This is a genomic window from Candidatus Sulfotelmatobacter sp. (assembly GCA_035498555.1).
Classification (GTDB): Bacteria; Eisenbacteria; RBG-16-71-46; order RBG-16-71-46; family RBG-16-71-46; genus DATKAB01.
In genome coordinates, this window is the sequence record DATKAB010000173.1 from 1 (window position 1) to 57,671 (window position 57,671).

Below are 57,671 nucleotides of genomic sequence, written 5' to 3' on the forward strand. Positions count from 1 at the left end.
CCGAGATTCATGCCGAGCGGATCGTGGAGGATGCGGATCGCCTCCATCACCGGCGCGTAGTTGGCGAGCGGCTCGCCCATCCCCATGAAGACCAGGTTGAACCGGTCGTCCTCCCAGCCGTGGAAATCCCCCATCACCAGCACCTGGGCGACGATCTCCTCGGCCGCCAGATTGCGCCGGAGCCCCATCAGCCCGGTGGCGCAGAAGGAGCACTTGAGGGCGCAGCCCACCTGGCTCGAAAGACAGAGGGTGAGCCGGCGCGCGGTGCGCATCGAGACGCACTCCACGCGCTCTCCGTCCGCCAGCTCGAGCACGAACTTGTGGGTGGCGCGGTCGGGCGAAGCGTGCAGCTCGGCGGGTGCCGGCAGGTCGAGGCGGACGATCCGATCGAGATCCCGGCGCAGCCCGGCGGGAAGATCGGTCATCCGACCGGGGTTCAGTTCCCGGCGTTGATAGACCCAGCTGAAGAGCTGCTTCGAGCGATAGGCCTCGATCCCGGAGTCGGCGAGCAGACCGGCGAGCCGGTCCCGGCCGAGGCCGAAGAAGCTCGGCGGCAGGAGTGGGTCGGTTGAAATAGGAAGGGCCGGCACGAGCGCTCCGGATGGAATCAACGGCTTGCTCCGCGACGCTAACAGAGGAAAAGAGTTGCGGTCAACGACCGCTGATGTTATGCATGGCGATGCAATGTCGGTTTCGACCCCTCCCGCTCAGCGTTTTCTCGCTTGCCTGAGTGATCCCTCGAGATTTCGAATGGTGATGAGGCTCGCCCGCGGCGAGCGCTGCGTGACAGAGCTGGCCGCCGAGGTCGGGCTCTCGCAGTCCTGTACGACCCGGCACCTCCAGGCCCTCCAGAAGGAGGGAATCGTCCGTGGGGTGCGGAGCGGAAAGCGCGTGATGTTCGCGCTCAGCCCCTCTCACGGGGGTATTCACCCGGTCCTCCGCTGGGCGCTCTCGACCGAGAGCCGGACGACGGAACCGCTCGCCGATGCCGCGGAGACACCGACCGCATCCACGCCCGCCGAGCACGAGGCGGGATGGATCTCGGATCAACCTGCCGAGCCGCCCGCACGCGTCGGGCTCGAGGCCGAACCCACGTCCAACCGCGAGCTCGAGGATTTCCTGCTCTGACCCACGCACCGGCCTTGTGATGCGCGTCGCCGCGATCGACCTGGGCACGAATTCGATTCGACTGCTGGTCGCCGACGTCGAGGGCAACCCTGCGGAGCTGGCGACGCTCCATACCGTGGCGCGGGCGGGAGAACCTTGCCGGCTCGGGCGTGGGCTCGGCCAGAGCGGCCGGATTTCCGATGAGATGGCCGAGCGCGCCGCCCATCTGGCGCTCGAGTTCGCCCGCCGTGCGCGCGGGCTCGGCGCGCGGCACATCCTGCTCGGGGCCACCGCGGCGCTGAGGTCGGCCGAGAACGGGCCGGAGGTGGCGAAGCGGATCGAAGAGAAGAGCGGCCTCTCGCCGCGCATCCTCACGGGCGACCAGGAAGCGCGCCTCGTGTACCGCTCGGTGGTGCTCGGCCTCGGCGCTCGCGCGCAGCGTGCCGCATGCGTCGTGTTCGACCTCGGCGGCGGAAGCACCGAGGTCATCAGCGGGGTCGGCACAGAATCCGGGCGCTGGGCGAGCCTGCCGTTCGGCGCCGTCAACCTGACCGAGTCCTTCTTGCGCAACGACCCGCCTCAACCCGGCGAGATCGAATCCCTTCGCGGGCACGTCCGGGCGACCCTGGAATCCCGCTGCGCGAGCATGCCGCGATCGACCCCGCTACTGGCGGGGGTGGGGGGGACGGTGACGCTGATCGGGATGCTGGATCGGCGCCTCGAGGCCTACGATCCCGGTGCTCTCGAGGGATGGGTGGTCGAACGCAAGCGTCTGCATGAGATCGTGCTGCGCCTCTGCGGGATGTCGCACGCGCAGCGGATGGGCCTGCCCGCCATGGGAGAGGGACGTGCGGACATCGTCATCGCCGGGGCATTGGCCGTGGACGAGCTGGCGGACCGCTTCCCCAGCCCGGCGCTGGTCTGCTCGACCCAGGGTCTGCGCTATGGCCTCGCTCGGCTCGCTGCGGAAGAAGTTGCCGCCGATCCGAAGCGCTGAAGCACCTGGACCGAATCGCCGGAGCCGGGAGGCACGTCCAAAGGGGTGCTGTCGTTACAGGTTGGTGAAATCGTCATTGACGCCCGTCCAAGCGGGCGGGATACTCCTTGTGGCTCGAAGGTTTGGAAGGTCCCCGGTTTCCGAAGCGAAGGTTGTGATCGCTCTCCTCCAAGCGGGTCGCAGCCGTTTGTCCGTTTTATCAACGCCAGTGGGGGAGCAGGAAGAGTATGCAGAAATATCGCAGCAGGCTCCTGATCGCGCTGGCCTTACTCGGCGTTCTCGCGCTCGGGGTATCGGGTGCCCGCGCCAACCCCATCTCGCCGCAGCGGGCGAGTGAGGATGGACCGGGCCTCACCTGGTACTCGTCGAGTTCGGATCCAAGCAACGCCGGGGAACCGGATTCGCCTGGCAGTTCGCTCCCGCAGCACTCTGGATCGGCCGGCTCTTCTTCTTCGATGAGCGTGGCCAGCCGGGGCGCTGTTGGCTCGGGGCCGGCGGCGATGACGATTTCGCAAGTGATCCGGATGGCCCGTGTGTTCTTGATGGCGCGGTATCTGGGGATCGCCCCGTAGCACCTGTTGTCTGGGGTCAGGGCGGAACCAGAGTCTAACGCTAGCGGCTCTTCGGACCGAACCACCGAGGAGTCGGATCGATACTGCTTCACCTGAGGGTTCGAGAACGTGCAAAGAGCGATCCCCCCCGATCTGTCTCGTGCCAGTTCTTCCGCGCAAGACGCGGCGCGGCACCACGAGGCAATCGGCGACTTGCATCTGGCTGCGGACAATTTCTCGGGAGCCATCGAGGAGTTCACCGCGGCCCTCCGTGAAGTCGGTGTCGACTCTCCCGCAGAGCGCACTCGCCTGCTGCTCCGGCTTTCCGAAGCCCTCGCGCGACGGGGAGATCACGAGCCCTCGCTGAGACCGCTTCGCGAGGCCCGTGGCGTCTCCCGGGTTCTGAGCGATCCGCGCATCACCGCGCGCATCGCCGCCCGCATGTCGTTCGCGTTGAGCGAGCTCGGGCAGTACCGCCGCAGCTATCGCTACGCCTTGCATGCCTACTCGGTGCTCCGCGACACCGATGATCACCGCACGGTCGGCGCCGTGGGCGTCACGCTCGGTCTGTGCTGCGCGCGCCTGGGCCGCCCGATGGAGGCGATCGAGTGGCTGCAGAACGCCGCTGCCACCTTCCGGCGCATCGGCGACAACGACGGCCTGGTGAACGCGCTCAACAACCTCGGGCTCGTCTACAAGAACCTTCGCGAATGGCGGGAAGCCACCCGCTTCCTCGAGCAGGCCCTCGAGCTGGACAACCGCGCCGGGCTCTATTCGCGCATGCGGAGCCACAACCAGAACCTTGGCCTGATCCGCTACCGCCTCGGGCAGTGGGATCTCGCCGAAGAGAACTTCCGCCAGTCCCTCAAGATCTCGCTCGAGACCGGCCACGTGCAGGGAGAATCGATGGCGGTGCTGGCACTGGGCCTGCTCGCCCGGCGCCGCCGGCAGTTCGAGCGGGCCGAGGAGCAGTTCCGCCGCGGTCTCGAGCTGGCGCAGCAGGTCGGCGCGCAGCGCGAGCTGCTGCTGGCGCGCGAATTCCTCGGCGAGCTCCAGCTTGATCGCGGCAATCCCGCCCAGGCGCTGGCGCTGCTGGAGCCGGCGCTCGAAGAGGCGTTGCACATCGCTCCGCACGGCGATCTGTCGGCCGAGCTCGAGATCCGGGTGGGCATGGCGTTGCTCGACCTCGAGCGTCTCGACGAAGCCAAGACGCACCTGCTGCGCGGCGTGGCGCTGTCCGATTCGATCGGCGATCGGATCGAGCAGTCGATCGCCGAGCGCGCGCTCGGCCGCCTCGAGGCGGCGAGCGGAAACCTGGCCGGCATGGAAGTGCGGCTGAGCGCCGCCGCCCAGTGCTTCGAGGAGCTCGGCGAGGTGTTCGAGCTGGCACTCACGCTGCTGACGCGCGGCGACGCGCTGTTCCTGCTGCCTTCCAGCGTCCGGCTCCGCGCGCCGCTCGAGCCGGTGGCCGACGCGGCGCGGCGTGCCGCCGCCATGTTCCGCTCGCTGGGTGTGCTGCCGCTCGCCGCCGAAGCCATGCTGACGCTGGCCCGTCTCGAGGCCGAGCGCGAGCACTACGACCAGGCGCTTTCTCTGCTCGAGCAGGCCGAGCACTGGCTGGCCGAGTCGGGCGACGCCGCGGCCGGAGATCGTGCCGTCACGCTGCGGCGCGAGCTCGAGCGCCAGTACGTGGCCGTCTCGCTTTCGACCTGCAACGAATTCCGGGCGCTCGAGGAGGCCAATCGGCTGTTTCGCGAGACCTCGGACATGGACGGACTGCTCGCCCAGACCGTGAAGTTGGCGGTCGAGCACGCCGGTGGCGATCGTGGCTTCGTCGCGTTCAGCAACGGGGGCGGGCGGCTCGATGTGGTGGCTCAGCACGGGCTGGGCAGAGATCGCGCGCGCCGGATCCTGCGCGTCCTGGAAGACGTTTCGGGCGGCAGGCTGGGAGAGAGCGGCCCGCTGTTCTCGAGCCGGGTGGTGGCGGATCCGCGGTTCGCCGCCGCCATGACCGATTCGCTCGACGGCGTGGGTTCACTAGTGTGCGTACCGCTCAACTTCCCCTCGCAGTCGGTGGGCCTCGTCTATCTCGACCGCCTGAACGACAGCCTGCTCGGCGCCTTTCGCCAGCGCGAGCTGAATCTGCTCGCGGTGCTGGCCAACAGCGCGGCGGTGGCGATCGTCGAGGCGCAGCGCTCGCTGCTGCTCGCCGAGAATCGTCAGCTCCGCGATCGGCTGAAGCCCACGCCCGGGATGGAGCGCGTGGTCTCGCAGTCGGCCGAAATGGCGGGCATCCTCAACCTGCTCACCAAGGTGGGCGACAGCAACGCCACCATCCTGTTGATGGGCGAAACCGGCACCGGCAAGGGACTGCTCGCGCAGGTAGTGCACGAGATGTCGTCGCGGCGCGATCGTCCGTTCGTGCAGGTGAATTGCGCCGCCTTGCCCGAGCAGCTGCTCGAGAGCGAACTGTTCGGCTACGTGCAGGGTGCGTTCACCGGCGCGACGCGCGACAAGACCGGCCTGTTCGAAGAGGCCGAGGGCGGCACCATCTTCCTCGACGAGATCGAGAAGATTCCCGAGTCGGTGCAGGCGAAGTTGCTCCACGTGCTCGATCGCAGCGAGATCCGACCGGTCGGCGCCACGCGCAGCCGGAAGGTGGACGCTCGCGTGATCTGCGCCACCGGTTGCGACCTGCGCGAGCGCATCAAGGCCGGGCGCTTCCTCGAGGACCTCTACTACCGCCTCAACGACATCACCGTGCGCGTGCCGGCGCTGCGCGAGCGGCGCGAGGACATTCCGGTGCTCGTGCAGCACTTCCTCGCCCAGTTCGCGCGCCAGATGGAGAAGAAGGTGGCCGGGCTCGACCCCCGCGTCCTGCAGGTGTTCCTGGAGTACGGCTGGCGGGGAAACGTCCGCGAGCTGGAGAAGACCCTCAAGCGCATGATCGTGCTGGCCGAGGAGGGTGACACGCTGGGGCTCGACCTGCTGCCGCCCGAAATGCGCGAAGCTCCGGCCGGTGAGCCCGAAAAGGCGAACGGTCATTCGCTCCGAAGCAACATCTCGCTGCTCGAGCGCAAGATGATCGCCGAAGCCCTGGAACGCAATCGCTGGAACAAGGCGCGCGCCGCGCGTGACCTGGGGCTCAGCTATCCGACTCTGCTCACCAAGATCCGCTCGCTCCAGATCGAGAGGCGGCGCCGGATCTGAACATCGCTTGACAAGCGGGTATCAAAAGATTTCATAGCCGGGGCCCGTGAAAAACCGCGACTTAGCGCGGATTTCGCGGGCCTCGATTCTTTTTTTCGGATTCGGGAAACACCACCACGCTCGGGTGCCGCGACCGAGACAGGTGCCACATGCTCACAACCTCTTGTCCCGCAGGTCGATGACCGAAACTTTGCGAAGGCCTCACGCCGTGGCACAAGTGCTGCTCTAACGCGCTGGCGGAGGGGGGGGACCTCCAAAAAGCCCGGCAACGCATCGCCGGACGACGATCTGGGCTAGCCGGTGCGGTGGGGATCGGTCGAGGGTACGAGCCCCGTCACACGACAACGCACCGCCCTCACGGCCGGCTAGCTTGGAGAGTTCAAGAGCCAGAAATCAGAGCCTTACCTGGAGCTGGACTGGTTTGACGGCGTAGCGGCACGGAACGACGGCGTTGCCTCGGCAGTACCGCCACGCGAACGCGGCTCTGGGATATCGGGACACCGGTCAATACGCGAATTCGGCCAACATTGGGGGATGTCCTGGCTGAAGACGCCTGATGTTAGACCGGTGTCCTGATTTCTTTTGGCCGTGCGGCGAAGTTTGTTGATGGCTGCCCAATCGGCCCAATTGCCCTACCACGGCCACGGCATTTCAACGACCTGGGCGAGTGGGCCTGAGCTTCAACAGTCTTCGCCGCACAACCTCTTCCTTGACTGCGCGGGCCCGAGGGCGCCACCGCCACACCGGTGCGCACGCGCTACGCCCGCCGTACGGATACGTTCACTCGAGCGGGCGTCCAGACCCCGAAAACCATCGAATATCCCAACAATCTCCACGTTTCTCCCACGCTTCACGCTCATCCTATCCATGGCATGAGCGTTGCCCCTGATCGTTCTCAGCCGTGAGCCGTGCGAGTTCGATCGAGTGGAGGCGGGTATGAAACGTGTGACGATGATGATCGCGACCCTGCTGCTGATTGCGGGATGCAATGACGACGAAACCGTGGTCGCGCCGCCTCGCGACATGACGCCCCCGGCCGCGCCGCGGGGGCTCGCCAGCGTCACCGGTGACCAGGCCGCCTACCTGAGCTGGCTCGCCAATACCGAGCCCGACGTCGCCGGCTACCGGATCTACGAGAGCAGCTGTTCGAGCGGGCCGAGCTGTCCTTACGATCTGGTCGGCGTCACCGCCGGCACCAGTTTCGTGGTGGGCGGGCTCACTAACGGCGTCACGCGCTACTTCGCGATCCTGGCCTATGACCACGCCGGAAACGAGAGCCCGCTTTCGTACGAGGACGTCTACGACACGCCGCGGCCGGAAGGGTTCGGGCGAGGCCTCACCGACGACGTGGATGGCCCCGCGACCGCCGGCTACGACTTCTCCAGCTACTCGGTGCGGCCCTGGAACGACCTGCAGACCGACCTCTACTTCCACTCGGCGGGCGGCGTGCTCGAGATGGTCGCCCCGTTCGTCGACACCGATGTCCAGGACGCCGGCTACGCCGGCACGCTCGACGCCGTGGACTTCGCGCCCAGCGCCGGCTGGTCCGCTACCGGCATGGTCGAGCTGATCCCCGGCCACTGCTACGTGGTGCGGATCTCGAACGGCGGCAATTTCAACTACGCCAAGTTCCGAGTGACCTCGGTCAGCCCGGCGCTGGTGGTATTCGACTGGGCGTATCAGATCGACCCCAACAACCGCGAGCTGATGATGTCGCCGACGCGGGGCGAAGGAGGGCGCCAGCGCCGGGTCGCCAGCTAGGAGGGGGCGGGCGAATGCGCCACTCGCAAAATGCGGGACAAGTCGGGGTCAATCAGCTTTGCCGGGGCGGGAATTCGGAGCAGAATCATCTGGCTCTCCGAGTTTCGCCGGCCTCGACGCAGCGCGGTTCACGAGGCCAGGCCGCCCGTGCCGCGGGAAGGAGCGGGATCATGACATCGTTGCGTTGGTTGAGGACGCTGGTCCTTCTGGCGCTGGCGTGCGCACCCGGTGTGGCGTCGGCGAGCGGACTCGCCGTCGAGCTGTGGACCGATCGCGGCAACGACGGCGTGTATCAGCCCGGCGATGTCATCAGCATCAAGTCGCGTCTCTCGGAGGACGCGTTCCTCCTCGTTTACGAGATCGACTCCGAGGGCGGCGTCCACCTGCTGTTCCCGCCGCCGGGACGCGAGGGACCGGTGCAGGGCGGACGGACCATCGAGCTGCCCGACGATGACCGCAATCAGCTGGTGGTGGACGATCAGACCGGGCAGGGCTTCGTGGTGGCGATCGCCTCGCGCGCGCCCTTCGACAGCCTGCCGTGGTACCTGCGCCCGGAGAACCCGCAGGCCGAGGGGATCGGCTACGTCGGCCAGCCGGATCAGGAGGAAGGCGTCACCGCGGACGGCAAGATCGTGGGCGACCCGTTCGTCGCCATGGAGAGGATCCGCCGTCGCGTCGTGGCGAGCGCCGACGATCCCGAAAGCTTCGCGACCACCTACGTGAGCTACTACGTTCACGAGCAGGTCCGCTATCCGCGCTACCTCTGCTACGACTGCCACCGCCCCGGGCAGTACGCGTGGTGGGATGGATTCGATCCCTACTACACGACCTGCACCGCATTCGATTTCCACGTCAACTGGTCGTGGTACTGGGGACCGCGCTACTGGTTCGGATCGGTTCCTTACTTCGTGTACGTGTATCGAGACGGCTGCCCGCCCGCTTATCGCCGCCCGTATGGGCCGGGCGCCACCTGGTATTCGTCCTGGGACGGATGGCATCGCTGGCGTGATCTGTGGGGCGCTGATGGGCTGCAGCGGTACAAGTCGGCGCCGCCTCCGAACTACATCCCGCCGAGCGTCTATCGCGAGGCGAGCCGGAACGGGCAGCCGCTGCGCGATCTTCCGCCGGGCATGCTGGCCGGCGGGGTGACCAAGCCCGGCAGTCTGCGCGAATTCGTGCCGGTCGGACGCAGCGCGCGGGACGGCGGCGCGATTTCGCCGCGCGCCGGCGACGTCAGCCGGCAGCTGCGGGGCGCCCCATCCGTCTACGAGCGGCGCCAGTTCCGGCAGTGGGAGGGCGGCGGCCGGATGAACGGGACCGGAACGCCGCGCTACCTGCGCGGCGAAGGCGGATTCCAGCGGGTGCCGATCGGCTCGCCGCGCCTTGAGCGCGCGGGCGGCGGCTTCCCGCGCGGGCCGGGCACCTCCGCGCCGCGGGTCGAACGCGCCCCCAGCCAGAGTTCGGGCGGCGTTCGCCGCGAGGCGGCGCGCGAAGGCGGCGTGGCGCGGACCAGCGGGGAGGGTGGCGGAGGGGCACGGCAGCGCCGCTAGCGCTTGAGGTGCGAGAGGATTCCAGCCGATACTGGAGACGGGACCCTTCCGGGTCCCGTTTCTCATTACCTGGAACCAGATCAGCCGACCGCCGGTAGGGCATGAAGCGTCCCCGCCGCATTCGCCTTCCTCGAGCCATGAACCTGCCCAAACCCACCAGCACGTTGAAACGCTCCCCGGTCAGGCCCGGCCGGGCGCCCGCCCGGCTCGCCGCCCTGGGGTTGCTCGCGGGCCTTGTGGCCGCCGGCCCGGCGCGGGCGACCCCTGCGGGCTTCGCGTTCCTCGAAATCCCGGCGGGAGCGCGCGCCTCGTCGATGGCGGGCGCCTACTCGTCGATCGCCCAGGGGGCCGAAGCCGCGTTCTGGAATCCGGCCGGCCTCGCGGAAGTTCGCGGCGTTCAGGTGAGCGCCAACCACGCCGAGATGTTCGCCGACCTCCGCTACGACGCCATGTCGGTCGGGACCGGCCTGTGGGGGGGTGGCCTCGGCATGTCGGTGCGGGCGTACTACAGCGACGCGATCGACCAGCGCGACGACCTCGGCAACCTCACCGGCAGCTTCGGCTCGCACGATCTCGAGTTCAAGCTCAGCTACGGGCATCGCCTCGCGAGCGGCTTCTCGCTGGGTGGCTCGACGCAGCTGGTGCGCGAGCGGATCGCCGACGAGTCCGCGCAGACCTGGGCGTTCGACGCGGGCGCGAGTTGGGATCCCCCGATCCTCGACGGCTCACGACTGAGCCTGAGCCTCCACAATCTGGGCCGCGCGGGCCATTTCACGATCGATGGAGTGCCCGGGGGAGACGTTCCGCTGCCGAAAGCGGTGCAGACCGGGCTCTCGATGGCGCATCTGTTCGGCCACGGGCTCACGCTGCGAGGCTCGCTCGAGGGTCGATTCGCCGAAGGCGCCTCGGGTATCGGCATGCTGGGCACCGAAATCACCGCGCTCGGTGGCGGCGCACTGCGCGCCGGATGGCGGATCAACGACGCTTCCAGCAATTTCACACTCGGCGCGGGCTACGCGACTCAGAGCGTGCACTTCGACTACGCCTTCGTCCCCTGGCAGTTCGACCTCGGGGACTCCCACCGCTTCTCGGTGGACCTTCAGTTCTAACCACTTCCGAACCTTTCCCGCCGCTCCGCCGCCCAACTCCGCCTCCCGCTTTCACGTCGAATCTCGCGCCATGCGGCCACGAGGCCGTGTCGCACGGTGAGCCCACCACGGCTGGCGCGCGAGCCGATTTCGAGGGCGGAGGGGCAAAGCCCGCCGGAGAGTCGCGCTCAGCGCGCCGGCCAGGTCTCGAGGGTGAGCTGGCCGTTTCTCAGGCGGGCGTAGGTGAACTGATCGATCCAGTCGCCGAGCACCAGCAGCTGGCGGCCCGGTTCTCTACGCTCGAAGGCCCGGTGAAAGTGGCCGATGATCACTCCGTCGTAGCCTTCCGCGAAGCGCGGCAGAGCGACCTCCGTCCACAGGCGCTCGATGGGAAAGCGGTTCGGATCGCGGGCGTCGCGCGAGCGGCCCGAAATCCAGTGGGCGAGAGGGATACCGAGGTCGGGATGCACCAGCTGATAGAGGCGGATGCTGAGCGGATGACGCAGCACTCGGCGCAGCACCCGATAGCCGAGATCGCCGCCGATCAGGCCGTCACCATGATGGATCCACAGTTTGCGACCCTGGGTTTCGAGCGCGATCGGCCCGCTGCGAGTGACGGCGCCGATCTCCTCCGACAGGAACGGCCCCAACCAGAAATCGTGGTTGCCGTTGAGATAGGTGATCTCCACACCCGCGTCGCGCAGACGCCGGAGCGCGGCGAGCGTGGCGAAGTGCTGGCGCGGAATGGCGGTTCGGTACTCGAACCAGAAATCGAAGAGATCCCCGACGATGACCAGTAAACGCGCGTGGCCGGGAAGCGACTCCAGGAATCGGTGGAGGTGCGCGATGCGAGCGGACTCGCGCGCTCCGGACTCCACGCCGAGATGGGCGTCGGCCAGGAACACCACCTCGTCGGACATGGCGGCGCAGTCTAGTGTGCGGCGCGCATCGCATCCACCCGCTGCCGGTGGTGCCGCGCCGGTTGGCGCGCCGAGCCGCGCCGGGCCACAATTGACCCGGCTGTGACAGGGCAGCGGAAACAGCCGGTAACCTCATTCCCGTATTTCACCATCACAACCCACGAACGCCAGCGCGCCGCTTGCATTCCCGATACCCCCGGACGCACGGCGCCGACTCGAGAACTCGGAGGAGCACCCGATGAAGACCCCCAGTTGGCCGATTCACCCGCGCAGTTACGTGGTTGTCGCGGCCCTGCTCGTACTGGTCGGCGTTGCAGCCGGCCTCGGCCTGAGCGCCGGGCTCGATCTCTCCCACGGCACCGCGGCGAATCATGGTTCGGTGTTCGCGGTTCCGGCCAGCGCGGCCGCCCCATCGGCGTCGGCCGCGCTGCCCGAGAGCCCGTTCGTCGGTGTAGTCGACAAGGCGCTGCCGGCGGTGGTGTTCATCGACGTCCGCAAGAAGGTCGGCGGTGGTGACTCCGACGATCCGCAGGAGCAGCTGTTCCGCCGTTTCTTCGGCGAGGATTCGCCACGGAAGCCGACCTACCGTCCGTCGTCGGGATCGGGATTCATCATCGATTCGCAGGGGCGGATCCTGACCAACAATCATGTGGTGCGTGACGCTGATCAGATCACGGTGACGCTCAACGACAAGCGCCAGTTCAAGGCCAGGGTGCTGGGCGCCGATCCCGAGACCGACGTCGCGGTGATCAAGATCGACGCCGACAATCTGCCGGTGCTGCCGCTCGGCGACTCCGACAATCTGCGGGTCGGCGACTGGGCGATCGCGATCGGGAATCCGCTCGGCGAGCTGAAGGGCTCGGTGACGGTCGGCATCATCAGTGCCGAGGGTCGCTCCAATCTGAACATCTTCGGCGGGACGCCGGCCTTCCAGGACTTCATCCAGACCGACGCCTCGATCAACTTCGGGAACTCGGGCGGACCGCTCTGCAACATCCGCGGCGAAGCGATCGGCATCAACACCGCGATCAATCCGAGCGGCCAGGGCATCGGTTTCGCGATCCCGATCAACCTCGCCAGGCACGTCGCCGAGCAGCTGGTGGCCAAGGGCAGCGTGTCGCGCGCCTGGCTCGGTGTTCAGCTCGCCGAACTGACGCCCGAGCTGGCGGAGGGCTTCGGCATCAAGGGTGATCAGGGCGTCGTGATCCAGGACGTGGTGCCCGGCCAGCCGGCCGAACGCGCCGGTCTCAAGCGCAACGACGTCATCGTCGAGTTTCAGGGCCAGCCGGTGACGGATCTGCAGAAGTTCCGCCTGAAGGTCGCGGACACCGCGGTCGGCTCGAAGGTCAATCTGGTGGTGCTGCGCGACGGCAAGAAGGTTCCGGTCAGCGTGACGCTGTCGCAGCGCGATCAGAACGTGCTGGCCTCGAACCAGGGGAGCCCGGACGACAAGAACGCGCCGGAATCTCCGGCGAGCGCGGCGGGGCTCAAGGTGCGCGACATGTCGCGCTCCGAGCTGAGCGCCGCCAAGCTCGACGCCGGGGTGATCATCACCGACGTCGAGGACTCGAGCCCCGCCGACGAGGCCGGCCTGCAGCCCGGCGACGTGATCGAGGAAGTCGGCGGCAAGAGCGTGGCCTCGTCCGAGGACTTCTCGAAGGCCATCGCTTCCGCCAAGAAGTCGGGCAAGCGTCATGCCGTGCTGCTGGTGCGCCGCGGCGACAGCTCTCAGTTCGTGCCGCTGCAGATTCAGGAGTAATCTGGCGGGGCTCGTGCACGGACGCGGGGGGCAGGATGCCCCTCGCGTCCTTTCCGACGCGCCCGCGCCACGCGCGCGCGTTCCGCGCCACGGAGGGCTCCCGTCTTGCGGATGAAGTTTGCTCGCGCCGGTCGGCTGGTGAGGCCGGCCGTGCTCATCCTGATGTTGGCGCTGCCCGCGGCGCTTGCCGCGAAGCCGCGGAGCGCGTCGCCTCCACCCGCGCCGTCGGTCCGGCTGCTCGCGGTCCGCTCGTGGGCGGCGCCCGCCAATACCCGCGTGGTGTTCGACTTCTCGGCGCCGGTGTCGGGCGTGATGCCCGACTCGGGCGACGCGCGTGAGCTGGTGATCAGCATCCCGGGAGAGGCGATCAGCCGCGCCGACTCGGTGCCTTCGGTGATGCGCATCGGGGACGGCGTCGTGGACTCGGTCGAGATCGCCACCGGCGCGACCGGTGCGCGCTTCCACGTCGTGCTCCACGACAGCACGCACTTCCGGGTGTTCTCGCTGCCCCCCGAGGAGGACAAGGCGTTCCGCATCGTGGTGGACGCCGACAAGCGCGGCGGTGAGGCGGCCGAAGATCAGCGGCTCGCGGTGATCGCCGCCACCAAGAAGAAGGAACGCATTCGCATCGTGATGGTGGACCCCGGTCACGGCGGCGAGGACACGGGCGCGCTCGGGCCCAACGGGATCCGCGAAAAGGACGTGACGCTGGCGGTGGCCAGGTCGCTGGTGGACGAGATCAACGGGATGGCCGGAATGCGCGCGCTGCTCACGCGCAACGGCGACTGGTTCATTCCGCTGAAGGACCGCTACCGGATCGCGGAAAAGGCCAAGGCCGACGTGTTCATCAGCATCCACGCGAACTCGTCCAAGCGTCGCGGCTCGGGCAGCGGCACCGAGGTCTATTTCCTGTCGGTGCGCGGCGCCAGTGATCAGGCCGACGCGGACCTGGCCAACCTCGAAAACGCGGCCGACCTGGTCGGTGGGGTGCCGCAGCACGCCGAGGACGACCTCGTCAACATTCTCTACGACGTCAAGCGGAGCTCGGCGATGCAGAAGAGCCAGTTGCTCGCGGAATCGCTGCTCGACCACATCTCCAGCGACCGGCTCGAGGCGCGCGGGGTGAAGCAGGCCGGATTCGTGGTGCTGAAGTCGGTGGAATTTCCGTCGGTGCTGGTCGAAGTCGCATTCATCAACAACCCGCGGGAGGCCCGGCTGCTCCGGGATCCGGGATTCCAGAAATCGATGGGCCGCGAGCTGGCGAGCGGCGTGCGCGACTACTTCCAGCGCGCCGGGATCGGCCTCGCGAACCCTTCGGGCGCGGCGGGCGGTTCGACCGGAAACGGCCAGTAGCCGAGGCGCTCGACCGCTCCGGCGGACTGCGAGTCAGCGCGACGAGGACGGCGCGTCGGTCGGAGACAACGAGCTGCGCTGAACGCGCCCGTCCGCGCGGTAGTCGAGCAACCCGCCGTTCCCCCCGGCCATCGCCACCACGTAGTCGCGCAGCGCGTCGCGCACGTTCTGCCCGGTGTCCTGACGATTGCGGCCCTTGGTGAGCGTGTCGTTGTTGTCGCCGCCGCCCGCCATGAAGTTGTTGACCACCACGTGGTAGTGATAGGTGGGATCGATCGGCTGGCCGTCCGCCTGCGAGAGCATCAGCAGGCGCGAGCCCCTGGGCCGGCTGAGGTCGTACGAGTACTTGATCCCACTCACCTGGGTGATACGACCGGAGGCCAGCCCCTCCTCGAGCACGCTGCGGATTTCGGTGCCGGTCAGCTCCAGCGAGAAGATCGTGTTGTCGAACGGCATCACCTCGTAGATCGCGCCTTCGGTCACGATCCCTTCGGGGAGATCGGCGCGCAGTCCGCCACTGTTCTGCATCGCGACGTCGGCCCTGGTCGCTTCGCGCATCGCGTCGGCCACCAGGCTGCCGACCGCGGACTCGCCGCTTCGCTCGCGCCCGAGCCAGCGCGCGTTGCGGCAGAGCACGCGGCCGGCGATCGGCCCAATCGCCTCGTTCCAGCGGCTCACTCGCGCCGCCATGGCGCTGTCGGGCGGATAGGTTTCGGCCAGCGTCGGCTGGAGTCGCGCCCGGCGCTCCACGACCTTGTGCTGGAGGGCGTCCACCACCAGATCGCACACCCCGATCACCTCGCCGTGCAGCCCGGCGATCATCACCGGAATGCCGCGGACTTCGTCGAGCACCTGGTTGTGGCTGTGGCCGCCGAGCCACAGGTCGACGCCCGGGACCTGGGCGAGCCGGGCGAGATCGCCGCGCGCGTGGCGGGCGGTGTCGGTCTCGGCGGGAATGTGACCCACCTCGATCACCACGTCGCTCTTCTTGCGCAGCGCCGGGACCCGGCGGGCCGCCGTCGCCGAATCGTCGTCGAAGCGCAGATGCGCAACGTACTTCCCGAGCGTCACCGACGGTGTCTTGGGATAGCAGAGACCGAGCACGCTCACGCGCACGCCCCGTCGTAAGAAGGTGGTGTCGGCCCTCGCCCACGAGGGAAGCTTGTTGGTCTTGCGCTCGACCAGGTTGGCGCCAAGCGCCGCGCAGTGGAGCTCGCGGATGCGTCGCGCCAGCGTATCGGCGGTCCAGTCGAATTCGTGATTGCCGATCGCGGCGGCGGCGTAGCCGAGCGCGTTCATCTGCTCGATCACCGGACGCCCGAACTGGAGGTTCGAAATCATCGTGCCCTGATACCAATCGCCGCCGTCCAGCAGCACCGTCCCCTCGGGATTGGTGCGTCTCAGTTCTGCCACCCAGGCCGCCAGCACCGGTGAGCTCCCCACCAGGCGATCGCCGTTCCGCTCGCGAGCGGTCTGGAGAATCGCGCCGTGGAAATCGGTGGTTTCGAGGACTTGCAGGGTGGGATAGCGGAGATTGGCGAGCAGCCCGAGCGCCTGAGACGTTTCGAGCGACGCGGTCGAGCCGTCGGTGAGCGAGGTGCCCGTGGTCAGGCCGCGACGGAACGCGAGATCCGGCGAGCGCGGGCTCAACGCGTAGTGGGCGGAGCGTGCGGCTTTCTCGGCGAGATCGAGCGCGGCGGTCTGCGTGAGCGGCGGCTCCTTCGCCGCACCGCCCTTCGAGCCCGACTTCGATCCGCCGATCGCGGCGCCGAACTTCGGCCCCATGACGCGCGACATCCAGCCCGCGAACGCGGAGCGGCCCATCTGGGCGTTCGGATCGAGCGCGAACGCCTCGTCGGACGTCAACGCCTTCCGCCGCACCAGCAGATCCACCAGCGGGCGCTCGGGGCTCACCGCGAAGGCCGGACGAATCGACCAGCCCGGGGTCAGCGGCTGGTCCGGCACGCCCTGGCGGCGAACGTAGTCGGCGATCAGGTCGCGCACCAGCCGCGGGTCGTGAGCGAGGTGCGGCGCCTCAGGGAAGGCCGGGAAGCCGCCGCCGCCGAGCGCCCGGTAGCTGTTGACCGCGACCTTGAGGAGCTGCGCGGTGTCGAGCGGGGCGCCGCGGAAGCTGAGATTGACGATCCGATCCCCGACCGGTCGCGATGGATCGACCTCGTAGCTCACCCCGCTCGCCATGTCGAAGTTGTAGGCCGGCGCGCCGGGGACGAATCGGGATTGCTGGTGCGTGAAGTCGTAGCTCGAGAGCAGACTCGCCGACTTCTCGAGCACGCGCTTCAGCTCGCCGCCGCTCAGCTGCACCACCAGCAGCGTGTTCTCGTACGGGTAGAGTCGTTCGAGGTCACGCTCCCTCACCGCGCCCGGGCCGAGCGCCGCCGATGGATCGGGGAGCGCCGCCAGCGAGACGTCGGCTCCGGTCGCGTCGAGCTGGGCGCGCTGGATGAGATCCCACGGGGCGCTCTCGGCCAGCCGCCCGGCGGGCGCTCGCAGCTCGGCGTCGGCGTTGCCGACCGTCGCCGACAGCTTCTCGCGCGCGATTTCGTGATAGCGGGCGGCCAGCGCGGCTACCGTGCTGTCGTCGGGAACCGAATCGTTCACCGCGATCAGTCGCGAGGTGACCTCGGTCACCACCCAGGGCGAACGCTCGTTGATCCGGGTCAGTCGGAGGTCGATGCGTCCGAGGGATTCGCCACCGTGGCCGGCCTGGGTCAGCAGGACCCCGCTCACGCGAGCCGAGGGAACCGCGACGTGAGTGTGGCCGAGCACGATGGCATCCACCCGTCGCACCTGCTCGGCCAGACGGAAGCCCCAGTTCTCGCCCGGCGTGTCGGCGGGGCGATCGGCGCGGGTCACCGGATCGCGTTCGAGGCCGGTGTGGGCGAGCAGGATGACCACGTCGCAATTCTCGATGTCCCGCAGCCGCTCCACCTGGCGTCGCGCCGACTCGATCGGCTCGAGGAAGCGCAACCCCTCCCAGCGGCTCGAGTCGGTGAAGCTCGGCACCGCCGGCGTGCACAATCCGACCACGCCGATCTTCAATCCGCCGACGGTGCGGACCATCGATCCATCGAACGCCTCGGCGCCGTTGTCCTTCACCACATTCGCAGCCAGCCAGGGAAAGCGGGCGGTCCGCCGGGCGCGGCGCAGGTGGTCCACTCCGAAGTCGAATTCGTGATTACCGACCGCCATCGCGTCGTAGCCGATGGCGTTCATCAGCGTCATCATCGGATCGGGCAGGGAATCCGCGCCGTTCGCGAACACCGTGGCGGCGCCGCCCTGAATTGCGTCGCCGGCATCGAGCAGCACCGTGGGGCGGCCTTCGGCCCGCACGCGCCGGACCAGGGTCGCGAGCCGCGTCAGGCCGCGCGGCGCGGGGCGATCCGTTCCATAGTCCCAGGCGTCGAGCGCGCCGTGGAGATCGGTGGTGTGGAGCACGACGAGGCGAGCGTCCTCGGCGCGTGCGATCGGAGTCAGGAGAGGCGCTGCCGCGAGCAGCGCCAGCATGGAGAACAGACGACGCGGGCGCATGGAAGGGCATCACGCTAGCATCGGCGACCGAAGCAATCAACGGCGCGCGTTGCTGGCGTGTGAGCACCCTCCTATATTCGCCAGCCCAACCCGTAGGGAGTCACCCACACCCATGACCGAAAGCCTTCGCTGCCCCGATTGCGGGCAGGAGAATCCCCCGGGCAGCGCGACCTGCGTCCACTGCGGCCACCCGCTCCACGAAGCGGTGAAGCCGCCCGAGCGTCCGGTCTACGTCCGGCGCCACATCATCCGCTCGCGGCCGCCGCGCCCGCGCGATGCCCAGCAGTCGCTGCAGCTCTGGCTGGTCTTCGGCACCATCTGCGTGCTGATCGTGCTGTGGGTCGCGATCGACGCCAACCGCAAGCGCGCCGAGCAGCCGGTGGAAGGATCGAACGCGCGCCAGCAGGAGGCGGCGAACGCGCTGTACCAGGCGCTGGCCCGCGACTCCAACAGCGTCGCCACGCACCGGCAGCTCGCGGATCTGCTCTACGACACCGCCAACTGGTCCGAGGCGGTGATCCACTACCGCGCGGCGATCCGGCGCGATTCCTCGCTCTCGACCGCGATGGTGGATCTGGGCGTGTGCTACTACAACCTGAGCCGCCCCGATCTCGCCGAGCAGATGTTCCGACTCGCGCTGCAGCGGGATCCGCACCAGCCGGTGGCGCTGTTCAATCTCGGCATCGTGGCCGAGACGCGCGGCGAAGACGAGCAGGCGCTGCAGTTCTATCATCGCTCGCTGCAGAGCGGCCCGCCCGACAATCTGAAGCAGGCGCTGCAGGACCGGATGGCCGCGCTGATGAAGCGCATGGGCCGCAGCGCTCCGCCGCTCCCGGACGGCCGCTAGAACCGGCTCCGCGCCGAATTGACAGCCCCCCAGTCGGTTCCTAGAGTCGGTGGCTGTTCTCTCGCGCCGTGTGCGCGCCGGACCCGTCCGGCGCCATTGGCCACTCTTCCAGGATGAACGCGGAATCCATGCCCGACTCCCGCCACTATCAGGTGATCATCATCGGCACGGGACCCGGCGGTTACGTCGGCGCCATTCGAGCCGCTCAGCTCGGCCTGAAGACCGCGGTCGTCGAGAAGGATGAGCTGGGGGGCACCTGCCTCAACTGGGGCTGCATTCCCACCAAGGCCTGGGTGGTGAGCGCGCACCTGTTCGAGCAGATCCGGCGCGCCCGCGAGTTCGGCATCGAAGTCGCCGAGCCGAAGATCAACTGGGGCTGGCTGGTCGAGCGGAAGAACAAGGTCGTGAAGCAGATGACCGGCGGCGTGAAGACGCTGCTGTCCGGCCGCCACGTCGAGATCTACAAGGGCACGGCGCGTCTCACCGACGCCAATCACGTTCAGATCGCGCTGAACGACGGCGGCTCCGCGGCCCTGACCGCCGATCATGTCGTGCTCGCCACCGGTGCCGCGGCGACGATGCCGCCGGGCTTCAAGCTCGACGGCGAGCGCGTCATCACCAGCCAGCAGGCGCTCGATCTGTCGAAGCAGCCCCGGCGTCTCGCCATTCTCGGCGGGGGAGTGGTGGGCAGCGAGTTCGCCAGCTTCTTCGCCGCGATCGGCACGCAAGTGACGCTGATCGAGATGCTGCCGCGCCTGGTGCCGGCCGAGGACGACGAGATCGCCCAGGCCCTCGAGCGCGAGATGAAGAAGCAGAAGATCACGCTTCACCTGGGCAGCAAAGTCGAGGGTGTCTCGGTTGGCCCGGATGGCTCGACCATCCTCACCCTCCCGGGCGGCAAAACCGTCGAGGCCGACACCGTGCTGGTGGCGACCGGCCGCCGGCCGTTCGCGGAGGGGCTCGGGCTCGAAGCGCTGGGCGTGGCGCGCGGCGATCGTGGCAAGATCGCCGTGAACGATCGCCTCGAGACCTCGATCAGGGGCCTCTACGCCATCGGCGACGTCACCGACATCAAGCAGCTCGCGCACTTCGCCTCGGCGCAGGGCAAGGCCGCGGTCGAGCTGATCGCCGGACATCCCGCCCAGACCAACTGGCGGGCGGTGCCGGCCGCCACCTTCACCACCCCCGAGATCGCCAGCGTGGGGCTCACCGAGCGCGAGGCGAAGGCCGAGGGCCGGCGTCTCAAGATCGGGCGATTCCCGTTTCGTGCTCACGGTCGCAACATCGCCGACGGCGAGCTCGCCGGATTCGTGAAGCTGGTCGGAGATGCCGATACCGATCAGGTGCTGGGCGCCCACATCATCGGGGCCAAGGCCAGCGAGCTGATCCACGAATGTTCGCTCGCGATCGCGGCCGACCTCAACATGGGCGACCTCGCGCACGCGATCCATGCCCACCCGACGATGAGCGAGGTGATCGGCGAAGCGGCCGAGGACGCCGATGGCCTGGCGATCCACATCATTCGTCAGGAGGCGAAGGCGGCGGTCCGCTAATCCCGGGGCGAGATGTTTCGGAAGAAGATCATCAAGCGTTGCGCGCAGGGCCACGAGATGGAGCTCACGTGGAAGCGTTGCCCGCGGTGCACCGGGCGGCGCCCACTTCAGGTCGAGGCGCGTGACGTCGTGGATCAGACCATCATCGCTGCTCCCGAGGTCGAGCCGGTGGACGCGACGCGCATCGTGACTCCGAGCGTGGTGCGCTCGCGGCCCGGGCAGGCGGCGCAGATGAGTCCCTCGGCGCCGCCGCCGCCGCCACCTCCGCCCCAACCGCCGCCCGCGCCGGTTCATCCGTCGTGGGCCGGCCCGCCGGCCTCGGCATCCGCGCCGCCATCGCCGCCACCGCCGCCCCAACCGCCGCCCGCACCCGCTCATCCGCCGTGGGCCGGGCCGTCGGCATCGCCGCCGGCGCCCGCGGCCCCGCCTGCACCGCCCGCACCCGCTCATCCGTCGTGGGCCGGGCCGCCGGCATCGCCGCCTGCGCCCGCGACTCCGCCGGCACCGACCGCGCCGGCTCATCCGTCGTGGGCCGGGCCGCCGGCATCGCCCTCGCGGCCGGTGCCGCCTTCATTGGCCGCGCCCGCGTCTCTCCCGCCCCCGCCGCCCGCCGAATCCCCGGCAGCGTTCTTCTCGGCCTCACCCGAAATCGAGCCACCCGCGCCGCCGCCGCCCGCCGAATCCCCGGCGGCGTTCTTCTCGGCCTCGCCCGAAATCGAGCCACCCCAGCCCCCGCCGCCACCGCTCGCGGCGCCGGAGCTCTCGCGCGAACTTTCAGTGCGCTCTCGCGCCAAGCTCGAGTGCGTCGGCGGCCCGCTCAAGGGGCGCATGTTCATGCTGGCGGCCGGCGTTTACCGGCTGGGCAAGGCGCCGCGCGACCTGCCGGATTCCAAGGCGATCGTGATCGCCGGCGATCGGTTCGTCTCCAAGGATCACGCCGTGATCCTGGTCGAGCCGAACGAGATCGTGCTCACCGATCCCGGTTCCACCAACGGCTGCTTCGTGAACGGCGAGAAGGTGACACGCACGGCGCTCGAGAGCGGTGACGAGGTGCGGCTCGGCGAATCGGTGTTCCGATTCACGAAGCTCGCCAGCTGATTCGATGCCCACGTTCCGCGTGCGCGTCGAAGGGGCGGCTCCCTGGGACGTCGAGCTGACTCGCAACGAAATGACGATTGGCCGCTCGCCCGATTGCGACATCTCCATCGACGGCGACGGCGTCTCGCGCGAGCACGCCGTGCTGCGCGTCCAATCCGGGAAGCTCACGATCGAGGACCTGGACAGCCGCAACGGCACGTTCGTCAACGGGGAACGGATCGAGCGCCGCGGACTTCGCCCCGGGGATCGCGTGCGACTGGGCCCCTCGGTCGAGCTCGAGCTGGTCGAGCCGAAGCGCGGCGCGTCGAAGCGCCCGGCGCCGAGCCGCGAGAAGCGAGGCGGCGGCGACGGCCTGCTGTTCCGATCGGAGTGGGCGCTGGTTTCCACCGAGCGCGGCCGGCGCCGCGCGCTGCCGATTCGCGCGCGGGTGGTGACGGTGGGCCGCAAGGGCAGCGCCAACCTCGCGCTCGAAGACGAAAGCGTTTCGCGCATGCACGCGCGGCTCGATCGCGAAGGGAGCCGGCTGTTCGTCACCGATCTCAAGAGCCGCAACGGCACGCGGGTCAACGAGGAGCCGGCGTTGCGTGCCGAGCTGAACGAGGGCGACGAGGTGAGCTTCGGCGATCTGGCCTTCGAGGTGCGCCACCATCGCGCCTTCGCCTGGGATCGGATCGCGATCGGAGTCGGCGCGCTCGTCGCCCTGGTCGCGATCAGCTTCGGCGTCCTCAAGCTGAACGAAGCGCTCACCGAGCGCGCCACCGTGGCCGAAGCGCGGCCGAGGCTTCGGCGACAGGCCATGCAGAATATCGAGCGCGGCATCGACGCCTATCGCAAGGGCGACGTCGACTTCGCGCGCGGATATCTGTTGAACGCCGCGAACATGCTGCTGTATCTCGATCTCGCGCCGCGCGGCGCTTCGTTGACCAAGCCCGCCGACGTGTTCCGCACCATCGCCCCCGAGCTGCCGTCGGACGATCAGGGGTTCGATTTCGCGCAGGCCTTCAGCGAAGCGGCGCCGGCCGGGCTCGAGAACCTTCCGAATCGCGATTACGTCACCCGACGGGTGCGCGCCATCGCCATCGAGCTGGGACTCGACCAGGACGTCCCGAGCGGCTTCGCCGACCAGGTGTGGACTTTTGTCGATCGCTTCTCCAGCAATCCGCGCTCGTTCCAGCCGATCCTCGACCGCGCGCCGCGCATTCAGCCCGTGATCCGTTCGGCGGTGGCCGACGCCCGGCTTCCGGAAGTGTTCTGCTTCGTCGCGTGGAACGAGAGCGCGCTCGATCCGCAGGCGCGCAGCGCCGCAGGAGCGCGCGGTCTGTGGCAGCTGATGCCCGCCACCGCGCGCGAGCTGGGTTTGCGCGTCGACAACCTGGTGGATGAGCGCGTCGACGTCGACCGCTCGACGCAGGCCGCTACCCGCATGATCGCCAACCTGCTCCGCGTGTTCGGGCGCGAGCAGTTCATGTGCGCTCTGGCCTCGTACAATCAGGGGCCGGGCGCGGTGCGCAACGCGATGATGAAGATCCGCGATCCGATGATGGAAGCCTCGAAGAAGTACTGGTACCTGGTGGAGAACGGACTGATCCCGCGCGAGACCAGCGAGTACGTGGCCAAGATCTTCGCCAACATGATCATCGCCGAGAACCCCGAGCGCTTCGGCTTCAAGAGACCCGCGGCGTGGTGAGGCGGCTCGCGAGCCCGGTGCCGTTCCTCGCGGCATTGCTGCTGGTCGGCGCTGCACCGGCGGCCGCACAGTCGCGGCTTGGCTACGTGTCGGTGGACCGCGTGCGCGTGTCGGGCGGCGGCCGGGTCCAGAGCTGGATCTCGGTGCTCGACCCCGACGGCATCCCGGTGGCGGGGCTCGACGCCTCGGCCTTCGCTCCGACCTGGGACGGCCGAACGCCCGACGAGCTCACCGCCATTCCGGTCGCAGTCCGCGACCCCGAGCTCCGGCTCACCGTGCTGATGGACCCCGGGCTGGTTCGCGATCTGGGCGGCGGCGTGCGCGGCATGCTCGAGATCCTCGCCGGCCGCGCCGGGCCGAACGATCGCATCCGCGTCGCCACCGTCGGCTCGAACGGCCGCGGCGCCTCCTCGCCGCTCGCGAAGGCCGGAGACCTCGCGGACCGGCTCCAGTCCGAGAACGCGGCCGGTCCGACCACGCTCTACGACGACCTGTTCCGCGAGGTGCGGGCGCTGGCGCGCCTGCCGCGCGGCCGGGCGGGAGCGGTGCTGCTGGTCACCCGGGGCGTCGAGAGCGGCAGCCGCCACGCCGTGCCCGAGGTGCTCGCGATCTCGGGCGCCTACGAGCAGCACGTCCCGGTGCTGGTGCTGCTGCTGGACTCGGGCGGCGCGACCGAATCCGAGCGGCTCGCGGCGCTGGCGCAGCGCTCGGGCGGCAGCTTCGACAAGCTCGATGGGTTGGACAAGGTGATCGAGGCGGCTCAGCGAGCCGTCCAGCGCCTGCGCGGCGCGTATGTGATCGGCTTCCGCGATCCGCGCTGGGACGGCAAGGCCGAGCGCCACGTGCTGGAGATGGCGGTGTCGGTGGGAGGGGAGCAGCGCCGGTTCAGTGCCGACGTCGTCACCTCGGAGGTCCTGGCGAGGGCCTGGTGGCAGGGGCCCCTGCCGCTGGTGATACTGGGTGTGGTAATTCTGCTCGCCTTGAGTGCCGCGCCGCTGGTCTGGCGCCGCCCGCTGATCCGGCTGGTGGTGCTGAACGGCGAGGAAAAGGGATGTTCGTACGAGCTCTACGCCACGCCGGTGACGCTGGGGGCCGCGGTGGGAAACGATCTCACCTTTCCCGCCGGCCGCGTATCGCGGAATCACGCGGTGTTCGAGAGACGCGGATCCGGCGTGGAACTGGTGGACCTCAATTCGGAGAATGGCACGTTCGTGAACGGAGATCGCGTCTCGCGCCGCCGATTGTCGCGAGGGGATCGCGTCAGCCTGGGCGGCGCGGTCGAGCTCGAGGTGCGCGGATGAACCGCAGCTCGTATCCGGCGGAGCGGCCATGACGCTCGAAATCCGCGCGGCCACCGATCTCGGCATGAAACGCACCCAGAACGAGGATTCGCATGGGTGCTGGGTTCCCGAGTCCGACACCGAGCGAGCCCAGCGAGGGTTGCTGCTGGTGGTGGCGGACGGCATGGGGGGCTCGCAGGCCGGCGAGGTCGCGAGCCGCCTGGCGGTGCAGACCGTCATTCAGGTCTACCGCGAGGGTGGAGGGGCGAGCCCGCTCGACGATCTCTATCGCGCCGTCGAGGCGGCCAATCACGTGGTGCACGCCGAGAGCGTCGCGCACCCGAGCATGAGCGGCATGGGAACCACGTGCACGGCGCTGGTGGTGAAGGGCGCCGACACCTACCTCGCGCACGTCGGCGACAGCCGCGCCTACCTGGCCCAGAACGGCCGCCTGCGGCAGCTCAGCCAGGATCACTCGCTGGTGGCGCAGCTGGTGCGCGATGGTCAGCTCACCGCCGATCAGGCGCGATCCGATCCGCGCCGCAACGTCGTGACGCGCAGCGTGGGGGTGGGCGCCCATGTGGAAATCGACGCGCAACGCTTCGACGGACTGCTGCGCGACGGCGACACGCTGCTGATGTGCAGCGACGGGCTCCACGGGCTGGTCACCGAGGACGAGCTGCTCGACGTGATGAGCTCGAACCGTCTGGAGGACGGCTGCCTGCGCGCGATCGCCCTGGCCAACGCCCGCGGCGGGCACGACAACATCACCATCATCCTGGCGCGCGCGCGTCCCGACTCCGTGCCGCAAGAAGCGCAAGTCGAGGTGGAGACCTCGGGGCGCGCCTCGTCTGCCGAGACCGACCATCATCGCGACGACGTTGAACATACGCGGATCATCACGCCCGCGCGCCGCAGCCGCGAGGACGATGACGACGGCGAAGCAGTCGCGTCGCGTGCGCCCCGCCCGCGCGACCTCGAAGAGGAAGCGTTGCCCTCCCGCCGCCGCACCATGATGTGGCTGGTGATCGCGCTGGTGGTACTGCTGCTCGCGATCGGAGCGGCGGCGCTGGTGCTGATGCAGCTCAACAAGCAGTCCACGACCCTGGGCTGGAACGACGCGGGCCGCGCGCCGGCGGGAGAATCCGCATGGCTATGAAGAAGGATTTCGGCGCGTTCGAGCTGCACGAGAAGATCGGCAGCGGCGGCATGGCCTCGGTCTACCGCGGCGTCCAGAAGTCGCTCGACCGCCGCGTGGTGCTCAAGGTGCTCTACCCGCACCTCGCCGAGGACGAGAAGCTGGTGCAGCGTTTCGAGCGCGAAGCGCGCGCCGCGGCCATGCTGCGCCACGAGAACATCGTGCAGGTGATCGACTGCGGGCGTTACGAGGACGTCTCGTACATCGCCATGGAGTTCGTGGACGGGATGGACCTCAAGAAGTGGATGGAGGCCCACGGTCCACCGCCGATCGAGATGGCGCTGCTGCTGCTGCGCGATCTGTGCGCCGGGCTCGAGCACGCGCATCAGCACCGCATCGTGCATCGGGACATCAAGCCCGCCAACATCATGCTGACCCCCGACGGCACGCTGAAGATCATGGACTTCGGTCTGGCACGCCGCGGCGAGGACTCGACCGCCGTGACGGTGGTGGGTTCGGTTCTGGGTACACCCGCCTACATGTCGCCCGAGCAGGCCACCGGCGAAGCCGTGGACGAGCGCAGCGACATCTTTTCGGCCGGCGTGGTCGGCTACGAGCTGCTCGGTGCCCAGCGACCGTTCAGCGGGGATTCCTATTCGACGGTGTTGCGCGCGGTGCTGACCGTCGAGCCGCCGCGGCTCGAAGAGGTCAATCCGCTGGTGCCGCCGGAGGTGGTCGCGATCATCCACCGCATGCTGCAGAAGGACGTCTCCAAGCGCTATCCGAAGATCTCCCAGGTGCGCGGCGAACTGGAAACCGTGATCGATCAGCTCGGCATGCACCGTGGCCGCGATCTGCTGCGCGAGTACGCGCAGGAGCCCGAGCGCGTCGCCGAAACGCTCAAGAAGAAGCGGCTCTCCCGGCACATGGATCAGGGCCTGTACTTCGAAAACATGGGCCGCGGCAAGATCGACGACGCGATCATGGAGTACCGCCGCGTCGTCTACCTCGACCCCGAGAATCGGCAGGCCCGCGACAAGCTGAAGAAGCTGGAGGCCGAGCGCCGCACGCTCCAGACCCAGCCGGAGGGTCCGCCGGTGGCGGATCCCGGCGTCACCATGGTGATGCCGCCCGAGGCCATTCCGGCTTCGACCAGCGGGCGCGGCGCGGCGCCGCCCGAGAAGCCGCCCGGAGCGCGACCTTCGCCCGCTCGGCCCTCACCCGCGCGTCCCGCGCCCAGGCCGCAGGCCGACAAGGCGGCGGCGACGCGCAATCTGCTGATCGGCGCGGTCGGGGTGCTGCTGGTCCTGATCGCGGTCGTGGTGTTCGTGATCGTGCGCGGCGGCGGCGAGAAGACCGCGGCGAACAACGCTCCGGCCACTCCGACCACTCCGGCCGCGCCACCGCCCGGCGGCCACGCGAGCGAATCCGCGCCCGTGACGCCCGCGCCGCCGCCGGCCGTCGTTTCCACGCCGGCGACGCCCAGTGCCGCGGCGGCCACCGGCTCACTCGAGGTGACCACCGATCCGCCGCAGGCGCGGATCAGCATCAACGGAAAGCTTCAGTCGAAGCGGAGCAACGCCACGCTCGCCGACATTCCGGCGGGAACGGCCTCGGTCAAGGTCGAGAAGGATGGCTACCTGACCCAGGCGCAGAGCGTGGACGTGCCGGTGGCCGGAGTCGGGCACATCAGCTTCAAGCTCGATCCCAATCCCAATCTACCCGGCACGCTCGAGATCAAGGTCACGCCGTTCGCCACCTACTTCATCGACGACCAGCAGGTGGCGGCCAACGTCGCCTCGACCCGCCAGCAGCTGAAGCCCGGCGTGTACACGGTGCGCGCCGTGCACCCGGCTTTCGATCCCAAGGAGTGGAAGAACATCCGCATCGAGCCGGGCAAGACCCTCACTCTGTCATTCGACTTCCTGGCGTCGTCGCAGGTCACGGTGCGCGTCACCTCGGATCCGTGGGGTGAGGTGGTGGTGGACGGTCAGAAGACCGGGAAGTTCACCCCGTGCGAGCTGCAGCTCGCGTCCGGAACGCGCACCATTACGGTGGTGCGGGATGGCTTCGTGGCGGCCGAAGGATCGAAGAGCGTGACGCTCAAGGCGGGTCCGCCGGTGAGCGTGAGCTTCACGCTGAAGAAGAAGTAGTCGAACTCGGCGGCTCAGGGACGCTTGAGCACCGGATCGTCGCCGATCCCCGTTCCAGGACCGGTGAGATGCGCGCCCGAGAAATCCGGAGCGAGCGCGGCCGCCACGTCGAGCATCCCCGCGCCGAGCTTGCCCTGCTGCTCGCAGCTGACCCCGACCAGCGCGTGCGCCGATCCCGCCAGCCGAGCCAGCAAATCCGCGCGACGCCAGCCCGGGTGCTTCTCGAGCAGCAGCGCCGCCGCCCCCGAGACGAACGGCGCCGACATCGAGGTGCCGCTCCACACCCGCCAGGCGTTGCCTGGATAGGCGCTGCGCACGCCGACGCCGGGTGCCGACAGCGCCACGTAATTCGCGATCGAGGTGAAGGGCGCCGGCTGCGAGGAGGCGTCGCTGGCCGCGATCGCCAGCGCGTGCGCGCTCGAAGCCGGGTACTCGTGGGGATTTTCGCCGCCCGAATTTCCGGCCGATGCCACCACCACGATTCCCGCCTCGTCGGCCTGCTCGAGCAGGTGTTCGATGCACGCGCTCGGCTGGAGCATGCCGAGGCTCAGGTTGATGACGCGCGCGCCGTGATCCACGGCCCAGCGGATGCCGGCGGTGACTGCGGCGATGTCGCCGCGCCCGTCGGAGTTGAGCACGCGCACCGGCATGATCCGCGCGCTGGGCGCGGTGAGGATGACCAGTCCGGCGACGTGAGTGCCGTGGCCGTAAGCTTCGTCCACCGCGCCGTCGCCATCGTCGTCCAGTCCGTTGCGCTGATCGGTGGGATTGTTGTCGTAGTCCACGAAGTCCCAGCCCGCGGACAGACGCGGCTGGAGCAGCGGGTGCGTGGGATCCACTCCGGTGTCGACCACCGCGACCAGCACGCCCTGCCCGGCGCTCACGCGGTGCGCGCCCGCGAGGCCCACCGCGACCGCAGCGGGCTGCTCGACGCTGGTCTCGTACGAACCATAGCCATCGTCCGAGGCGTAGCTCTCCTGGCGCGTCTCGGCGGTTTCGATCACGGCGTTCCGCTCGGCGACGATCACTCGCGGATCGGCCGACAGCAACGCCGCCAGCTCGTCGGGAGACTGCCCGGAGCGCGGCTGCATCCGCACGCAGGTGTAATTCGAACCGGGCGCGATCGTGGCGCCGTAGTCGGCGGCGATCTCGTGAATGTCGGCGCCGGCGACCGCCATCACCGCCACGTCGTCGAGATATTCCTCGGTGGTGTTGGGATAGGTCGACGAGGTGCCGGTGTTGGGGCCCGAGCCGGCTTGGGAACGCGGCGCCGTCGGCAAGGAGCGGCTACAGGAGACGATCGAAAGCGCCGCGAGGATCAGCGCGGCGATCAGGCCGGTGCGGACGGGGGCGAGCGGGGGGCGCGGCGTCATGGACTGGATTCTCTCCGAGGCAGCAATCCTACCGCCAAAGATGCATTTCAGATGCATGCAAAGCGAGCTCCGATCCGGATTCCGTAGGGGGAACTTCGGTCAATCCCCCAGTACCTCGGGTCCCCCGAGGCAGACGTAGCCGGCCCAGTCCAACGGATGCAGCCCCTCCCGGCCGGCCTCGGCCTGGATGGCGGCCAGCGCCCGGGCCGGGGGGAGATTTTCGGCAAGCCGCGAGTAGAGGCCGCTCATGAGCCGGAGCGAAGCCTGGTCCCCCACGTCCCATTGCGCGGCCACCACCGCTCGAACGCCCCCCAGCAGCAGGGTGCGGGCGAGCCCAAACCACTCCTCGCCCGGCTGAACCAGCGCCCGCCCGGTCTGACAGGCGGCCAGCACGACGCGGTGAGCGGCGAGACGGACATGCGCGAGGGACTCGGCCGGCAGCCAGCCATCGGCGAGCTGGATCCCCGACCAGTGGGGCGCGTCGGCGCGGTAGACGCCGTGGCCGGCGAAGTGGATCCACGGGGCGCTCGGCATCCGTTCCAGCACGCGAGCGATGGTCGCCTCGCGACCTTCCAGCAGCTCGGCCCCGGGAAAGAGTTCGCGGATCCTTTCGCTTTCTCTGGCCACGTGCTCGAGCTCGCCGGCATCCGCCGCGACTACCAGGGGCGCACCTGTTTGCGGCGTCTCCGGCCGGGAGGCGAGCCCGAGCCGCAGGCCCGGAACCAGCGCGAGCCTGGCCGCTTCGCAGAGCCGCCGGCCGTCCGGGAGCGGCAACGCCGCCCAGGGAACCCGCGTCAGCGGTCCGGCGGGGACGATCGCCAGCGCCTCGGGCAGCTCGCCGAGCGTCTCGAGCGCGGGCCAGAGTGCCAGCGCCGCGAGGCGCTCCAGATCGGCGTCGAGCACGGGATCCTCTCGCCGCGCTCCCGGCGCCCGATAGGCCGCGCTGCGCAGCGCGAACAGCACGCGATGTGCGAGCTGGCTCAGCTTCGATTCGAGCGCGATCGCCGAGCGCCCGGCCACGCGATCGCCGGACACCGTGATCACCCCGAGCCGGTCGTCGGCGAGCAGGAAGTCGAGGAGCGCCGCGCGCGGCGGGATTCCCGCTCGGATGCTGGCCGCCGTGATGCGCTCGGATGGCCGGCGCGACAGGGCGCGCCGCAGCGGGACGGCTTCCGAGGGTGCGCGCCCGTTCGCCGCCGGCGGCAGCGTCGCACGGGCTCCGCGCTCGCGGTCCCGCGCGTAGCGCGAGGCCGCCCACGATCGGACGCGGCGCGCGAGCTGCGATGCGCGGCGCATGTGCACGGCGGGACCGAGCGCCGCGCGGCCTCGCCCGCGCTCGAGCGCTTCCAGCGCCGGAGCGAATCGTCCCTGCTCGAGCTCGAGCGCCGCCAGCGCGCGATGCGGCCAGCCCCACTCGCCCCAGAACGAGGCCCGCCATTGCTCGTCGAGGATGCGCGACGCCAGCTGCTCCGCGGTCGCGGCGGCACGCTCCAGCGCGCGCCGTGCGCGGCGGAGATCGCCGCGCGAGCGCGCCCATGCCGCCTCGGCCGCCAGCGCCAGGTGCTGACGGCGCGGGGAGACGCCAGGAACACGCTGCCGCTTGAGCCGGGCGAGCGCGCGGCCCGCTCCACGCCGGTCGCCGGCGGCGAGCCGCGCGCGCACCACCAGCGCCAGCGCGCACGATTCACGTTCGCGGTCGCGCGCCGCCGAGAAATGGAGCGCCGCGGCCTGCAGCAGCGCCGACGCGGCCAGCGGCTGGCGCTCGCGCCACCACAGCGTCGCGAGCCCGACCAGCGCCTCTCCGGTCCACACCGCGTTGCCCTCGTCGTGGAAGGAGCGCAGCGAGTCGTCCAGCCATTCCGCGGCCGCATGGCGATGCCCGAGGCGGAATCCGGCCAGCGCCGCGAAGGTGGCGGCCTTGGCGCGCTCGTAGCGCAGTCCGATCGCCTCGCAGGCCAAGACCGCGGCGCGCGCTTCCTCGAGCGCTTCGCCGTGGGCGCCCATGCGCAGCAGGATCTCGGCGCGATCGAGCTTCGCCAGCGCCGCGATCGACGGATAGCCGCGAGATCGAGACCGCTCGCCGATCCGGGCGAGGGAATCGAGCGCCGCCTCGTGACGATGCTCCAGGAACTCGAGGTAGGCGAGGTTGTACTCGGCGCGCAGCTGATCGAGCGGCCGATCGTTCTGCTCGGCGGCGTTCCGGGCGGTCTCGTAGTGGCGGCGGGCCGCCGCGCAGTCGCCGAGCAGGGACAGGCAGTTGCCCTCGTTGACCCCCATCTGCGACCACTCGTAGCGGTCGCCGAGCCGATGCAGGGCCGTGCGCGCCTCGCGATAACGCGCCAGCGCGCGCTCGGGGAGATCGAGACGGTGGAGCACATTGGCTTCGTTGTTGAGGAGACGCCCCAGAGAGACGCGATCGCGTGCGGCGGAGAGATGACGGCGCCCGATGCGCGCGACGCGCAGGGCCTCGCGATAGCGGCCGAGGTACAGCAGCGCATCCACCCAGCCGATCGCGCAGCGGCCGCGCTCGCGGCGATTGCCGGCGCGCGCGTAGCAGCGCTCGGCGCGCGCGTAGGCCGACGCCGCCTCGCGCGCGCGGCGCAGCCCGCGCAGCACGTGCCCGCGCAGCCGCCACAGCTCGCCGCGCTCTTCGGGGGACGCGGCGGCTCCCGCGCGCGCGAACTCGCGCTCGAGCAGGCGGAGCGCCCGCTCCGGGCGCTCGCGGCGCACCGATTCGACGCGGCGAATGAGGCGGGCGGCGGGAGTCGGAGCGGAGGAGCTGGCGATCATGGACGAGAGTCTCGTCTCGAGCTCAACATTCGAACGGCGGCGCCCGCAGTTCGCCGGAGGGGCCCATGGCCGACAGTTCGATGCGGCCGCGGGGGACGCCTTCGAAATGAAACGCGCCGTCGGCGTCCGCCCACGAGTCGAAGCGTTCGCCCGCCACCCTCAGCTCGATCCGATGGAGCTGCTCCTCGGGAACCTCGAGTTTCCCGCGCAGCGAGCACTGATCGGCGGATTCGGGCTCGCACTCGATCTCGATCGCGGCGGCGCCGTGAACGAACCGCAGTCTTCGCGCCTCGCCGACCGCGCGCCGCGTCGCGGCGGGCAGCGGGTCGCGCAGTGAGTCGAAGGCCAGCGTGAGCCACGCCGCGGGCCCGGACGTCGAGGCCACGGGGGCGGGCCGCGTGGCGAAGACCTCGATCGCCCGGCGATGAAATGCTTCGGGGACCGCTTCGAGCTGGTCCCCGCGCATGCGCTCCAGCAGAGCGCCCAGGGTTCGCAGGCGCTCGCGACAGCTCGGACAGGGCATGCCGAGATGTTCCTCGGCTGCCCTGCGCGCACTCGCGCCGAGGCGATCCTCGAGCAGATCGACGAGCCGCTCGGTCGAAAGATGGCTGGGACGCCGCCGGTCACTCGGCATGAATGCGGCCCCTCCTTCGTCGGGGTAGGCTGCGAGTCCCGCCCGGCCGCGGGCGCGGCCGGAGTCGGGGAGGTCTCTCTCCCGGAGAGGTGTGCCGGGGTGCGGCGGTGATACTCGGGCCCGGCTCTCGCAGCGCGGCGAACGCGCGCTCCAGCTTCTCGATGCATCGCGCGCGGGTGGGGCCGATCGAGCCCACCGGCATCCCGAGGTCGCGCGAGATTTCGGCGTAGTCGGGCGCCGGCTCTCGGTAATAGAGCGCTTCCAGCAGCGATCGACAGCGCGCCGCGAGCGCGGCGAGCGCCAGTCGGACCAGGGTCTGCTCCTCGAGGGTCTCGAGCTCCACCGGGGCCGGCTCGCGCGGGTCGGCGAGCTCAGGCCGCTCCTCGGGTAACGTGTCTTCGCGCGCCCGCTCGCGCCGGCGCCTGAGTGCCGTGGCCAGCGCGATGCGATCGGTGGTGCTCGAGAGCCAGCGGCACAGGGCGCGGGCGTCCCGCATGCGCGGCAGGCCCCGGACCAGCGCCGCGAACACCTCCTGGAAGACGTCGGCGAGATCCTCGTCGGAGAGCCGGTAGCCGCGCGCTACCGCGTAGACCAGGCGCTCGTAGCGCCGCACCAGTGCGGACCACGCCCGCTGATCGCCCTGAACGCAGCGTGCGACCAGGCGGGCGTCGAGCTCGGGGTCGAGTGCGGGGCGGAGGCCGAATCGCATGGGCGACACAAGTCTAGCCCCGAGCCTCGGCGGGTGTCTCCCCGCGGGGGAATCCTGGCACCAGGTATCAGGCCGGCGGCCGGCCCCACCTCTGATCGTGAATCGGGGTCGCCGACCCGCGGCGATCCGGGAACTCTCGACGGAAAGCGGTTCGATGCGCGTTCTGGTTCTCTGCGCGGATCCCTCGGTGCCCTTGGGCGGCACTCGTGGCGGCTCGGCACACATGCGCGCCGTGGCTGCGGCGTTGCTGCGGGCGGGGCATCTGGTGGACTGCGCGGTGGCGGCGCTCGGCGACCGCAGCGAGCTGGCCAAGCTCCAGTCGCGCGGGATTTCGCTTCACTCGCTCGACTCGCGCGGCGGGCGATCCACCATGGATCGCCTGATGGCCACGAGCCGTCCGGATCTGGTGATCGAGCGCCTCGCTCCGCAGTCGCCGCATGGCGCCGAATCCGCCGCCGCCGCCGGCGTCGCGCACGTCTACAAAGTCGCGGCCCTTCCAGGTGACGAGGAAGTCGTGTCGAGCCCTCTCGCCCGGCTCGAGGAACCCGGCCAGAGCCTGCGCCGCGGCTTCGCCGCGAGTCGCGGCGCGGTGGTGGCGTCCGAAGAACTGGCGGGCTGGGTGCGCGGGCTCGCTCCCGACAATTTTCCGATCACGGTGATTCCGAACGTCGCCGATCCGCAATTGTTCGAAGCCCCGACCGAAGCCGACCTCAGCTGGGCGCACACCGTCGCCGCCGCGCAGCACGGCGAGTTCGTGATCGGCTTCGCCGGCTCGTTCAAGCCCTGGCACGATCTCGAAACGCTCGTCCACGCGGTGGCGATGTTCCAGTCGCGCTTCTCCGCCCGCCTCCTGCTGATCGGCGACGGGCCCCAGCGCACCGCCCTGCTCGCGCTCACCCATCAGCACCGGATCCCCACCGTGTTCCCGGGCAATGTCCGAGATCGCGAGATGCGTGCGCTGCTCGAGTGCTGCGACGTGGTCGCCATGCCCTACGCGCGCTCGGGCGCCGACTTCTCGCCGATCCGGCTGGTCGAGGCCATGGCCTCGGGCCGTCCGATCGTGGCCACCGAGACCGGCTCCACCCGGCGAGTGCTGGCCGAGGGGGCGAGTGGCATGCTGGTGCCGGCGGGCGATCCATCGGCGATGGCGCGTGCCTTCGAGCGACTCGCCACCCAATCCACGCTGCGCCAGCACCTCGCCGAGTCGGCGCGGCGCCGCGCCTCGCACTACTACGCGTGGGACGTCGCGGTGGAGCGCGTGCTCGCCTTCGCCGGCGCCCGCCGGCTCGGCGCCGAAAACTGCGCCTGACCCCCGCTTCGCTCGCGTAGCCCCGCGTCGGCCATGGTTCGAGGGTGCGGACCCCGAGAACCGCCGACCGGGGCGCGCGAGGATGTCAAACCTCGCCGCGGGAGGCGCTTCGGCCGCGCGTGCCTTCATTTCCCCCTTGGCGCGGACGCCCGTTTCGGCTACTAACTCTCTGTCGCAGTCGGCCTTTGGCCGGACGCCCCCCGGCTCTCGACGCGCTCAACCTCAAGGAGGAGGCTCATGCAGCTGTCGGCAGCACGTGTCCGGGTCACGATCTCCGCCGTGATCCTCGCGACACAACTCGCGAACTGCCTCGCTCCGGCGCTCGCGTTCGCGCAGAGTTCGAGCGGTTCCAGCAACGTTCAGCGCGGCCAGGAGTACTACGAGCAGAGCCGTTTCGATGAAGCCATCAGCCTGCTCAAGGACCTGGTGGATCGCGGCGCTCTCACCGGAGAAGACCTCCAGCGCGCGCGCGAGCTGCTGGCGCGCTCCTACGTGAAGAAGGGCTATCCGGTCCAGGGCAAGGAGATGTTCAAGGCGATCCTGCGGAGCAATCCGTCGTGGCGCCCGGACCCGATCCGCGTGCCGCCCGACGAGACCGCGGTGTTCGATCAGGCGCTCAAGGAATTCCAGGCCGAGGGAAGCGGAACGCCGGCGCCGGCCGACACCAGCAAGGTGGCAACGCCGCCGACGCCCGCTCCGCCCACCACTGCGCCTGCGCCTCCCAAGGCGACGCCGACGCCGGCCTCGACCGTAGTGCCCGGGGCGGCCACCGAGACCAAGGAAAAGAAGAAGTCTTCCAAGACGCTCTGGTACGTGCTCGGGGGCGCGGTGCTGATCGGTGGCATCGCCGCCGCGGCGGGCGGTGGTGGGGGAGGCGGTGGCAGCACGCCGGCCCCGGCCAGCCCGCTCCCCACGTTCCCCACACCGCCCGGCCCGTGACGCGCTCGTCGCTCCGGACCGTGCCCGAATCAGGATTTTCTGAACTCGCCCACCCCCATCGGGAGGAACCGATGAACAAGCTCGTCCGTGGAGTGCTTCTGATAGCAGTGATGTTGCTGATCTCGCTCGGCGTGTCGTTCGCTGGAGTGATCGTGGCGCCGACCGGCATTCCCTACCAGGGCCGCCTCACGGACGCCGGCGGCGCGCCGGTGAATGGAGCGAAGACCCTCACGCTCACGCTCTACAACTCCGGGAACACGGTCATCTATCAGGAGACCCAGAACGTCACGGTGACGAATGGTCTGTTCTCGGTCGAGATCGGAACCGGCACTGCGGTCACGGGCACATTCGCGACCATCAACTTCTCGACCTACGATCTGTATCTCGGAATCCAGGTTGGCACCGATCCCGAAATGGCGCCCAAGATTCACTTCGGCGTCGTGCCCTATGCGATGACGGCGAAAGACTCACCTGGGCTCGCCTCGAATCACAGCACCAGCTTCACGAATTTCCCGACCACCGGCGCGGCAGTCGCCCTGGTCGGCGCCACGATCACGGTTCCGACCGCCGGCTATATCATGGTCATTGCCGGAGGGCAGATCTACGCGCCCGCTGGATTCAGCACCGCGATGTGGATCAGCGAGGCGGCCGGCGGGAGCTTCGACAGCAATGACTATGGCGACGTCTCGAATCCGAACGGGGCTCAATTCTTCCAGTACGAGCGACATCGCGTCTACTCGAAAGGGCCCGGCACCTACACCTTCTATCTGAACGGGTCGGCGACGGTGGCCGGTGCCTATCTGTGGCAGCCGACGATGACAGCGTTCTTCATTCCCACGGCAATGGGCTCGGTCGCGCCTGTCCCGACCGTTCCGGCCGCGGCCCGCCAGCCGGCCGACCCGACGCGGTGAGCCGGGCATGATCACGATGAATTCGCCACGAGCCCACGACGGGAATCGGGGGTCCGCATGAGATCCAGGATGGCGGTGAGCGCCGCTCTGCTGCTGCTCGCGACGGCTTGGCATGCGTCGTCGCTCGCTCAGGTGACAAGCACCAATTTCAAGCTGACGGGTGACGTCGGAAGCGGCGGCCTCGGCACCTCGACCAGTTACCGGTTGTTCGGCACGCAGCCCTCGAATCCCGCGGGTCGCACCACGTCGCCCGCGAACGATCTCTTTTCGGGATTCGTTCGCGCGATCGGCTTCTCGCACATGGACACCGTGCGCTATTCGACCAAGGCCGGGAAATTCGCGCTGGTGGCGTTTCCGCTCAAGCGCACCAACAACGCGCCCACCTCAGTGCTGCCCGGGCTCGGAGCCTACAACAACACCGTGTGGCGACTCGGACACTTCGACACCGCCAATAACAAGTACCTGGAGCCCGGTTCGACCGGCATCACCACCATCAGCAACGGTCTCGGCTACTGGCTGATCACGGCGGGAGCGAACAACAACAGCCTGCTCGACGTCGGGCTCCCCGTGGTCGAACTTCCCTTCCTCGGAGCGGCCGGCGCCTATCCGCTGGCCAATGGCCCATCGGCCGCGCCGGGCTGGAACCAGATGGGCAATCCGTTCCAGTATCCGATCGACGTCTCGCACGTGTGGGTGACCGACAACGCGACCTTCGCCGGCCCAGTCGGGAACGGCGGCAACACGCTCACCGATCACACCATCAAGGTCTGGAACGACACCTCCTCGACGTACGAAGACGCGGCGACCATCAACGGCCGGCAAGGCTTCTGGGTCCACAAGACCAGCACCGCCGCGGTCAACATGATCTTCTTTGCCGGCGGGAGCACCTATGGAGTCCCGGCGCCGGGGCTGGAGGCGGGCGGTTCGAGCGCCGACCTGTCCTCGAACGCCCCGGTCGCGGTCGGGCTCTCGTCGAACGCTCCGGTCGCGCAGTGGGCGGTCTCGCTCACCGCCCGCCAGGGCGATCGCTCTTCCGAGCCCATGGTGATGGGAGCGGCTGCGGTCGCGGCCGGTCAATGGAATTCCCTGTGCGAAGCGCTTGCACCCGCTCCACCCGATTTCGAGCCGCTGACGCTGCGCCAGACGCGCACCGACTGGGGGCGATTCTCCGGCGACTACACGCGGGTGTTCCAGCCGGAGTCCGATCACATGAGCTGGGATTTCACCGTGTCTGGCGCCGAATCGCCGGGCGAGTTGAATCTCCGCGTCGAGTCTCAGGGTCTGCCGGCCGGGACGCGGCTCTGGCTCACCGATCGTGCCACCGGTGCGCGGCAGGAAATGGCGCCGAGCGGTTCCTTCACGCTGCCGGCGTTCGCGGACGCCCACGACTATCGAATCGAAGCGATCGGCGGGAGCGCGTCACAGCCCTCGGCGAATCTCGCCGATGAGTTCATGCGGGCATATCCGAATCCCTTCCGCGCCTCGACCGGGCTCAACTTCGCGCTGGCCCGCACCGGCGACGTGAGCGTGGACATCTTCGACCTGCAAGGCCGGCGCGTGCGTTCGCTCGAGCGCCGCGGACTTGCTGCGGGGGAGCACGTGCTGGTGTGGGACGGCCGTGACGCGAGCGGCAACCTCGCCGGCAGCGGCGTCTATCTCACTCGCTGGCGCGCCGGTGAGCTGAGCGGCAGCGGGCGACTGGTCAAGATCGACTGACGAGCTTCGAGCCTCGAGCCCCGCGCGAGCCGATTCGCGCGGGGTCTTTTTTTCGCCCGGAATCCACGCCAATCTCCGGCCAGGGCCCCGCCGTCTTGCCGGCTTCGCTCCGCGCCCCCTATTCTCATTTCCTTCTGGCCGGCTCCCCGCCCTGGAATCCCGCGGCATGCCGGTCTTCGAGCATTCCACGGCGGAGTCGCGATTCCTGATGGAAAAGGATTTCGGCGCGTACGAGCTGCGCGACCGCATCGGCAAGGGCGGCATGGCCTGGGTCTACCTGGCCGTGCAGAAGAACCTCGACCGGCCGGTGGCCTTGAAGATCCTCTTCCCGCATCTGGCCGAGGACGACGCGCTGGTGGCGCGCTTCCAGCTCGAGGCCAAGTCCGCGGCGGCCATGCGCCACGAGAACGTCTGCCAGGTCTACGACTTCGGGCGCCACGGCGATCAGTTCTACATCGCCATGGAGTACGTCGAAGGGAAGAACCTGCGCGAGTGGATCGACGCGCACGGAGCGCCGCCGCTCGAGATCGCGCTGCTCATGCTGCGCGACATCTGCCGCGGGCTCGAGCACGCCCACCGCCGCAACATCATCCATCGCGACATCAAGCCGTCCAACGTGATGTTCACGCCCGACGGCGTGATCAAGCTCATGGACTTTGGCCTGGCGCGCCGCGTCGAGGACCGCAGCGGCATCACCATGTACGGCGCGATGCTCGGCACTCCGGCCTACATGTCGCCCGAGCAGGCGCGCGGCGAGAAGCTCGAGCGCCCCACCACCGACATCTTTTCGTTCGGCATCGTCTGCTACGAGCTGCTCGGAGGCCTGCGGCCGTTTCAGGGCGACAGTTCCTCGGTGGCGCGCGCGATCATGTACGCCGAGCCGCGCCCGCTCGACGCGCTCGATCCGCTGGTGCCGCCGATCGTCGAAGCCATGATTCGCCGCATGCTCGAGAAGAACGTCGAGCAACGCGTGCAGAGCGTGGCCGAGGTGCGACACGCCTTCGATGCCGCGATCCAGGAGCTTGGCATTCCGCACGAGCGCGAACTGCTCGCCGACTTCGCCGCCGATCCTGCGGCGGTCGGCTCGGTGTTGCGCGCGCGCCGGCTGACGCGCCATCTCGAGCGCGTTCACGAGGCCGAAGCCCGCAATGACGCGACCGCGCTGCTGCGCGAATGGCGCTGCGTGCTCTACCTCGATCCTGATCACAAGGAAGCCGCGGAATACGTCCGCAAGCACGACGTGCCGGGCCCGCTCGGAGGCGCCGCGCCGGCCGACGAGCTCGAGCACACCATGCTGTGGACTCCGGAATCGCGGCCGATCACGCCGCCGCCGACTTCACGGACCCCGTCGATCGCGCCCGACGCGCCGACGCTTCCGCCCGCTCCCTCGGTCTCGCGCCCGCCGGGGACCGCTTCTCGCGCCCCCGGCTCGACTGTGCCACCGGTGTTCCCCGAAGCTCCGCCCGAGCAGACCATGGTGCTCGACCCGTCGCGCTCATCGGCGGTGGCGCCCCCGAGCGCGCCCCCGCCGCCCGCAGCTCCGCCGCCGCCCGCGGGGCCACCATCCGCGCCTCCGCCTCCCGCGCCCCGCGAGCCAGTGCCCGCCGCCGCGGCGCCGCGGAGGAAGCCGCCTGCACCGGCGAAGCCGGCGGCGAAGACCCCGCCGCTCCTCATTCCGGGAGTGGTGGCGCTGCTGGTGGTCGTCGCCGGCGCCATCTTCCTGTTCTCGCCACACAAGAGCACGCCACCCGCGACGCCTTCGGGCCCGCCGGTGCCGGGTTCGCCGGTCGGCGCTCCCGGGAGCGAGGCGCCGCCGGCGGCGCCGTCTGCCGGATCGGGTGTCACCACGGCCGCGCTCACCGTGACCGCCGAGCCACGCGACGCGCAGGTGATCGTGGATGGCGGCCAGCCGCAGTCGGTGCCGGCGCGGTTCGGCGAGCTGACCACCGGTGCCCACACGATTCGCGTGCTGCGCGACAGCTTCCAGACCGCGCGGCGCGTGGTGCATCTCGCCGCCGGACAGGACACCCTGGTCGCGGTCAAGCTCAAGCCGATCGAGAAAGGGGCTCGCGAGGTGCTGGCGCTGCGGATCGCGACCGATCCTCCCGACGCGACCGTGGCGCTCGACGGGGAGGCGCCGCAGACCGCACCCGCCACCTATCGCAACGTCACGGCCGGCGAACACACCGTGGAGGCGAAGCGTGAAGGTTTCGCGAGCCAGCTGCTGGCGTTCACGGTGCGTGCTCAGGCCGAGACCACCGTGACGCTCAAGCTCGTGCCGCAACGCGCGGGACCGGCCCGGTCGGTGACGGTGCGCACGCGTCCCAACGGCGGCATGGTCACGGTCGACGATCTGGGTGCCCGTCACGAGCCCGGGCGGTTCGAGGGGCTGCATCCGGGCCTCCATCGCGCGCGCGCTTCGCTCAGCGGCTTCGCCGATGTCGATTTGAGCTTTGCGCTCTCGGGTCAGCGAGACACCACGGTGACGCTGCAGTTCGCCGGACCGCCGAGCACGCCGGCGGGCGCCACCGCCACGCTCAACGTCTGGCTGCGACCGGCGGGCACGGTGCTGCTCGACCGGGCCCCGGTCCGGACCGACGTCGAGTCACTGCAGGTGGTGCTGCAGGCCGACCGCGAGTACCTGGTCGGGCTCCAGCCCAAGTGGGGCGGAAGCTTCGTGAGCGAGCCGGTGAAGTTGAAGGCCGGGCAGACGCGCCTGTTCGGCTACGACTTTCGCCCCGGCATGGCACGCATCGACGTGGCCGTGACCGGCGGGCCCCCGGCCGAGATCCTGCTGGACGGAAAGCCGAGCGGCCTCCAGACCCCGAATACCCTGTTCGTGAACCCGGGCAGCCACAAGATCGTGGTGGCCCTCGACGGCTGGACGACCCGGGAGGGGGTTCAGAGCTTCAAGCTCAAGGGCGGACAGGCGCGCGCGCTCAGCTTCACGCTCGCGCGTCCTTGAGCGCTGTGCCCCAAGCCCTTGACGCCACCCGGCTTGCCGCCTAGTGTGCCGGCCATGTGCGCCCGCGCCTTGATGTCGCGCAGTGCGTTGGCACCAATCGCTGCCTTGTGCCTGTTGGGAACCAGCTGCGCCAAGGTGCCGCTGGTGGGCGGCAAGCCGGCGATTCAGCTCAGTCTCGAGGCCTCGGACCAGTGCAACACCTGCGGCAAGGCCAGCGCGCAACCGCTCGAGTTCGCGGTGATTCAGGTCACCGATGCCTCGGCCATCACCGGAACCTCCCTGGTCCAGATCTGGGGCAAGGAGAAGGCGCTCTTCGGCGACGCGTTGCTCACGCGCGACACCGGTTTCATCGATCCAAAGGCCAAGCAGGAATTCAGCTACGAGCGCAACGCCAAGGCCAAAGCGGTGATCGTGATCGGCAATTTCTGTCAGCCCGAGGGCACCTGCTGGTACGTTCTTCAGCCGCTCTCGAAGGGATCCCACCTCAAGTTGAGGGCGGAAGCGTCCTGTCTGGCGGTCGCGAAGAAGTGAAGCGCTGACAGGTCGCGGAGACTCCCATGAGCCGGCATCAGGCGGTGGTGTGGAGTGAGGGGCTGCTGCTCACGCCCCAGCATTTCCAGCAGTCCGATCTCGCGGTCCATCACCTGGTCGCCGAGCGCTTCCGCGCCGCGCAGGACTTCGAGTTCGGATTCACGCATCTCGAGATCGACCGCGAGGCATTGCGCAACGGCCGGCTGGCGCTGCTCGCCGCCCGAGGCGTGCTGCCTGATGGGACGCCCTTCTCGGCGCCCGAAGACGATCCGCTGCCCCAGTCGCGCGACATCGCCAGCCATTTCGAGGCGCGCCAGGAGACCCTGCCGGTGCATCTGGGGCTGCCTTCGATCCGCCCCGGCCGCGCGATGCTGGCGGGCGGCGGCAGCGACGGCGTGCCGCCGCGCTACCTGACCGACACGCTCGATCTGCCCGACGCCAACACCGGCCTCGACGAGCGTCCGGTAACCACCGCGCGCCGCAACCTGCGCCTGCTGTTCCCCGACGATGCGCTCGGCGACCACGATCATCTGCAGATGGCGGAGCTCGGCCGGACTTCCGACAGCAACTTCGTGTTGCGCGAGAGCTATGTGCCGGCGAGTCTCACGGTCGGCGCATCGGACGCCCTCATGCGCCAGCTGCGGGCCGAGTTCGAGATGCTGATCGCCACCGGCAACAGCCTGGCCGAAAAACGCCGTCAGCGCGGCAGCGCCGCCGATTTTGCCGACACCGACGCGGCCAAGTTCTTCCAGCTCGGCGTGGTGAACGGCTTCATTCCCCAGATCGCGCACGTGCTGGCGCACCCGCGCATTCATCCCGAGCGTGTCTACCTGATGCTCGCGAGCCTGATGGCGCAGCTCTGCACGCTGGTCTCGGAGCCGCATCCGAAAGACCTTCCACCCTACGATCACGCGGCGCTGGGGCGCACGTTCGAAGGGCTCGACAAGGAGCTGCGCAAGCTGCTCGAAGTGCGCATGGACGACAAGACGCTGCGCATCGACCTGCAGCGTAAGGACAGCTCGCTCTACTTCGGCCAGATCGTGGACCTGCGCGCGCTCGAGTCGAGCTCGAGCATGTTCCTCGGGGTCAAGGCCGACGCCGAGGAGCAGCGCCTGATCAATGAAGTGCCCTACAAGGTCAAGATCGCCTCGCAGGACAAGATCGACTACCTGATCGCCAACGCCCTGCGCGGCGTGGTGGTGAACTACCAGCGCATGACGCCGACCACGCTGTCCACCAAGGGCAACTATCTGTACTTCCAGCTCGACACCGGGGGCGACGCGTTCGAAACCGTGCGCGCGGCCAAGAACATCGCGATCTTCCTGCCGCCCGACTATCCCGGGCTGACCATCGAGCTGTTGGGGTTGCGCGCCTAGGATGGGTGTTCGCAACCGAGGAATTCGCGGCGCGCGCGGCCGCGGCGGCAGATCCTCCCGCGGCGGCGACGAGACCATCGTCTTCGATCCGCCGCAGCGTCGCGGCGGCAGTGGACGGCGTGGCGACGGCGAGCCGCCCTCGGGCGGTCGCGTGCGACTCGTCGATCTCTGCTCGGACTGGCTGAGCATGATCGTGGTCATGCGCCAGAGCCCCGATGGCCGCCTCGACTCGAACGCGATCCGCGCCCGCACGCTCGAGCTAAGGGGCCGCCTCGAGCAGGATGGCGCGCGCAATGCGATCATGCCCGCCGACGTCGAGGCCGCGGTGTTCGCGCTGGTCGTGTTCCTCGACGAGACCGCGCTGCGCGCCGGCGGTCCGTTGCGCGACGCCTGGGTGGCGCGGCCGCTGCAGCTCGAGTGGTTCGGCACCAACGTCGGCGGCGACGAATTCTTCAGCCGGCTCGACACCATGCGTCGCGAGCGCGAGAACCGGATCGAGGCGATCGAGGTCTACGCCTGCTGTCTGGCGTTCGGCTTCCTCGGCCGCTTCGGGCTCTCGGGCCCCGAGCGCGTCAAGAACCTGCTCACCGAGGTCGAGCGCGACATCGCGGCAGTGCGCGGCACCGGCCGCCGCGCGCTGGCCCCGCACGCCGCCCGCCCCGACGACGGCGGCAGCGAGGTCACCGGCCGCTTCCCGCTGTGGGTGGCGCTGGCGGTGTTCGTGCCGGCGCTGGTGCTGGTGTTCCTGCTGCTCAAGCTGTTCGCGGTGATCGGCGCGCAGCACGACGCCGGGGTGATCGCGCGGCTCGCCGGGGGCGGCTCGTGAACTTCCTGAAGCGCTACATGCAGCCGCCGGTCTACATCGGCGCGGGTGCGGTCGGAGCGAGCGCGGCGACCATCGCGGTATTCAACATCTTCAAGTGGTCGCTGCTGCTCGCGTTGCTCGTGATCCTCGTCCTGGTGATGGTCGCGGTGATCTTCATCCTGCTGCGCCAGCTCAAGAAGGCCCAGCAGGCCGAAGAGATCGAGAAGTCGGTGGTGGTGCAGGCCGACAAGGACATCGAGCGCTCGACGCCCGGACAGCAGGCCGAGATGCAGAGCCTCAAGGCCGACTTCCTCGCCGCGGTGGAATCGCTCAAGCGCTCGAAGCGCGGCGGCAAGGCGGTGCTCTCGACCCTGCCGTGGTACATGGTGGTCGGCCCAACTCAAGCCGGGAAGAGCGTGCTGATGGCGAACTCCGGCTTGCAGTTCGCGCTCACCGACGCCTCGCGTCGCGGCAAGTCGGTGAAGGGCGTGGGCGGCACCCGCAGCTTCGAATGGTGGCTGACGCAGGAAGCGGTGCTGCTCGACATGACCGGTCGCATGGTCGGGGCCTCGGGCCAGTTCGAGGACACCAGCGACTGGGGCGCGTTCCTGCAGGTGCTGCGCAAGCAGCGGCAGGAGAAGCCGCTCAACGGCGTGATCGTGGCGGTGCCGGTCGACCAGCTCGCCGACAAGCCCGAAGCGCAGATCGAGAAGCTGGCGAGCTCGATCCGCGAGCGCATCCAGGAGGTGATCCACGGGCTGGGCGTGGTATTCCCGGTCTACGTGATGTTCACCAAGTGCGATTTGATCGCCGGCTTCGTCGAGTTCTTCAGCGATCTATCGCCCGCCGAGCGCCAGCAGCCCTGGGGCGCCACCGTGGCGGTGGAGCGCGCCGAGACCGAGGCGGCCGAATCGCTGTTCGACAAGGAGTTCGGGCTGATGCAGGCGGCGCTCGCCGACCGCCGCATGGCGCGCGTGACGGATGTGCCCGACCCGCTCCAGCGCGCGCGCGCGTTCGCGTTCCCGGCGCAGATGGAGCGCATCCGCCCGGCGCTGCGGCGCTTCCTGCGCGTGCTGTTCGCCGAGGATCCCGGCGAGAAGGACCAGCCGCTGTTCCGCGGCTTCTACTTCGCCAGCGGCAGCCCGCAGGGCGCCCCGACCGACCGCGTGCTCGAGCCCGCCGCCCGCGCGCTCGGGCTGGCGCTGGGCACGAGCGCGCCGCCGCAGTCGCCGCCCGGCGCCTGGTTCGTTCACGACCTGCTCACCGGCGTGGTGTTCGAGGACGCCGCCCTCGTCACCACCTCCAAGGGCGCGGTGCAGGCCCAGAAGCTGGCGCGCATGGTCACGCTCGGGTTGCTGGGCGTGGTCTTCCTCGCCTTCGTGATTCTGTTCTCGTCGCTCTCGTGCGCCAACGCCCATCTGATCGGCGCCACCCGCAAGGCCGCCGAAGCCGTGGCGACCCATGTCCACCCCAACGAGTCGCTGCTCGACAACCTCACGGCGCTGGAAGACCTGCGCGCCAACGTCGCGATCGTGGACTCGCTTCAGCACAAGGGGGTGCCGTGGTGGCGCGCGCTCGGCGCGTGGTCCGGGAATCCGGTGCGCGATCCGGCCATGGACCTCTACACGCGCAAGGCGCTCGAAGTGCTGGTCGGCCCCTCGTACGACGCGATGCAGGCGCGCCTCGACACCCTGACCACGCGCTACTCGGGGGACTTCGTCGAGTTCTACTGCCTGTTCCGCACCTGGCGCCTGCTCGCCACGCCGCGCGAGCTGACGCCCGCCGACGCGCCGCTGGTCGCGCGCGTGATCAACGGCATTCAGGCCGACCTGGTGCGCTCGATGAGCCAGGACGTGCGCGACCAGGTCACCAGCCTGATCAACGCGCAGTGCGCGTTCCTGTGCGAGCACTCGGAGTTCATCGAAAAGCGTTTCTTCCCGACCGCCAATCCCAGCCTGGTGGCGCGCGGCCGCGAGACCTTGCGAGGCCACTGGGAATCGAATTCCTTCTACCGCCTGATGATCGACCAGACCCGCCGCCAGACGAAGCCGCTCAGCGTCGCGGCGCTCACCGACAACTCGCGGCTGCTGTCGGGCACCACCGAGGTGTCGGGGCCGTTCACGCACGACGGCTGGGAGAAGCAGGTGAAGCCGCGCGTCGAGTGGTGGCGGCTCGAGGTGAGCCGCGACGGCGATCTGCGCGACGCGTTCGCGGGTCGCATCCCCGACCTGGCCGGCGATCTGCTCGCCTCCTACGCCAACGACTACACCGGGCAGTGGATCGGGCTCATGAACGGCGTCAAGGCGGCGGACTTCGCGGGCTCGCGCCCGGCCGGCGCCGAGAACATGAAGGCGCTGCTCGGCGACGATACGCCGCTGCTGGCGTTGCTCGCCGGGGTGGACGAGCAGGTGACCTTCCAGGAGATGGCCAATTCGCCGATGGGCCGTGTCCAGTCGAGCTTCTCGATGCTCCACGACTTCGCCAAGGCGCCGCCGGGCGGGAGCTTTGGGCGGAAGGCCAGCAGCGCGATGAGCGGGCTGTTCCACCGCAACGACGCGCTCGACAAGAGCGGCCTGCCGAGCACGCGCTACCTGTCGCAGATGCGCGACGCGCAAAAGGCGATCGCCGCCAAGGCCCAGCCCGGCGCGCCGGAGTCCGATTTCCTCGCCCTGTTCGCGAGCGGCGTGAGCAGCCCGGTGCGCACCGCACTCGACTGGATCGATCAGCAATCGGCGGGCTATTCGTCCGGACCCACGCGCGACGCCACCGTGCGCATGCTGCGGCTCCCCGTCGACATGTTCAGCCCCGGTGGGGGTGGCGGGGCGACGGGCGAAGGGATCGTGCCCCCCGAGGTCGGGCGCCTGTGGGTCGAGCTGGTGATGAAGCCGTGGCAGCGAACCCTGATGGGCAAGTATCCGTTCACCGCCGGTGGACCCGACGCGGCGCTCCCGGACTTCGTCGAGTTCTTCCGGCCGGGCGGCACCTTCTGGAGCTTCTACGACGCCAACCTCAAGTCCCTGGTAGGAGAGGATGGCCAGCCGGCCGGCGCGTTCCGCCTGCGCCAGGACTTCGCGGATTGCGTGCGCCACGCGCACGAGATTCGCGTCGCCTTCTTCTCGGAGAATCCGGCGCAGCCGATGATGCATTTCCAGATCCGCACCACCACCGCCAACGTCGAGGGGCCGCAGCTGTTCGTGCGCCGCGTGCACCTCGATCTCGACGGGCAGTTCACGACCTACACCAACGGCGTGCCGCAGTGGCAGCCGCTGGACTGGCCGGGGCCCGACCCGGGGGTCGGCGCGGTCCTCAGGGCCGAGCTGGCCGGGACCACGGCCGCCGAGAGCCGCTCGTTCGCCGGACCGTGGGGACTCTTCCATCTGCTCGACGAAGCGCAGCTATCGGGCGGGGCCGAGGCGCCCCAGGCGGTGTGGAGGCTGACCGCCGGCTCGAGCCGGATCGTCGTCCAGTACGACATCCAGCCCAAGTCGACGGTGAACCCCTTCCGGCAGAACTTCATGCGCTTCGAGGTGCCGAGCCCGTAAAGAGCCGTCTCCCACTCACAAGCCGGCGTCTAGAGTTCCTCGCGAGTAAGGCCGAGGCCTCCCGCCTGCCCTCAGTCGTTCATTTCCAACGCCAAGCTCAGCCATGTTGGCGAAACTACCGCTTAAGCGGTGTCTCGTCGCTGAGTATGGAGTCGCTGGTTCCGGCAACGTGAGGTAGAAATTTGATCGGCCGACTGGAGAAAGCGCTGCTCGGCGTCGCCTGTGGAGCTCTGGCGGTCCGCGGAATCCTGTCCCTGGACGGGACGATGTGGCTCTGGGGGTTAAACGCGCAGCGCTTTCTTCCGGTCGCGCTCGGATGGGGCCTTTGGTCGGTCTGCGCAGTGTCGTGTGTGTCATCAGTGAGCATCTCGATAGCGAGAGGGCTGGAGCGGCTCGGCGCCTCACTTCAAACTCGCGCCTCTGCGCGGGTGGGGTTCGCGCTGCTTATTGGAACAATCGTATTCCTACTCGACGACAGAACATGGTTTGTCGGGGATTTCCTTATTCGGAGGATGGGCGGTTCGAATGCCTTCCGCGGCAGCTTCCTCCAATCTCTGCCCCTTGAAAGGTGGCTGATCGGCACGGGTCCGACACTTGTGGCCTCACTTCTACCTGCGCCGACCTACTACCGAGTTCTCAGTGCAATCGCGACTTTTGTTCTTGCGATGGCCGCAGTCCGGCTAGGCCGAGATGTGGCGATCTCGCCGATAGCGATCGCCGTGTCGGCCTCCACGGTCACCCTTGGAGGCTGGCTCGTCGTCGCCACCGGGCTCGCGAAGACAGCAGCCATTCTTTGCGCGCTGACGGCCGCGGTCGCCTCGTTCGTTTCACCGCGGCTGATGAACTGGAGTTCGATGGCGAAATGCGGGATTGCCGTGAGCCTCGCGATCTTCCTGCATCGAGGGGGCGTGCTCCTGCTCCCATGCTGGGCACTGGCGCTCGTTCACACTGTTCGGAACGAGAAGCCGACCCTCAGCACGCGCGGCGTGCGTCATCTCGCAAGTGCCCTGCTCCCCTTGATCGCGGGGCTAGTCTCGTTCAGCGAACTTTGGCGCATATTCACGAACTACGATCTGCCGCATCACCTTGGCGGGCAACCGACGCTAGGCCCCGGACAATGGTGGACTTTGAGCGCCTTGCCACTTCGGGTGCTCGACGTGATCAATCTTGCCCTCTTCTTGCTCCCCGCGCTGCCTGTCCTGGTGATCGCTGCTTCCTCGTTCAGGCCAGGAACGGCGGACTTCTCCCGCTGGCAGCGACTCAGCATGCTCGCTGTGCCCTGGATCGGCGCCGTGCTCTTGATCCGGCCCGGCCAAGGAGTCTTCCGCGACGTCGATGTGTTTGCTCCGGCCGGAATCGCAGTGGGCGCGCTCCTCGCTCTCGCGACCTCCAACGGCATCGCCGCGGCTTCGAAAGGCAGGCTCGCCGCGATCGTATCGACAAGTCTTCTCGTCGCGACCGTTCAGATACTGCTCGTAGAACACAGTTCCGCGGCTGGCCTCGATCGAGTCGCGGCATACGCCAGCGGGCCGCCGCAGCGCACGAATGCCGAGATCGGCATGACCTGGGACTTCCTCGCGCTACGTTCGTTCGCCGTGAGGGATTGGCCGCGAGCGGCGTCGGCTACGAACGCAGCTGTACGCTACGAGCCGAGTCCGCGAATCCTGATCATGCGCGGAATCGCGAACACCTACGTCGGCGAGTATCGAACAGCGCGCGACTCGTACTCCGAGGCGTTGCGCGTCGACAACCATCTTCCTGAAGCCTGGCTAGGACTTGCGGGCGCCGCGGCCTATCTTGAGGACAAAGCCCTCGAGGATTCCGCGCTCGCAAGCCTCATCCGGCTCGGGGCCTACGAACAGACGCGCCCCATCATTCAGAAGCTGCGAACCGAGTTTCCGGCCGTCTATCCGGCCTCAGCGTCCCCGATTCCCTGGTGAGCCCGGCTGGGCAAAGCGCGGGGACTCCACCCACATGGACTGGCCGCAACCGCGACTGCCGGCCTCTCTCAAGTCCGAATCAGGGTTGGGCATAGGTCTGCAACGGCCTCGAGCCGGTTCTCCGGAGAACCGCACACCCGGATCGCCTTGAACAGAAAGACGTTGCGCCGTCCGCTCACGGCGGCTATCGTCCTTTTCTCGGCAGGTCATGCATGGGCTCGGCGCGACATCCCGTGCCGGGTCCGAGGGGTAAGACCTTGCCCTGAGCCGCCACGCGCGGAGGCCGGATGAACTTGTCCGAAGTGCTCGAGCTGGGGACCAGACCGATTCGCGAGGACGCGCCGGCGGGCGAGTCCGCGCGCGATCGGCCCGAGTTCGAGCAACTTCAGCTCGAGATCCGCAAGCTCGAAGCCCCGGATCAACCCACGGTGGATTGGGAACGGGTGTCGCGAGCCGCGCACGCGATTCTGCAGACCCAATCCAAGGACCTCCTGGTCGCGGCCTATTTCTCGCTCGCGTTGTACGAGACCGATGGCTTCGCGGGACTCGCCGCCGGTCTCGGCGTGCTGCGCGATTTCGTCAACAACTACTGGGAGACGTGTTTTCCCGACATCAAGCGCCTGCGCGGCCGCCTGGCGGCGTTCGAGTGGCTGAACGAGCGGGGCGCGCGTGCTCTGGAGCGCGGCGGCAAGCCGCTGTCCGCCGAGGCGATCGCGCAGTGTGTCGAGCGCGTCGCCGAGCTCGAGGACAGGGCCGGTTCGCTGCTCGACGCGGCGCCGCCGCTCGGCGAGCTGCGCCGGGCGCTCGAGGAGGCCTCGAGCAACGTGCCGCAACCGGCCGCGACACAGCAGTCCTCGAGCGCGGGAGCCGCTGCTCCGGCCGCCGAAAGCTACGCGCCGCCCGCACCCTCCGGGCCGCCGCGCATCGAGGCCATCCACTCTCCCGAAGAGCTGGAACCGGCGCTCGAGGAGCTGGCGCGCCTCGGCGACCTGTGCGCGACCTGGATGCGCGCCAACGATCCCGCCGACCCGCTCGGCTATCGGCTGAGCCGGATGCTGTTCTGGCGCCAGCTGCGCCAGGCACCGCCCAGTGAAGAGGGGCGCACCGTGCTCCCGGACTTCGACACCTCGCTGCTCGAGCAACTCGAGCAGCTGATGGGCTCGGGAGAGCACGCGGCGGTGCTCGAGCAGACCGAGGCCGCCTACTTCAATGCGCCATTGTGGCTGGACCTCAGCCGTTACGCGGTGCTCGCGCTCGAGGGGCGCGGCGACGAGTTCAAGCCGGCCGCCGACGCGGTGGTGTTCGAACTGAGCTCGATGCTCAAGCGCGTGCCCGAGCTGGTGAAACTGCAGACCACGGGGGGCATTCCCTTCGCCGACGACGCCACGCGCAAGTGGATCGCGAAGCGCGTGATGGCGGGAGCGCCGATCGATTTCGGGCCTTCGGCCGAGGCCCCGGCCGGCGTGCGGCCGCGCGGCGGCGAGAATTTCGCGGCCGCCCAGAAGGAAGCGCGCAAGCTGGGCCGCGGGAGCAAGCTCGGCGCGGCACTCAAGCTGCTGAGCGAGGGCTCGCAGAAGGCCGAGCGGCTCGAGGATCGCGTGGTGTGGAAGCTCGAAGCGGCGCGGCTCTGCATGCAGGCCGGCCGGCACGAGATGGCGCTGGCGCAGCTCGAGGCGCTCGACGAGGAGCTGCGCGGCTCCACCATCGAAGATTGGGATCCCGCATTGTGCGCGGAAATCCTCAGGGACCTGCTGCGGTGCCGCCAGCAGGTCGCACAGTCGGCGGACTTCTCGGCCTCCGAGCTGGCGCGTTCGCGCGAGCTCATGGGCCGACTCTGCCGCCTCGACGTGGTTTCGGCACTGGAACTCAATGGCCGAGAGTGATCTCGCCTCGATTGGCACCCAACTGAAAGGAGAACATCATGGCAGGCAAAGAGGGCTCAGCCCCTCCGATGGAGCGGATCAACATCGTGTACCGATCGCTCCGCAACGGCGTCCAGGAAGAAATCGAGCTGCCGCTCAAGCTGATGGTGCTCGGCGACTTCACCCAGCGCGAGGACGACACTCCGCTCGAGGAGCGCAAGGCCATCCAGCTCGACAAGGACAACTTCAACGACGTGATGGCCCAGCAGAAGCTCAACGCCTCCTTCAACGTCTCCAACAAGCTGAGCGGCGCCGCGGGTGAGGAGATGCCGGTCGACATCAACATCGGCAACATGAAGGACTTTTCGCCCGCCGAGGTCGCCCGCCAGGTCCCCGAGCTGCGCAAGCTGCTGGAGCTGCGCGAGGCGCTGGTGGGGCTCAAGAGCCCGCTCGGAAACAGCGTGGCGTTTCGCAAGAAGCTCGACGAGCTGCTCAAGGATCCGGCGCAGCGCGAGAAGCTGCTCAAGGAGCTCGGCGCGGGCGAGTAGTTCGACCGGCGTATTCACGAAAGAACGATTCGTCATTCGGGAGGATGGACGATGGCTGAGCAGGAAAAGGAACATCAGTCGAGCGCCGGCGAGACCGTGGAGGCCGGAGGCTCGCTCCTCGAGGGAATCATCGAGGGCACCCAGTTGCAGCCGGACGCCGGCACGCGGAGCGCGCTGGCCAAGGTGGTCGAGGTCATCGTCGGACATCCGGGCACCCGGATTCACCAGTCGGTGGCCAACGACCTGATCGCCGATCTCGACAAGCGGATGAGCTCCCAGCTCGACGAGATCCTGCACCATCCGGATTTCCAGAGGCTGGAATCGGCATGGCGCGGGCTCAAGTTGCTGGTGGATCGCACCGACTTTCGCGAGAACATCCGCATGGAGCTGCTGAACGTCTCGAAGGCCGACCTGCTGAACGATTTCGAGGATGCGCCCGAGATCACCAAGTCCGGGCTCTACAAGCACGTCTACACCGCCGAGTACGGGCAGTTCGGCGGCCAGCCGGTGGCCGCGGTGGTGGCCAACTACGAGTTCGACGCCGGCCCGCAGGACATGAAGCTGCTGCAGTACTGCGCCAGCGTCTCAGCCATGGCGCACGCGCCGTTCATCGCCTCGGCATCGTCGAAGATGTTCGGCTGCAAGTCGTGGCAGGAGCTGCCCAATCTCAAGGACCTGAAGTCGGTGTTCGAGGGTCCGCAGTACGCCAAGTGGCGCTCGTTCCGCGAGTCGGAAGACGCGCGCTACGTCGGACTCACGGCGCCGCGCTTCCTGTTGCGCCTGCCCTACGGCGGCGAGACCGTGCCGGTGAAGGACTTCAACTACGAAGAGAAAGTCACCGACAGCCACGACAAGTACCTGTGGGGCAACACCGCCTTCACCTTCGCCTCGAAGCTGACCGACAGCTTCGCGAAGAATCGGTGGTGCACGAGCATCATCGGCCCGCAGAGCGGCGGCACGGTCGAGGACCTGCCGGTGCACGTGTTCAAGTCGATGGGCGCGACCGAACAGAAGATTCCGACCGAGATCCTGATCTCGGAGCGGCGCGAATTCGAGCTGGCCGAGGAAGGCTTCATCGCGCTGACGCAGCGGAAGGGCAGCGACAACGCCTGCTTCTTCTCGGCGAACTCGGTGCAGAAGTCCAAGACCTTCGGGCAGAGCAAGGAAGGCAAGGAGGCCGAGGCCAACTTCAAGCTCGGCACCCAGCTTCCCTACATGTTCATCGTCAACCGCCTGGCGCATTACCTCAAGGTGATCCAGCGCGAGAACATCGGCAGCTGGAAGGAAAAGGAAGACCTGAACCGCGAGCTCAACAACTGGATCAGCCAGTACGTGGCCGAGATGGACGTGGTGCAGGAGTCGGTGAAGCGCCGTCGCCCGCTGCGGCAGGCCGAAGTGCTGGTGTCCGACGTCGAAGGCAATCCCGGCTGGTACAAGGTAGATCTCCGGGTGCGCCCGCACTTCAAGTACATGGGAGCGTTCTTCTCGCTGTCGCTGGTCGGCAAGCTCGACAAGAAGTGAGAGAGCGGTACCGCGGCGGAACCGAGGTTCGCTCCGCCCGGCCTCGCTGTCTCCGGTCGTTGAACCCAACCTCACCCAGGAGGTCGTGACTCATGGCGCTGAATGCCTATCTGAAGCTGAAGGGGCAGAAGCAGGGGGATATCAAGGGCAGCGTCACCCAGAAGGGGCGCGAAGGGAAGATCATGGTGATCGCGGTTTCGCACGAGATCATCAGCCCTCGCGATCCGGCGTCCGGACTGCCGACCGGCAAGCGCATGCACAAGCCCTACGTGATCACCAAGGAGCTCGACAAGTCCACTCCGCTCCTCTACAACGCGCTGGTCAACAACGAGAATCTGCCCACGTGGGAGATCGAGTTCTGGACCCCGCAGCTCTCGGCTGCGACCGGTACCGGACAGGAGAAGCAGCACTACACGGTCGAGCTGACCAACGCGAACATCGCGTCGATCGCGTTCCGCATGCCCAACAACAAGCATCCCGATCTGGCGAAGTACGCCGAGTACGAGGAAGTCGCTTTCACCTATCAGAAGATCACTTGGACCTGGAAGGACGGCGGCATCACGGCCTCGGACGACTGGGAGGCTCCGGTCACCTGAGATCGGAGCGACGATGAGCGGACGGAGGGCGCCGCGACGCGGCGCCCTCCCGATTCCAACCTCTTGCGGGACCCGAAATGCCTCGTGAACGCAGCCTGCTGGAGCGCTTCCGCTCCCCCGAGATCGATTCCGAGCGCACGATTCACGTGGACACCAAGCGGCTCGCGGACTCGGTACTCGACAATTTGCGGCGGCTTCTCAATTCGCACCAGGGGAACGTGCCGATCCGCAGCGACTACGGAATCCCGCCGATCGTCGACGTGCTCCACAATTTCCCCGATGCGATTGGTGGCATGCGCAAGGCGATCAAGACCGCGATCGAAGTCTACGAGCCGCGCCTGCGGCGGGTCTCGGTTCGCCATGTCGAGAATCCCGACGACCCGCTGGCTCTGAATTTCGAGATCAGCGCCGAGCTGGTGACCGAGGAGGACAAGGCTTCGGTGCAGATCTCCACCCGGATCGACGGATCGGGCCACGTGCGAGTCAAGGGCTAGGCCGGGTCGCCGCGTGTTCAACAAGTACTACCAGGACGAGCTGCAATTCCTTCGCGAGCTGGGCGAGGAGTTCGCGCGCGCGCATCCGACCGCTGCCCACTACCTGTCGGGGCCCAGCCGCGATCCCGACGTCGAACGCATGCTCGAAGGCTTCGCGTTCCTGTCGGCGCAGATCCGCCAGAAGCTTGACGACGAATTCCCCGAGCTGGCGCACAGCCTGTTCCGGCTCATGTGGCCGCACTACCTGCGCCCGGTGCCGTCGATGGCGATCCTCGAGTTCCAGCCGGTCCTGCAGGCCCTGCGCCAGTCCCAGCCGATCGCGCGCGGCGTCGAGGTGCATTCGACGCCGGTCGAGGGAACGCCGTGCCGTTTCCGGACCGCGTACGACGTCATGCTCCATCCGTTGTCGCTCGAAGATGCGGGGCTCGAGCTGCGCAGCACCGGCCGCTCGCGGCTCAGGCTCTCGTTCAAGATCTGGAACCAGGCCAAGCCCGACGTCCTCAAGCTCGGGCGCCTGCGATTGTTCCTGCACGGCGATGCGGCCACGACCTATGCGCTTCACTATCATCTCTCGCGCCACGTCGCCGAAGTCCGCATGGTGGCGGGGCCGCAGCCTTCCGAAAGTGACACCAAATTCCACTCGCTGAGCCTCGAGCCGGCCGGGTTCGGCGAGGACGAGGCGCTGCTCCCCTACCCTCCCAACTCGTTTCCCGGCTACCGGCTTCTCCAGGAGTACTTCGCGCTGCCCGAGAAATTCCTGTTCGTCGACCTGATCGGCATCGACGGCGCCCCGGCCCTGCTGGGCGGCGACCGCTTCACCATCGACGTCCGCTTCGATCGCGCGCTGGCGCCGGCGCTGCGCCCGACCAAGGACGATTTCCGGCTCTACTGCACTCCGATCGTGAATCTCTTCCCCAACGATGGCGACCCGATGAAGGTGAGCCGTGAACAGACCGATTACCGGCTGCGTCCCTCGGGTTCCAATCCCTTCCACTTCGAAGTGTTCTCGGTGGACCGAGTCGGAATGATCTCGCCGGGGACGGTGGAGGAGCGGGAGGTGCCCGACTTCCATCGCTTCGGGCTCCTCCGCGAGAGCGGCATCAAGACCTACTACGATGTGCGGTTGCATCCATCGGTCGTGGACGAGCGCGTCGACACCTACGTGCGATTCGTGGATGCCGACGGCGAAGCCCAACTGATCGAGAACGAGACTGCGACGTTCAAGCTGACCTGCTCCAATCGCCGTCTTCCGGAAGCGCTCCAGCTCGGAGACGTCTCGGTGCCCACCGACGACTCGCCGGCATTCGTGAAGTTCCGCAACCTCACGCCGCCGACCAGCTCGGTGATGCCGCCACTCGGATCCGACCTCCATTGGCGATTGATCTCCCATCTGTCGCTCAACTACGTCTCGCTGGTGGATGTGGAGGCGCTGCGCGGCGTGCTCGAGCTCTACAATTTTCAAGTGCTGCGCGATCCGCGCGCCGCGCGCGCCAACACCCTGAAGCTGCAGGGCATTCACGCGCTGCGCGCCGAGCCGGTGGAGGCGCTGGTGCGCGGCTCGGTCATGCGCGGCACCGCGGTGACCCTCGACGCGCTCGAGGATCACTTCGCGGGCGAGGGGGACCTCTTCCTGTTCGCGACCATTGTCAACGAGTTCCTGAGCCTGCATGCGACACTCAACTCGTTCACGCAGTTCAGCGTGCGCGGCCTCCAGGGCGGCGAGACCATCGACTGGCCGCATCGCATCGGGCAGGATCTGCTATGAGCGACGTGCTGCAGCGCCCGCGCGCCTACGAATTCTTCCAGCTCGTGAAGCTGCTCCGGCGCCGCGATCCCGAGGCGGTGCTTCCGGGCGGCGCCGGGCCGGCGCGACTCGAGAACGTGCGCTTCCGCCCGCCGCTCCATATGTCCTTCCCGACCGGCGACGTCGAGTCGCTGACCGAGCTCGAGCCCGACGCCGACGGCGGCCGCACCCGCTATCGGGTCGAGGTCAACTTCATGGGGCTCTACGGCCCCTCGTCGCCGCTGGCCACGCATTTCACCGAAGAAATGATCTGGGCCGGCCTGTCGAGCGACGCGGCGCGCGACTTCGTGGACCTCTTCCACCACCGGCTGATCTCGTTCGTCTTCCAGGCCTGGCAGAAGTACCGCTACTCCGAGCAGTTCCAGACCCGCCCGCTCGACGCCTTCAGCCGCCGCGCGCTGAGCCTGCTGGGCATGGGCACGGCCGGGATGGAAGCGGGCTCGCGGCTCCCGGCGCTGATCCTCTTGCGTTCGGCGGGGCTGCTCGCGGATCGGCATCGCTCGGCTGCCGGACTCCAGCAGCTCCTGCGCACGCATTTCGAGCTGGGCACGATCCGTGTCGAGGCCTGCCGCGAGATCCGCGCCAACATCCCGTTCGCGCAGCGGCTCCGACTCGGGCGGCCGAGCGCGAGGCTCGGAGACAACGCGGTGCTCGGCGAGCGGGTGGTGGACCGCGCCAGCAGCTTCCGCATCGTGCTCGGCCCCTTCGACGTCGCCAACGCCCGTCGCTTCCTGCCGGGCGGCGACGAGTTGCTGCGGCTGGTGCGGCTGGTGCGACTGTTCGTGCGCGATCCGCTCCACTTCCGTCTCGAGCTTCGGGTGCCGGCCGAGAACGTTCCGCCGCTGCGACTGACGGAGCGCGCGAAGCTCGGGCTCGGACATCTCACCTGGCTGTCGCCCGACGGGCGCCACGAAGGGCGCGCGGCGGTTTCCATCCGTGCGGTGGACCCGCTCTATCAGCGACGCGACGTGGCTCCGGCGCCGCTGCCCGAGCGCGCCGAGCCGCGCCCCGAGACCCCGGCGGCTGCGATTCGAACGACTCCTCCCGCGACGCGCAAGATCACGCGGGTGACCACACTCCGGAGAAACTGACATGGATCTCGATCTGAAAGGCCTGATTCGCAAGCTCGATCGCACCTGCACCCGCGCGCTCGAGAGCGCCGCGGGGCTGTGCGTTTCGCGCACGCATTACGAAGTGACGGTCGAGCACGTGCTGGCCATGCTGATCGAGGACACCGGCGCCGACATCGCGCCGATCCTGCGTCACTTCGAGATCGAGTCCTCGCAGTTCTTGCGTGAGGTGCAGCGCACGCTCGAGCGCCAGCGCTCCGGCAACACCGGTCGTCCGGTGTTCTCGCCCCTGCTGGTCAACTGGTTCCAGGATGCCTGGCTCTACGCCTCGGTCGAGTTCGGCGAGTACTCGGTGCGCTCGGGTCTGCTGCTCTACACCATGGCCCGTCGTCCCGAGCGCTATACCGCCGAAGACCTGTCGGCGATGCTCGAGCGGATCCGCCAGGACGAGCTGAAGCGCGACTTCGCCTCGATCACCGCGGCCTCGCCCGAGGCCCAGCAGGTGGCGGCCGCCGCCAGCACTGCCGCGGCGCCCGCGTCGGCGCCCGGGGCACCCGGCCGGCCGGGTGACGAGAGCGCGATCGGCCGCTTCATGGTCGATTTCACCGAGAAGGCGAGACAGGGATCGATCGATC

The 57,671-nt window shown here is 68.7% G+C and carries 40 protein-coding genes (1 of these 40 running past the window's edge); 33 read left to right on the top strand and 7 right to left on the bottom strand.

Going from position 1 to position 57,671, the window contains the following annotated elements; genetic code table 11:
• On the bottom strand, positions 1 to 590 hold a 590-nt coding region (locus tag VMJ70_13715), incomplete at its 3' end, for a hypothetical protein (protein HTO92181.1).
• A gap of 94 nt (positions 591 to 684) precedes the next feature.
• Here VMJ70_13715 and VMJ70_13720 point away from each other — a divergent pair.
• The 6 genes from VMJ70_13720 (at position 685) to VMJ70_13745 (ending at position 10,285) form a co-directional block, all read left to right on the top strand.
• Positions 685 to 1,128 carry a metalloregulator ArsR/SmtB family transcription factor gene (locus tag VMJ70_13720; protein ID HTO92182.1) on the top strand — a complete coding sequence of 148 codons (444 nt, stop codon included), beginning with the start codon at positions 685 to 687 and terminating at the stop codon, positions 1,126 to 1,128.
• A gap of 19 nt (positions 1,129 to 1,147) precedes the next feature.
• The gene (locus VMJ70_13725; GenBank protein HTO92183.1) at positions 1,148 to 2,104 is read left to right on the top strand and encodes a Ppx/GppA phosphatase family protein; all 957 of its coding nucleotides are present in this window, start codon (positions 1,148 to 1,150) and stop codon (positions 2,102 to 2,104) included.
• Positions 2,105 to 2,868: 764 nt separating this feature from the next.
• Positions 2,869 to 5,865 carry a sigma 54-interacting transcriptional regulator gene (locus VMJ70_13730; protein ID HTO92184.1) on the top strand — a complete coding sequence of 999 codons (2,997 nt, stop codon included), beginning with the start codon at positions 2,869 to 2,871 and terminating at the stop codon, positions 5,863 to 5,865.
• Between the two features lie 936 nt (positions 5,866 to 6,801).
• The gene (locus tag VMJ70_13735; protein ID HTO92185.1) at positions 6,802 to 7,626 is read left to right on the top strand and encodes a fibronectin type III domain-containing protein; all 825 of its coding nucleotides are present in this window, start codon (positions 6,802 to 6,804) and stop codon (positions 7,624 to 7,626) included.
• A gap of 170 nt (positions 7,627 to 7,796) precedes the next feature.
• On the top strand, positions 7,797 to 9,176 hold the full coding sequence (locus tag VMJ70_13740) for a DUF4384 domain-containing protein (protein HTO92186.1): 1,380 nt from the start codon (positions 7,797 to 7,799) through the stop codon (positions 9,174 to 9,176).
• Between the two features lie 101 nt (positions 9,177 to 9,277).
• Positions 9,278 to 10,285 (top strand): PorV/PorQ family protein, encoded by a 1,008-nt coding sequence (locus VMJ70_13745; protein ID HTO92187.1) that lies wholly within the window; start codon positions 9,278 to 9,280, stop codon positions 10,283 to 10,285.
• A gap of 167 nt (positions 10,286 to 10,452) precedes the next feature.
• On the opposite strand, the gene VMJ70_13750 is transcribed toward VMJ70_13745, so the two are convergent.
• Positions 10,453 to 11,184: a UDP-2,3-diacylglucosamine diphosphatase gene (locus VMJ70_13750; GenBank protein ID HTO92188.1), complete on the bottom strand. Its 732-nt coding sequence runs from the start codon at positions 11,182 to 11,184 to the stop codon at positions 10,453 to 10,455.
• A gap of 238 nt (positions 11,185 to 11,422) precedes the next feature.
• Between VMJ70_13750 and VMJ70_13755 the strand changes: the two genes are divergently transcribed.
• A complete protein-coding gene (locus tag VMJ70_13755) occupies positions 11,423 to 12,943 on the top strand; it encodes a Do family serine endopeptidase (GenBank protein ID HTO92189.1) in 1,521 nt (506 codons plus the stop codon).
• A gap of 150 nt (positions 12,944 to 13,093) precedes the next feature.
• A complete protein-coding gene (locus VMJ70_13760; protein HTO92190.1) occupies positions 13,094 to 14,296 on the top strand; it encodes an N-acetylmuramoyl-L-alanine amidase in 1,203 nt (400 codons plus the stop codon).
• Between the two features lie 33 nt (positions 14,297 to 14,329).
• On the opposite strand, the gene VMJ70_13765 is transcribed toward VMJ70_13760, so the two are convergent.
• A complete protein-coding gene (locus VMJ70_13765) occupies positions 14,330 to 17,845 on the bottom strand; it encodes a 5'-nucleotidase C-terminal domain-containing protein (protein ID HTO92191.1) in 3,516 nt (1,171 codons plus the stop codon).
• Between the two features lie 112 nt (positions 17,846 to 17,957).
• On the opposite strand from VMJ70_13765, the gene VMJ70_13770 reads away from it, so the two are divergent.
• The 7 genes from VMJ70_13770 to VMJ70_13800 all read left to right on the top strand — a co-directional run bounded on the left by VMJ70_13770 (position 17,958) and on the right by VMJ70_13800 (position 27,601).
• Positions 17,958 to 18,692, top strand: a complete 735-nt coding sequence (locus VMJ70_13770; protein HTO92192.1) for a tetratricopeptide repeat protein — start codon at positions 17,958 to 17,960, stop codon at positions 18,690 to 18,692.
• Positions 18,693 to 18,820: 128 nt separating this feature from the next.
• Positions 18,821 to 20,245 (top strand): dihydrolipoyl dehydrogenase, encoded by a 1,425-nt coding sequence (gene lpdA, locus VMJ70_13775; GenBank protein HTO92193.1) that lies wholly within the window; start codon positions 18,821 to 18,823, stop codon positions 20,243 to 20,245.
• Positions 20,246 to 20,257: 12 nt separating this feature from the next.
• Positions 20,258 to 21,343, top strand: a complete 1,086-nt coding sequence (locus VMJ70_13780; GenBank protein ID HTO92194.1) for an FHA domain-containing protein — start codon at positions 20,258 to 20,260, stop codon at positions 21,341 to 21,343.
• 4 nt (positions 21,344 to 21,347) lie between these two features.
• Positions 21,348 to 23,030, top strand: a complete 1,683-nt coding sequence (locus VMJ70_13785; protein ID HTO92195.1) for an FHA domain-containing protein — start codon at positions 21,348 to 21,350, stop codon at positions 23,028 to 23,030.
• Positions 23,024 to 24,331: an FHA domain-containing protein gene (locus tag VMJ70_13790; GenBank protein ID HTO92196.1), complete on the top strand. Its 1,308-nt coding sequence runs from the start codon at positions 23,024 to 23,026 to the stop codon at positions 24,329 to 24,331. The genes VMJ70_13785 and VMJ70_13790 overlap by 7 nt, the downstream gene beginning before the upstream one ends.
• Positions 24,332 to 24,359: 28 nt before the next feature.
• The gene (locus tag VMJ70_13795) at positions 24,360 to 25,469 is read left to right on the top strand and encodes a Stp1/IreP family PP2C-type Ser/Thr phosphatase (GenBank protein ID HTO92197.1); all 1,110 of its coding nucleotides are present in this window, start codon (positions 24,360 to 24,362) and stop codon (positions 25,467 to 25,469) included.
• Positions 25,460 to 27,601 carry a serine/threonine-protein kinase gene (locus tag VMJ70_13800; protein HTO92198.1) on the top strand — a complete coding sequence of 714 codons (2,142 nt, stop codon included), beginning with the start codon at positions 25,460 to 25,462 and terminating at the stop codon, positions 27,599 to 27,601. Before VMJ70_13795 ends, VMJ70_13800 begins: the two co-directional genes overlap by 10 nt.
• 14 nt (positions 27,602 to 27,615) lie before the next feature.
• Here VMJ70_13800 and VMJ70_13805 read toward each other — a convergent pair whose 3' ends face one another.
• From VMJ70_13805 to VMJ70_13820, 4 genes are all read right to left on the bottom strand, one after another.
• A complete protein-coding gene (locus VMJ70_13805) occupies positions 27,616 to 28,974 on the bottom strand; it encodes a S8 family serine peptidase (protein ID HTO92199.1) in 1,359 nt (452 codons plus the stop codon).
• Between the two features lie 99 nt (positions 28,975 to 29,073).
• Positions 29,074 to 31,764, bottom strand: a complete 2,691-nt coding sequence (locus VMJ70_13810; GenBank protein HTO92200.1) for a CHAT domain-containing protein — start codon at positions 31,762 to 31,764, stop codon at positions 29,074 to 29,076.
• Positions 31,765 to 31,786: 22 nt separating this feature from the next.
• Positions 31,787 to 32,398 carry a hypothetical protein gene (locus VMJ70_13815; GenBank protein HTO92201.1) on the bottom strand — a complete coding sequence of 204 codons (612 nt, stop codon included), beginning with the start codon at positions 32,396 to 32,398 and terminating at the stop codon, positions 31,787 to 31,789.
• Complete coding sequence (locus tag VMJ70_13820) at positions 32,388 to 33,107, bottom strand: sigma-70 family RNA polymerase sigma factor (protein ID HTO92202.1); 720 nt, start codon at positions 33,105 to 33,107, stop codon at positions 32,388 to 32,390. Before VMJ70_13820 ends, VMJ70_13815 begins: the two co-directional genes overlap by 11 nt.
• A gap of 154 nt (positions 33,108 to 33,261) precedes the next feature.
• On the opposite strand from VMJ70_13820, the gene VMJ70_13825 reads away from it, so the two are divergent.
• The 18 genes from VMJ70_13825 to tssH all read left to right on the top strand — a co-directional run.
• Positions 33,262 to 34,416 (top strand): glycosyltransferase family 4 protein, encoded by a 1,155-nt coding sequence (locus VMJ70_13825; GenBank protein ID HTO92203.1) that lies wholly within the window; start codon positions 33,262 to 33,264, stop codon positions 34,414 to 34,416.
• A 237-nt stretch (positions 34,417 to 34,653) separates the two neighbouring features.
• Positions 34,654 to 35,355: a hypothetical protein gene (locus VMJ70_13830; GenBank protein ID HTO92204.1), complete on the top strand. Its 702-nt coding sequence runs from the start codon at positions 34,654 to 34,656 to the stop codon at positions 35,353 to 35,355.
• Between the two features lie 71 nt (positions 35,356 to 35,426).
• Entirely contained in the window at positions 35,427 to 36,266 is an 840-nt protein-coding gene (locus tag VMJ70_13835) for a hypothetical protein (GenBank protein ID HTO92205.1), read from the top strand.
• A 57-nt stretch (positions 36,267 to 36,323) separates the two neighbouring features.
• Positions 36,324 to 37,982 (top strand): FlgD immunoglobulin-like domain containing protein, encoded by a 1,659-nt coding sequence (locus VMJ70_13840; GenBank protein ID HTO92206.1) that lies wholly within the window; start codon positions 36,324 to 36,326, stop codon positions 37,980 to 37,982.
• 166 nt (positions 37,983 to 38,148) lie between these two features.
• Positions 38,149 to 40,947, top strand: coding sequence for a serine/threonine-protein kinase (locus VMJ70_13845; GenBank protein ID HTO92207.1), 2,799 nt, complete (start codon positions 38,149 to 38,151; stop codon positions 40,945 to 40,947).
• Positions 40,948 to 41,019: 72 nt separating this feature from the next.
• Positions 41,020 to 41,478, top strand: a complete 459-nt coding sequence (gene tssJ / locus VMJ70_13850) for a type VI secretion system lipoprotein TssJ (GenBank protein ID HTO92208.1) — start codon at positions 41,020 to 41,022, stop codon at positions 41,476 to 41,478.
• 26 nt (positions 41,479 to 41,504) lie between these two features.
• Positions 41,505 to 42,854: a type VI secretion system baseplate subunit TssK gene (gene tssK / locus VMJ70_13855; protein ID HTO92209.1), complete on the top strand. Its 1,350-nt coding sequence runs from the start codon at positions 41,505 to 41,507 to the stop codon at positions 42,852 to 42,854.
• Between the two features lies 1 nt (position 42,855).
• Entirely contained in the window at positions 42,856 to 43,680 is an 825-nt protein-coding gene (locus tag VMJ70_13860; protein ID HTO92210.1) for a DotU family type IV/VI secretion system protein, read from the top strand.
• Positions 43,677 to 47,201 (top strand): type VI secretion system membrane subunit TssM, encoded by a 3,525-nt coding sequence (tssM, locus tag VMJ70_13865; GenBank protein HTO92211.1) that lies wholly within the window; start codon positions 43,677 to 43,679, stop codon positions 47,199 to 47,201. Before VMJ70_13860 ends, tssM begins: the two co-directional genes overlap by 4 nt.
• Before the next feature lie 182 nt (positions 47,202 to 47,383).
• Positions 47,384 to 49,141: a hypothetical protein gene (locus tag VMJ70_13870; protein ID HTO92212.1), complete on the top strand. Its 1,758-nt coding sequence runs from the start codon at positions 47,384 to 47,386 to the stop codon at positions 49,139 to 49,141.
• Between the two features lie 287 nt (positions 49,142 to 49,428).
• Positions 49,429 to 51,024, top strand: a complete 1,596-nt coding sequence (gene tssA / locus VMJ70_13875; GenBank protein HTO92213.1) for a type VI secretion system protein TssA — start codon at positions 49,429 to 49,431, stop codon at positions 51,022 to 51,024.
• A 38-nt stretch (positions 51,025 to 51,062) separates the two neighbouring features.
• The gene (tssB, locus tag VMJ70_13880) at positions 51,063 to 51,551 is read left to right on the top strand and encodes a type VI secretion system contractile sheath small subunit (GenBank protein HTO92214.1); all 489 of its coding nucleotides are present in this window, start codon (positions 51,063 to 51,065) and stop codon (positions 51,549 to 51,551) included.
• A gap of 51 nt (positions 51,552 to 51,602) precedes the next feature.
• Positions 51,603 to 53,072 carry a type VI secretion system contractile sheath large subunit gene (gene tssC, locus VMJ70_13885; GenBank protein HTO92215.1) on the top strand — a complete coding sequence of 490 codons (1,470 nt, stop codon included), beginning with the start codon at positions 51,603 to 51,605 and terminating at the stop codon, positions 53,070 to 53,072.
• 92 nt (positions 53,073 to 53,164) lie between these two features.
• The gene (locus VMJ70_13890) at positions 53,165 to 53,668 is read left to right on the top strand and encodes an Hcp family type VI secretion system effector (GenBank protein ID HTO92216.1); all 504 of its coding nucleotides are present in this window, start codon (positions 53,165 to 53,167) and stop codon (positions 53,666 to 53,668) included.
• A 77-nt stretch (positions 53,669 to 53,745) separates the two neighbouring features.
• Positions 53,746 to 54,162, top strand: coding sequence for a type VI secretion system baseplate subunit TssE (gene tssE, locus VMJ70_13895; GenBank protein ID HTO92217.1), 417 nt, complete (start codon positions 53,746 to 53,748; stop codon positions 54,160 to 54,162).
• A gap of 13 nt (positions 54,163 to 54,175) precedes the next feature.
• On the top strand, positions 54,176 to 55,927 hold the full coding sequence (gene tssF, locus VMJ70_13900; GenBank protein ID HTO92218.1) for a type VI secretion system baseplate subunit TssF: 1,752 nt from the start codon (positions 54,176 to 54,178) through the stop codon (positions 55,925 to 55,927).
• On the top strand, positions 55,924 to 57,057 hold the full coding sequence (gene tssG / locus VMJ70_13905; protein ID HTO92219.1) for a type VI secretion system baseplate subunit TssG: 1,134 nt from the start codon (positions 55,924 to 55,926) through the stop codon (positions 57,055 to 57,057). Before tssF ends, tssG begins: the two co-directional genes overlap by 4 nt.
• 1 nt (position 57,058) lies before the next feature.
• Positions 57,059 to 57,671 carry the 5' portion of a type VI secretion system ATPase TssH gene (gene tssH / locus VMJ70_13910; GenBank protein ID HTO92220.1) on the top strand. 2,084 nt of this gene lie beyond the right edge of the window, so 613 of the gene's 2,697 nt are visible here — the first part of the coding sequence; the start codon lies at positions 57,059 to 57,061; the stop codon falls past the right edge of the window.

Bases quoted from the DNA above. Each gene is read 5' to 3' on its own strand.
- VMJ70_13890 (HTO92216.1), top strand. From the start codon at position 53,165: ATGGCGCTGAATGCCTATCTGAAGCTGAAGGGGCAGAAGCAGGGGGAT.
- VMJ70_13800 (HTO92198.1), top strand. From the start codon at position 25,460: ATGGCTATGAAGAAGGATTTCGGCGCGTTCGAGCTGCACGAGAAGATC.
- VMJ70_13860 (HTO92210.1), top strand. From the start codon at position 42,856: ATGGGTGTTCGCAACCGAGGAATTCGCGGCGCGCGCGGCCGCGGCGGC.
- VMJ70_13845 (HTO92207.1), top strand. From the start codon at position 38,149: ATGCCGGTCTTCGAGCATTCCACGGCGGAGTCGCGATTCCTGATGGAA.
- tssE (HTO92217.1), top strand. From the start codon at position 53,746: ATGCCTCGTGAACGCAGCCTGCTGGAGCGCTTCCGCTCCCCCGAGATC.
- lpdA (HTO92193.1), top strand. From the start codon at position 18,821: ATGCCCGACTCCCGCCACTATCAGGTGATCATCATCGGCACGGGACCC.
- VMJ70_13835 (HTO92205.1), top strand. From the start codon at position 35,427: ATGAACAAGCTCGTCCGTGGAGTGCTTCTGATAGCAGTGATGTTGCTG.
- VMJ70_13795 (HTO92197.1), top strand. From the start codon at position 24,360: ATGACGCTCGAAATCCGCGCGGCCACCGATCTCGGCATGAAACGCACC.
- tssB (HTO92214.1), top strand. From the start codon at position 51,063: ATGGCAGGCAAAGAGGGCTCAGCCCCTCCGATGGAGCGGATCAACATC.
- VMJ70_13720 (HTO92182.1), top strand. From the start codon at position 685: ATGTCGGTTTCGACCCCTCCCGCTCAGCGTTTTCTCGCTTGCCTGAGT.
- VMJ70_13755 (HTO92189.1), top strand. From the start codon at position 11,423: ATGAAGACCCCCAGTTGGCCGATTCACCCGCGCAGTTACGTGGTTGTC.
- VMJ70_13815 (HTO92201.1), bottom strand. From the start codon at position 32,398: ATGCCGAGTGACCGGCGGCGTCCCAGCCATCTTTCGACCGAGCGGCTC.
- VMJ70_13820 (HTO92202.1), bottom strand. From the start codon at position 33,107: ATGCGATTCGGCCTCCGCCCCGCACTCGACCCCGAGCTCGACGCCCGC.
- VMJ70_13825 (HTO92203.1), top strand. From the start codon at position 33,262: ATGCGCGTTCTGGTTCTCTGCGCGGATCCCTCGGTGCCCTTGGGCGGC.
- VMJ70_13765 (HTO92191.1), bottom strand. From the start codon at position 17,845: ATGCGCCCGCGTCGTCTGTTCTCCATGCTGGCGCTGCTCGCGGCAGCG.
- tssJ (HTO92208.1), top strand. From the start codon at position 41,020: ATGTCGCGCAGTGCGTTGGCACCAATCGCTGCCTTGTGCCTGTTGGGA.
- VMJ70_13840 (HTO92206.1), top strand. From the start codon at position 36,324: ATGAGATCCAGGATGGCGGTGAGCGCCGCTCTGCTGCTGCTCGCGACG.
- VMJ70_13770 (HTO92192.1), top strand. From the start codon at position 17,958: ATGACCGAAAGCCTTCGCTGCCCCGATTGCGGGCAGGAGAATCCCCCG.
- tssA (HTO92213.1), top strand. From the start codon at position 49,429: ATGAACTTGTCCGAAGTGCTCGAGCTGGGGACCAGACCGATTCGCGAG.
- VMJ70_13805 (HTO92199.1), bottom strand. From the start codon at position 28,974: ATGACGCCGCGCCCCCCGCTCGCCCCCGTCCGCACCGGCCTGATCGCC.
- VMJ70_13740 (HTO92186.1), top strand. From the start codon at position 7,797: ATGACATCGTTGCGTTGGTTGAGGACGCTGGTCCTTCTGGCGCTGGCG.
- VMJ70_13810 (HTO92200.1), bottom strand. From the start codon at position 31,764: ATGATCGCCAGCTCCTCCGCTCCGACTCCCGCCGCCCGCCTCATTCGC.
- VMJ70_13735 (HTO92185.1), top strand. From the start codon at position 6,802: ATGAAACGTGTGACGATGATGATCGCGACCCTGCTGCTGATTGCGGGA.
- VMJ70_13785 (HTO92195.1), top strand. From the start codon at position 21,348: ATGCCCACGTTCCGCGTGCGCGTCGAAGGGGCGGCTCCCTGGGACGTC.
- tssG (HTO92219.1), top strand. From the start codon at position 55,924: ATGAGCGACGTGCTGCAGCGCCCGCGCGCCTACGAATTCTTCCAGCTC.
- VMJ70_13745 (HTO92187.1), top strand. From the start codon at position 9,278: ATGAAGCGTCCCCGCCGCATTCGCCTTCCTCGAGCCATGAACCTGCCC.
- tssC (HTO92215.1), top strand. From the start codon at position 51,603: ATGGCTGAGCAGGAAAAGGAACATCAGTCGAGCGCCGGCGAGACCGTG.
- tssK (HTO92209.1), top strand. From the start codon at position 41,505: ATGAGCCGGCATCAGGCGGTGGTGTGGAGTGAGGGGCTGCTGCTCACG.
- VMJ70_13780 (HTO92194.1), top strand. From the start codon at position 20,258: ATGTTTCGGAAGAAGATCATCAAGCGTTGCGCGCAGGGCCACGAGATG.
- VMJ70_13725 (HTO92183.1), top strand. From the start codon at position 1,148: ATGCGCGTCGCCGCGATCGACCTGGGCACGAATTCGATTCGACTGCTG.
- VMJ70_13750 (HTO92188.1), bottom strand. From the start codon at position 11,184: ATGTCCGACGAGGTGGTGTTCCTGGCCGACGCCCATCTCGGCGTGGAG.
- VMJ70_13830 (HTO92204.1), top strand. From the start codon at position 34,654: ATGCAGCTGTCGGCAGCACGTGTCCGGGTCACGATCTCCGCCGTGATC.